This is a genomic window from Mesorhizobium sp. M0184, assembly GCF_040322215.1.
GTDB lineage: Bacteria > Pseudomonadota > Alphaproteobacteria > Rhizobiales > Rhizobiaceae > Mesorhizobium.
The window spans coordinates 53,990-105,091 of sequence record NZ_JAMYSZ010000024.1 but is presented as its reverse complement, the minus strand read 5'-3'; the positions used below and the strand labels follow the sequence as shown (position 1 = coordinate 105,091).

The following is a 51,102-nucleotide window of genomic DNA, read 5'->3' as shown; positions in this document are numbered from 1 at the left end:
GCGAAAGCTCATCATCCTCGCAAACGCACTACTCAGGGACAATCGGACCTGGACACCATCTCTCCCTTGACCAACACGGATACTCCAGAGCGGCGGAACGGGGAGTTCCGAAAGCCCGGTTTTGCGCCGGATGCTCTAAGCGAATGTTAATCACCCTGGCCCAGCATGCCGGCGAAGACTGTGTCGACCGGCACGGAGCGCTCGACTGGCAAGCGACCTATCCCTGACCACCAAGGAGCCGCGCAAAACGTGGAGCGCCGCCGCTCGCCTGTTTGCCTGGTTCTCTTCGCCGATGAAATTGGAACCGGAATCTGTCCGCGCCCGGCTTCTCGACACCACCTTCGACCGCAAATTCGCGGTCCTGTTCGGCACCATCAGCGTTCTGTTGGTTGCGGTCAGCGCCGCTCTTGCCACCGGGGATTGGTGGCCCTACGCCTGGATTGCCGCCGACCTGATGCTTTTCACCGTCCGCGTTCTGCTGATGCGGGAATGCGAGCAGGCCCGCAGGCGCGGCTCGAAAGGGCCGCTGGCGGGCCTGATGGCAGCCAGCGGCGTCTGGTCGGTCGTTTTCGGCCTCGGCTGCTATGGCTGTGTTGCCAGCGGGAATATGGCGCTTTCCGTACTTGCCGCCTTGAATGTCGCAGGCGTCGTCGGCGTGGTGTCGTCACGCAATGCGGCGACCCCGCGCTTCGCCATATTCGTCATGTTGGCCGTAAGCCTGCCTTACGTGGTCGGTGCATTGTTTTCTGCGGCGCCCGGAATGCCGATCGTCGGAATTCAAACGCCGTTCTATGTGGCCGGCGTCATCATCGTGCTGCTTCAGAACCACGCAATCAATGCCCGCATGATCCGCGCCGAACTGGACAATCGCGACCTGGCCATCAAGGACGCGCTGACCGGCCTGCCAAACCGCATCTTCCTACAGGAGAAATTGCGCGACATGTGCCGCGACCTTGCGGCGCCGGCCGCCAATGGCGGCAAGCCGTTTGCAGTGCTCAGCATGGATCTCGACGGTTTCAAACAGGTCAACGACCGTTTTGGCCACGCCGTCGGCGACGTGCTGCTGCGCAAGGTGGCCGAACGATTGAAGCGCGGCTTCCGTCCGGGGGACGTGGTCTTCCGCATTGGCGGCGATGAATTTGTCATCCTTTTGCCCGCAACCTCGGAGATCGAGGCCACCTACCTGGCAAAGCGGGCCATCGAAAAGGTCTCGGTGCCTTTCGACCTCGGGGTCGGTTCCGCCATCCATGTCGGCTTGAGCGTCGGCAGCGCCTTCGCACCCGCCGACGGCGGCGATCCGGAAATCCTGCTCACCTGTTCCGACCATGCGCTCTACGAAGCCAAGCGCACCGGCAAGGGCCGTTACTGGGCGCCTGTGCGGGCTACCATCTGACGGTCGCAGCGACGGCTTCCGGCGACAGGCAGGGCGATCCGCTTCTCTCCTGCTCGGCCGCGCGCACCAGTGCCGTCACGCGCTTCAGCAAAGGTGCCGGCGTGCCGGCGTTTTCGGCCAAACGCAGGACCGCGCCTTGCAGTTCGCCGATCTCCGTCGGCCGGCGGCGCTGAAGGTCATCCCACATCGACGAACGCGCGGCAGGGTCGATGGCAAGCATCCGCCGCGCCAAGAACTTGAACAGCCAGTCGGGCAGGCGAAGCACTTTCGGCAGCAGCGCGGGACGCAGGCCGGCGATGCGAGCGGGTTCGATGCCTGCCGCCATCATTGCCGCCAATGCTTCGTCGATCTGGCCGGCCAGGATCAGCCGCCAGCGGCGATCGGCAAGCTCTGCCGCCAGCGGCAGGCCGGAAAGCGCCACCAGCGCGTTGTTGAGGTTGAGCAGCAGCTTGCCCCATAGCACCGCTTCGATGTCACCATGCGTGGCGACGGCAAAGCCCTCGACGTCGAGCAGTTCGTCAAGGCCTGTCGCGCCCTGTTCGATCATCACCTTGCCGCCGCTGGCGCGGTGCAGGCGAAGCGGCAATTCGCCCTCCGGCGATTGGACCACGTTGAACGGCACCATGCCCGCGAGCACCCGCCGGGCGGTGAGATGGGCTCGCAATTTATCGGCATTGTCGACGCCGTTCTGCAGACTGAGTACCACTGCATCCGGTCGGGCATGGGCCGCAATAAGCCCGGCCATGTCCTGCGTCGCGCCGCTCTTGACCGTTGCCAGGATGACATCGGCACCGGGGAATGCCGCGGCCGGATCGGCGGTGACCGACAATGCCTCCGGCTTGACGGATCGGTCGCGGCCATCACGGTCGGTGATGCGCAATCCACCTTTTTGCAGCGCCTTCTCGATGCGAGGCCGCGCCAGCAGAACCACCTTTCGCCCGGCAAGTATCAGGCAGCCGCCGGCGTAGCATCCGATACTGCCGGCACCGGCGATTACGATCGTCCTGCCATGCGTGATCATGCGATGGCCCTGTCCTGGTCGAGAGGCCTTGCCGCAATTATACGGCATGAAAACCATAATGTCGGCGGCATGGCTGGCCCTTATGTCTGGCCGTGACAGGCCTTGCGCTTTCGACTATCGCTTTTGCCCATGACACTGCCTACCGATCCGACCAGAAATCTGGCTGCTCTCATCCGCTGCGCTTCCGTGACGCCCGCCGAAGGCGGTGCGCTGAGCGCGCTGGAAGAAATGTTGAAGCCGCTCGGCTTTGCCGTCGAGCGCCCGGTGTTTTCCGAATCCGGCACACCTGACATAGAGAACCTTTACGCGCGGCGTTCCGGCAACGGCCCGCATATGATGTTTGCCGGCCATACCGATGTCGTGCCGGTGGGCGATGAAACAGCCTGGACGCACCCACCCTTTGGCGCCGAGATCGCCAATGGCGAGATGTTCGGCCGCGGCGCGGTCGACATGAAGGGCGGCATTGCTTGTTTCGTCGCGGCGGTAGCGCGACATATCGCGCAGAAGGGCGGCCCGAAGGGGTCGGTCTCGCTGCTGATAACCGGCGACGAGGAAGGGCCGGCGATCAACGGCACGACGAAACTGCTCGAATGGGCGGCCGCCAAGGGCGAGAAATGGGATGCCTCGATCGTCGGCGAGCCGACCAATCCCGACGCGCTCGGCGATATGATCAAGATCGGCCGGCGCGGCTCTCTATCGGGCACGGTCGTCGTCAACGGCCGCCAGGGCCACGCCGCCTATCCGCAGCTAGCCGACAACCCGGTGCGCGGCCTGGTGACGCTGGTCGACGCCTTGCTTCACCCCGTCTTCGACAACGGAACAAGGGATTTCCAGCCGACCAATCTTGAGGTGACCTCTATCGATGTCGGCAATCCTGCCACCAACGTCATCCCGGCGAAGGCGGCGGCTACCTTTAATATTCGCTTCAACGACACATGGACCGCAGAGACGATCCAGGCCGAGATCCACAACCGCCTCGACCGGGCGGCGAAACGCAAGAAATACCGCGCCGGCAAGAAGACGCCGGTCGACTACGAGATCGTCTGGCGCGACGGACCGAGCCACGTTTTCCTGACACGCGACGACAGGTTGATCGAGACGCTTGGCGGCTCGATCAAGGCGGTGACCGGCAGGAAGCCGGCGCTCTCCACCTCCGGCGGCACCTCCGATGCCCGCTTCATAAAGGATTATTGTCCGGTGGTCGAATTCGGACTGGTCGGCAAGACCATGCACATGGTCGACGAACGCGTGGCGATTGCCGACCTCGAGACGCTGACGCAGATTTATCTGCGCTTCGTTGAAGACTGGTTTGCGCAGGACATATCCTAGTGATGCTTTCAGCGGATGAAACCTACGCTTCGCTTGCCGGTGCCTGGCGGCTGATGCTCGGCAAGGCCGACGGATTTCGCCTGCTCGACCTTTCGGCGGACGGATTCTGGAACTCCTTTTTTGCCATCGTCGTCGCGGCGCCGGCACTGATCGTCGGCTGGGTCGGTATTGCCAACGAGATCGGCGATCCCAACGCATTCGTCGGCCGTTTCAGCATGTTGATCCGCCTGGCAACCGTCGATATCGGCGCCTGGGTGCTGCCGCTCATAGGCCTCGCCCTGGTGGCGCCGCGGGTCGGCGTCGGCGGCCGTTTCGTCCATTATGTCGTGGCCAGCAATTGGGCCTCGGCGATCATCGCCTGGATGATGCTGCCATCGGCGTTGATCCGGCTTTTCCTGACGTCGGCCAACGAAGTCTCCGGACTCGTGTCGCTGCTGTTGTTCGCGCTGTCGATGGTCTTGACCTGGCGGATGACCAACGTTGCGATCGGCAGGGGAGCGGCCGCCGGCAGCGCCGTTTTTGCCGGCATGTTCGTGGCGTCGCTGATCGTCCTGTTCGGACTGCAGGCGCTGCTCGGGATCAGCGTTCCGGATCAGCCAGGCGTCGGATAATCGACGCCGACGAGAAACAGCCCGTCGGGCGGCGCCACCTGACCGCAGGCCGCACGGTCGCGCGCCTCAAGCGCCGCCTTGAGGTCGGCAACAGTCCAGCCGCCTTCGCCGACACGTTTGAGCGAGCCGACCATCGAGCGCACCTGGTTGTGAAGGAAGGACCGCGCCGAAGCGCGGACTTCGATGAAATCGCCGGTGCGGCTGACATCCAGCCGGTCGAGCGTGCGGACGGGGCTGGTGGCTTGGCACTGGGTCGAGCGGAAGGTGGTGAAATCATGCCGGCCAAGCAGCACCTTTGCCGCTTCGTGCATGGCACCGGCATCGAGCTGCTTCGGTACCCACCAGATCTTGCCCTTGTCGAGCGCCGCCGGCGCGCGGCGATTGACGATGCGGTAGACGTAGTGGCGGCCGATTGCCGAGAAACGCGCATCGAAGCCATCCGGCACGACGGCGGCCTTCAGGATGGCGATGCGCACCTTGGCCGCCTGCAGATGCGCGTTGACGGCGTCGCGCACCTTGTCGCCGGGCCATGCCTTGATCAGATCGACATGCGCCACCTGAGCGGTCGCATGGACGCCGGCATCGGTGCGGCCGGCGGCGCGCAGCGAAACCTGCTCACCACAGAACTTCTCGATCGCCTGCTCGATCGCCTGCTGCACCGAAGGCTGGTTGGCCTGGCGCTGCCAGCCGGCGAAGAGACTGCCGTCATATTCGATGTCGAGGCGAAAACGCGGCATTCCCGGATCGAGGCGAAATCAGGCGGCGAGGGCTGAGCCGAAGGCCGAGGCGTAGACCAGCCTGCCGGTCTCCGGCGCCTCGCCCCAGGCAAGCGCCTGCAGGGCTTCGCCCTGATAGTCGCTGTCGAATTTCGCGGCACGGGCACGGCTGTAGCCGAAACGGCCATAATAGGCCGGATCGCCGAGCACCACGGCGAGCGTCTCGCCAGCAGCCTTCAGGCGGATATGAGCCTCGCGTACCAGGGCACCGCCGATGCCGGTGCCGTGGAACGACGGCTCGACCGCCAAAGGAGCCAAAGCCACCGCCGGGAAGCTCTTGCCGCCATTCTGCACGAAAAGCCGTGAAAACAGGATATGGCCGACCACTTGCCCGTCTTCGTCCGCCACCAGTTCGACGACGGCATCACCGCCGGTGACCAGCGCGTCGACCAGTCCGGCCTCCGTCTGCTGGCCGAATGCGTGTTCTTCGACAAGGCGGATCGCCTCGCGGTCCCGCGGCGTCGCCGCGCGTATGGACATCATGCTCATGACAATTTCATTCCTTTTTCGAGCTTGGCCCCGCGCAGAAACTCCTGCGCGGCAATGGGCCTTCCGCCCGCACGTTGAACTTCGACCAGCCTGATCGCGCCTGACCCGCAGGCGACCGTCAGTCGGTCATCGAGAATTCCTCCCGGTTCGCCGGCGCCTTGCGAGAGCGTCGAGCGAAGCAGTTTCAGCCGTTCCACGCGGCCGCCGATTTCGGCCTCACACCATGCACCGGGAAAGGGCGACAGGCCGCGAATCTGGTTGTGCACGTCGCCGGCAGGTCGCAGCCAGTCTATGCGAGTCTCCGATTTATCGATTTTCTTGGCGTAGGTCACCCCCACCTCCGCCTGCGTGGTAAATGTCAGCGTATTCCGCTCCAGCCGTTCGAGCGCTTGCACCATCAGCGCAGCACCGAGGACCATCAGCCGGTCGTGCAGATCGCCGGCCGTCATGTCGGGTCCAATGGGACATTTTTCAACCATTGCCACGGGGCCGGTGTCGAGGCCTTCCTCCATCCGCATCACCATCATGCCCGTTTCGGTATCGCCGGCCATGATAGCGCGCTGGACAGGGGCAGCGCCGCGCCAGCGCGGCAATAGCGATGCGTGACCGTTGAGGCAACCGAGCCGCGGTGCCTCGAGAATAGGTTTGGGCAGAAGCAATCCGTAGGCGACAACCACGGCGACATCGGCACGCAAGGCGCGGAACGCCTCCTGCTCCGCCTCGCTCTTCAGCGACACCGGCGACCGCACCTCGATGCCAAGCCGCTCCGCCTCGCGCTGCACCGGCGACGGCGTCAGTTCGAGCCCGCGCCGGCCGCCGGCGCGCGGCGGCTGCGTGTAGACGGCCGTCAACCCGTGCCCGGCCTCGGCAATCGCCCGCAGCGTCGGCACGGAGAATTCGGGCGTACCCATGAAGATGACACGCAGGGGCATTCGTCGACGCCTACCCCACCATCTTGCCCGGCGCCTTGTCCCTGGCGAGCTTCTTGAACTTCTTGACCACCATGTCGCGCTTCAGCTTGGAGATGTAATCGATGAACAGCACGCCGTTGAGGTGGTCGATTTCATGCTGCAGGCAGGTCGCCATCAGCCCCTCGGCCTCGATCTCCTGCAGCTTGCCGTCGCGATCGAGATATTTCACCCGCACCGCGGCGGGGCGCTCGACTTCGGCATAGTAATCGGGGATCGACAGGCAGCCTTCCTCATAGACCGAACGCTGGTCGGAGCTTTCAAGGATTTCGGGATTGATGAAGACGTGCGGAGCCGGCGTCTCGTCCTCTTTGGCCAGGTCGATCACCAGCATGCGCAAGGGTTCGCCAACCTGGATCGCTGCGAGGCCGATGCCGGGCGCGTCATACATGGTGTCCAGCATGTCGCCGGCCAGTTTGCGCAAATCCCCGTCGACACGCTCGACCGGTTTTGAAACCTGACGCAGGACGGGATCGGGAAGGATGATAAGCGGCTTGATCGACATGGCGTCTCACCTAAGACGTCGCAGGAAAAGCGTCAACCGGGGCGCCTCCGGGCCGTTCACGTTTTGATCTGTGCCGACGTTCCGAATCATCTATGCTGTCGGCATGAACGAACTGGCCACCATCCTGTCCGAACCTGTCGCCCGCCTCGGCGCCACCACGCTCACCCTCGGCCATGTCCTGGGTTTCGGTGCAATGCTGTTCCTCGGTCTGTTCGTGGCGTTGGTCATTGCGCTGTGGCGATCGGCCAAGGCGCGTGCGGCAGCGGCCGCGGAAGCCGCCGACCGTGCCCGCGACGCCGAGGCGCGGATGGCCGGCATTCTGCAATCCCAAGCGGAAATGCAGGGCCGCATGGGCGCCATCGCCGAAGTGTTCGGGGCGCGCCAGGCGGAACTGACACAGTCGATCGGCCAGCGCCTCGATGCCATGACCGGCCGCCTGGGCCAGACCATGACCGAGCAGACGAGATCGACGCATGAGAGCCTCGCCAAGCTGCAGGAACGGCTGGCGGTCATCGATATCGCGCAAGGCAACATCCAGTCGCTGGCCGGCCAGGTCGTGCAATTGCAGGCGATCCTTTCCAACAAGCAGACGCGCGGCGCCTTCGGCCAGTCGCGTATGGAAGCCATCGTCGCCGACGGATTGCCGCACGGCGCCTATGAATTCCAGGCGACCTTGTCGAATGGCAGCCGGCCCGACTGCCTGGTGAAGATGCCGAACGGCGCACCGTCGCTTGCCATCGATGCAAAGTTTCCGCTCGAGGCCTGGAATGCCATCCGGGCCGCCGAAGGCGCCGAACTGCAGAAGACCGCCGCACAGGCTTTCCGCCGCGACATCGAGGTGCATGTCCGCGATATTTCCGAAAAATACCTGATCCAGGGCGAGACGCAGGACACCGCCTTCATGTTCGTGCCTTCGGAATCGGTGTTCGCCGAAATCCACGAGAATTTCGAGGCCGTTGTCCAGAAGGCGCATCGCTCACGGATCGTCATCGTCTCGCCATCGCTTTTGATGCTGTCGATCCAGGTCATCCAGGCGATCCTCAAGGATGCCCGCATGCGCGAGCAGGCACACCTGATCCAGGGCGAGGTTATCCGGCTGATGGAAGACGTCTCCCGGCTCGACGAGCGGGTGCGCAAATTGCAGACGCATTTCGGCCAATCGGCCAAGGATATCGACGACATTCTGGTCTCGACATCGAAGGTGACCAGGCGCGGACAAAAGATCGAGGCGCTGGAGTTTGGCGTGCAGCCGGCGGAGGACACCGCTGGTTCGAATGGCAGCGGAGCAAAAGCGGAAAGCAGCCCGCGCGTCGCCGATTCGAAAACCGGGCAGTTGAGGCTAAGGGTCGTCGAAGGCGACGATTGAGAGCTGCGCCGGAACCGGAGGCTTCGCCCGGGTCTGGCGCTACTGCTCCTCGATGATGGTTGTGCCTTCGAATTCCGGCAGCCAATGCAGCGCCGAGCGGTGCCAGATCTGCTTTCTCGGCACCAGTTGCTCGCGCTGCCGTGCCGTGCCGACCCTGATACCGTAAACCTTCGGTCCCTCGCCCGCCGACGTGGCGTAGAGATGCGAGCCGCACTCACCGCAAAATGCCTGGGCGCGCTTGGCGCCGCTCGAACCGGTCTTGATGTAGATCTTCGGCGTGCCCTTGGTGATCCTGTAATTGTCCTCGGACGCCGGCACGGTGACGCGAAAGGCCGTTCCGGTTAGCTTCTGACAATCGATGCAGTGACAAATGGTGGTCTTTTCCGGATCGACTTCGGCCTCGTAAGTGATAGCGCCACAATGACACGCGCCGTCGATTTTCATCTTCGTTCCTCCTGGAGCTTTTGCCCGCAATCATAACCGGGACTGCCCGATGGCGCAGCCATTTTCCTCAGGCCGGTTCCCCTCCGGACGCCGCCAAGGCCTTGCTCCGGCGTTCCCAGGTGCCGGTGGTCTGCGGCTTGACGAACAGCCGCGTCACCTCCGGCATCTCCGCTTTCAGCCGCGTCTCGAGGCGCTCGACACAGGTCTCTATCTCCGGCGCCGACAAATGATCCTCGAACTCGATGCTCAAAGCGGCGACGATCTCCTGCGGACCCATATGCAGCGTCAGCACGCCATTTGCCCGTTGCACCGCCGGGTCCTGCTGGACGATGGCCAGCACCTCTGTTTGCACCTCGGGCGAGGCCGGCTCGCCGAGCAGCAGGCTCTTGCTTTCGCGCGCCAGGAAGATCGCGGTCCCGCCCAGGATGAGCGCGATGCCGATCGACGCGGCGCCGTCGAGCTTCGGCATGTCCAGCAGTTCCGCCGCCAATATGCCGGCGAAGGCGACAACGAGGCCGAGAAGTGCCGCGCTGTCCTCGAAGAGTACGGTGTAGACACTCGGATCCTTGCTGAGCTGCACCGCCTCGAGCCAGCCGTGGCTGCCTTTTTGGTGGCGGAATTCCTTCAGCGCCACCAGCCAAGAGGTGCCTTCGAAGAGGAAGGAAAGGCCGAGGACAGCGTAGTTCACCTTGGCGTTGGCGATCGGCTCCGGCGCCATGATGTGCGTCACGCCTTCGTAGAACGATATGCCGGCGCCCAGTGCAAAGACGAGGAGCGCGACGATGAAGCTCCAGAAGTACAGCTCGCGGCCATGGCCGAGCGGATGCGTGCGGTCGGCCGGGCGCGCGGCACGGTGCATGCCGTAAAGCAGCAGGCTGCCATTGCCGGTATCGACGAGCGAGTGGACGCCTTCCGAGAGCATTGCCGAGCTGCCCGTGAACAAGGCAGCGGCAAATTTGGTCAGTGCGATCGCAAGATTTCCGGCGAGCGCCGCATAGATCACTTTTTTCGACCCGCCATGCGCCGCCATGGTGTGCTGCCTTGGTTGATGCACCGAGATTGGCGGAGCGCCCGCCCACGCTCCACAGTCCCCACAACGCCCGAAGTGCCCAGTTGTTCACAAGGTCAGTTGTTCAAAAGGGCGGCGCGGGGCTATTCGACGACCTCGTCCGTCCAGACCTTGAAGCCAGCCAGCGCGCCCGGCCCAAAAATGTGGGTCAGCGGCACATCGGCGGCATCGCGTCCGGAGGCAATCAGGATGCGGCCGATGCGCGGCGCGTTATTGCGCGGGTCGAACGCATGCCAGCGGCCGCCGAGATAGACCTCCATCCAAGCGGCGAAATCCATGTCCGACCACGGCTTTGGCAGGCCGATATCACTGATATAGCCGGTGCAGTAGCGGGTCGGAATGTTCAGGGCGCGGCAGAAGGCAACAGCGAGGTGAGCAAAGTCGCGGCATACACCACTCTGCTCGCGATAGGCCTCGGCGGCGGTGCGCGTCGGCCGTGCATTGAAATAGTTGAAGACGATGTGGTTATGGACGAAGTCGCAGACCGCCTGGACGCGCGGAATGCCGAGCGGGGTGTTGCCGAACAGCCGCCACGCTTCATTCGACAGCACGTCGCTCTCGCAATAACGGCTGGGCAGCAGGAACAGCAGCGTCTCCGACGGCAGATCGCGCACCTCGTGCTGCCACGCCGTCAGCTCGCGCGTCTCGAAGGAGCCGGGGTCGCGGATCACCGCGTCCGTGCCGAACGCAAAGCGCCCGGCCGGCGCAACGAAACGGTTGCACCAATTGCCGAAACTGTCGCGGTAGCTTTCGATCGGCACCGGCGGGTTCGACGTCAGGAAGTCCGGCCGCTCAAGATCGGATGCGCGCGAATAATGGACGTTTAGCATCGCGATCAGCGGTGTTTCCTGCGGGAAGTCGAAGCTCATCTGGCAACCGATGTGGATCCGCATTGTCGTCCTGACCGGCCTGCCTGATCATCAGCCGGCGAAACGCAAGGGCTGATGCTGCAGTGCGAAGAAGACCATGGCACGGACCGCTGCGGTTTACGAGGGAATTAGAAACCAGTTGACAGCCATCGGCCAGGGCGACTGCACGGCAGCGGCCTCTTGCAGTCGAGCGTTTTCTCTTGTTTCACTTCGCCAGACATCAACTGGAGGAACGAATCATGGCTAAGGGTGCGATGAAGGCAGGCAAGGAGGCCCGCAAGCCGAAGAAGGACGCGAAGAAACCGGCTCCGGCGCCGGCCCTGAAGGCACCGCCGGTGAAGGCGATGAAGCTGAAGGACAAGTAGGGCCGCAGCTACCGTTTCGGCTTATCTCGACCGGCCGCAAACGCGGCCGGTATGATTGTTCACTAAGCTCACGCGCATCCCCTATGGATGCGGCAAAGGCAATTTTTGCGCTTTTCAAGAAATCGGCCGGAAGCCATCGAAACGGAGCGTTCCGATGTCGTGGATCTTCCTGTTGTTCGCCGGACTGTTCGAGATCGGCTGGGCGATCGGCCTCAAATACACCGACGGATTCTCGAAGCCGCTGCCGACCGTCCTGACGGTAGCCTCGATGATCGTCAGCCTAACCTTGCTCGGCCTGGCGCTGAAGGCGTTGCCGGTCGGCACCGCTTACGCGGTGTGGACCGGCATCGGCACCGTCGGCACGGCGCTGCTGGGGATCTGGCTGCTCGGGGAACCAGCGACCGCGATCAGGCTGGCCTGCATCGCGCTAATCGTCTGCGGCATCATGGGACTGAAGCTCGCGGCTTAGCCGATTCTGACAGACGAACGCGTTCAGGGCCCCTGCAAGGCGGCCCTGATTCTTGAATTCGGCTGATCAGTGCCGAAAGGCGCTATCGCGCGGAGAAGCCGGGCGGCGTCCTGCCGGTGCGCTGCTTGCGCGCGGCATAGCGTGCGTCACGCTTGGCCTTGCGTTCGGCCTCGTCGGCAAGAAAACGGGCGATCCGCTCGTTCTCTTCAGCTTCCCGGATCTTCGCTTCGGCCTGTGCGGCTTCTTCCGCGGCGATGCGTGCCGCTTCGGCAGCTGCCTCGCGCTCGGCCTTTTCGGCCGCTTCGCGCGCCAGCTTTTCCTGCTTCAGCCTGGCCTTTTCGGCCTCGCGTATCGCGCGGGCCTCGAGGATCGCCTTGCGCTCGGCCTGTCGTGCCAGCACCGCTGGATCATCTGGCGCCGGCTTTGCCTTGAAGCGCTCCAGAAGCGCCTTCTTTGCCTCGTTTGCGGCATTGCGCCGCTCGAAAACGTCTTTTTCCCTATAGATAGCCAAGTCCACTTCCCTGAAGTCAATTTGCGAGGCTTACATACGCGCGAAAACCGAGAGTTCAAGCGCCAAAACGGTATGCCAGCCATGAAATTCTGATCTGTTGCAGCCGGGAGACGCCATTTCGATTGAATTCGGCTGAAAGGCACCCGCACTGTTCACCATCCAGGCATCTGGCGGGGCGGCGGACTGATCGCTACGTGTAGCGCCAAGACAAAACGCTGAGATGACACACTATGGAACTCGGTCTCTACACCTTCGCCGACGTCAGCCCGGAACCAGGTCCCGGTGCGATCGGTGCGCATGAGCGGTTGCGCAACCTGATCGAGGAGATCGAGCTCGCCGACCAGGTCGGGCTGGACGTCTTTGGTCTCGGCGAGCACCACCGTCCCGACTATGCTGCCTCGGCTCCGGTGGTGGCGCTGGCGGCGGCGGCCGAACGGACCAAGCGCATAAGGCTGACCAGCGCTGTCACCGTGCTGTCGTCCGACGATCCGGTGCGCGTCTTCCAGCAGTTTGCCACCCTCGATCTTCTGTCCGGCGGCCGTGCCGAGATCATGGCCGGGCGCGGCTCGTTCATCGAGTCCTTTCCGCTGTTCGGCTACAATCTCGAAGATTATGACGAGCTCTTCGCCGAGAAGCTCGACCTGCTGCTCGCCATCCGCGATCATGTCAAGGTGACCTGGTCGGGCAGTCTGCGCGCGCCGATCAACGACCGCGGCGTCTATCCGCGGCCCTTGCAGGACAAATTGCCGATCTGGATCGCCGTCGGTGGAACACCGCAATCCGTCGCCCGCGCGGGCGTGCTCGGGTTGCCGCTGGCACTGGCGATCATCGGTGGCGAGCCGGCGCGGTTCGCACCGCTGTTCGACATCTACAGGGATGCAGCCAGGCGCGCCGGCAACGATCCGGCAAGCCTTGCCACCAGTCTCAACGTGCACGGCTTCATTGCCGACACCACGGACCAGGCAGCCGACGATTTTTACGGGCCGCAGGCCGAGGTGATGAACCGCATCGGCCGCGAGCGCGGCTGGGGGCCGACATCGCGGGCGCATTTCGACCAATCGCGCGGCCCAAACGGCGCGCTGTTCGTCGGCAATCCAGAACAGGTGGCCGAGAAGATCATTGCCCAGCACAGGATATTCGGCAACGACCGCTTCCTGCTGCAAATGGCGATCGGCACCATGCCGCACGCCAAGGTGATGAAGGCCATCGAACTCTACGGCACCAAAGTGGCGCCGATCGTGCGCCGGGAAACTGCGAAGGCCGTTCCCGCCGTGGCGGCGCCGGTTGCCTGATTCCCAGTCACCTGATTTATTGGCAAGGCCGCGAGGCGGCCTTGCCGGTGACGCCGGCTAACGGAACCTTGAAGCGACAGAGGCGTTTTCGCCAACGGTCTGCACCAATCGCGGTGTGCCGCCGAGGGTCAGAATGAAAGCCGAACCCGACGCTTCGGGCGCAAGCGCTGCCGAAAGCCCGGATCCGCGCGTCGAGGCGCGGGCGGATGCGCATCTGATGCGTTCGCTGCTCGTCGGCATCTTCATTCTCATGGCGATCTACGCGCTTTACTTCGCCCGCGCCTTCTTCATGCCGGTCATTCTGGCTTTCCTGCTGGCGCTGACGCTGACGCCGATCGTTCGCTTCCTGCGCAAGCATGGCATGCCCGATGTCATTTCAGCGACACTGTTGGTGCTGCTTTCGTTCTGCCTCGTCGCCGTCGCGGGATATCTGCTCAGCGGCCCGGTCATCGACCTCATCAACAACACCTCGACGATCGGCCAGCAGCTTACCGAACGTCTGGCACAACTGCGCCGTCCGTTCGAACGGATCGTGGAGATTTCGCGCCAGATCGAGGGCCTGACACAGACATCCCAGGAGCCAGGCGTTCAGAGGGTGGCGACGGCGCCATCCGGTATTCTCTCGCAGGCCGCCGGCAATGTGCTGTCGGCCGGCGCCAGCGTTACCATCGTCTTCGTCCTGTCGCTGTTCCTGCTCGCCTCGGGCACGATGTTCTATGAAAAGATCGTCCAGTCCTTCCCCAGTCTCAGCGAAAAGAAGCGGGCGCTGCGCGTCGTCTACGACGTAGAACGTGAAATCTCGCATTATCTGCTTACTGTCACGGTCATCAATACATGTCTCGGCGTGGTCATCGGGCTCGGCCTGTGGGCGCTCGGCGTGCCCAACGCGCAGGTCTGGGGCGCGGCAGCGGCTCTGCTCAATTTCCTGCCCTATATCGGGGCGCTGACCACCATCACGCTGGTTACGATCATCGCGCTGATAAGCTTCGACACGATTTCCTATGCGCTGCTGGCGCCGGCCTTCGTCCTTATGTGCGATGTCGTCGAAGGCCAGTTCGTGACGCCGACGGTGGTCGGCCGCCGTCTCGAAATCAACGCAGTGGCGATCCTCATCGCCATCGCCTTCTGGTCATGGCTGTGGGGTTTTGTCGGCGCGCTGCTGGCGGTGCCTCTGCTGGTCGTCATCAAGGTGTTCTGCGATCATTTCGACGGTCTCAGCCATGTCGGCAATTTCCTGGCGGCGCAACACACGGCAGCGATCGAGGACGAAGAGATTCCCGAGGTGAAAAAGTAGCGGCTTAAAGGGTCAAAAGCGTCCCCCCGATGGGGCAGATCACGACCTTGCATCGGTCGCACGTCCGTTTCCCCCAGCGCTCCATCAACATTTTGAATTTGCCGCCTCGGCAACGGCTTCCTACATCCCTTCGGCCCACAGGAAACCCGCGCCGATGACCGTTCTTTCCGTTCTCGACCTGTCGCCGATCGTCGAAGGCAGCAACGCTTCACAGTCACTCGCCAATTCGCTCGATCTCGCCCGTCATGCCGAGCGGCTGGGCTACCGGCGCTATTGGCTGGCAGAGCACCACAATATGCCGGGCATCGCCAGCGCCGCCACCTCGGTGGTCATTGCCCATGTGGCCGGCGGCACCAATACGATACGCGTCGGCGCCGGCGGCATCATGCTGCCCAATCATTCGCCGCTGGTCATCGCCGAGCAGTTCGGTACGCTCAACGCTCTGCATCCTGGTCGCATCGATCTCGGCCTCGGGCGGGCGCCCGGCACCGACATGGCCACGGCACGGGCGCTGCGCCGTAACCTCGACGCTGGCGCCGACAATTTCCCGCAGGACGTCGTCGAGCTGATGGGTTACTTGCAGCCGGCCGAAGACGGCCAACGCATCCGCGCGGTGCCCGGCGAAGGCGAAAAGGTGCCGATCTGGATTCTCGGTTCCAGCCTCTACGGCGCGCAGCTTGCCGCCATGCTCGGCCTGCCCTACGCCTTCGCTTCGCATTTTGCGCCGGCCGAGCTTGACCATGCTCTGGAGATCTACCGCTCGCGTTTCCAGCCTTCGGAGCAGCTCGACAAGCCTTATGTGATGCTCGGCCTCAACGTCTTCGCCGCTCCTTCCGATGCCGAGGCGCGGCTGTTGTTCACCTCGCTGCAGCAGGCCTTCGTCAATCTGCGCACCGGCCGGCCCGGCCGATTGCCGCCGCCGGTCGAAGGATATGAGCGCGACCTCGATCCAATGGCCAAGACCATGCTCGGCCAAGCGCTTTCCTGCGCCGTCGTCGGCTCCCCGGAAACGGTCAGGCAAGGCATCGAGGCGTTTGTGCGCCGCACAGGGGCCGACGAGCTGATGGTCACAGCGCAGATTTTCGACCATGCGGCGCGGGTGCGCTCGTTCGAGATCCTGGCCGACGCTCACAACTCGCTGTCGGAAGCTGCCTGAGAGTTGGTTCGCCACTTGCCACTGTTGCGGGCAAGGCCGGCCTTAGGCAGGGAACATCGCGAACAGGTGTGCGAAGACATAGCGAACATTTCGCGCGTTTCACGCGGAGGTTTTCGATCCGTCATGCTCGTCCGTTAGCGGGAAACGCGGCGTCCACTAAATGACGATCACCTTGGTGCCGATTGTGGCGCGGTCATAGAGATCGATGATGTCCTGGTTCATGAGGCGAATGCAGCCCGCCGACACGGCTTTGCCGATGGACCACCATTCGGGGCTACCGTGCAGGCGATATCCAGTGTCACCTTCCTCGTTAAAGAGATAGAGCGCCCGCGCCCCGAGCGGGTTCATGAGTCCGCCCTCCATATGGGCCGGTATGATGCGGCCTCGCTTCTGCTCGCGCACGATCATCGCGGACGGCGCGCTCCAATCCGGCCATTCGCGCTTCCTCGCAACGTGAGCAGTGCCATGCCACTCGAAGCCCGCCTTGCCGACGCCGATGCCGTAGCGCAGTGCCTGACCGTCTCCCAACACGTAGTAGAGGAACTTCGCTCCTGTATCGACAATGATGGTGCCCGGCGCCTCTTCAGTCGCATAAGGCACTGTCTGCCGATGGAACTTTTGGTCAACCTTGTAGATCGGAACCGGCGGAACGCGAAAACCGGCGTCGGTGAGGCCGCCATAGGCCGAGGGGAAAGTCTTTAATGCGCCGCCGGTGGTGCAGCCGAAGAATGCGACCATCCCAGCAAGTACCAGCCCGATTAGGATCGATTTCACGCGCATGACTCAAGCCGGCGCCCGTGCGGGCGATCAGCCGCATCTCGTCATATTCCTAAACCGACATGCTTCGATTGCCAAGATTTTCCTGACTGTCGGCTGGCTGATTGTTGGCCACTTGGCTCGATCGGCGCCGCGTCCTTCAATTGCTCGGTTTTCAAACGACGAGCGCCCGTAGTGGCTGCGAAGGCCCGGGGTCGGCAGGACAGAGGGAGCGCTGTCCGTCCGGCATTGCAAAGTTTCTGAACAGAGCCCAAGCGCTACGCGCTGACGCTCTGCGCAGTTGCACCTAGCGGACGGCATGAATTGCGGATCATCAAGCGTCCCTTGAGCGTCAGCTTGCGCGGCGGCGCATCCCTGTTTCCGGCGAGCCGGTCGAGCAGCAGATTGGCCGCCTGTTCGCCAATCGCCTGCACCGGCTGTGCGACCGTGGTCAATTGCGGCCGGAACACATCCGACCACGGAAAGTCGTCGAAGCAGGCGACCGAAATATCCTCCGGACAGGACAGGCCGATATCGCGAATGGCCTTCATGGTGCCGATCACCATCGGGTTGTTGGCCGAAAAGATGGCGCTCGGCCGGTCGTGCAGCGAAAGCAGCTGCATGGTGGCGTTGTAGCCGTCGACTTCATGGAAGTTGCCGAAGCGGACGAGTTCGGCCTCGGCCGGCAGGCCGGCGGCCTGGAGGGCCTCGCGGTATCCCGCCATGCGGTCATGCATCGGCGAGATATCGAACGAGCCGGAGATGTAGCCGATGCGCCGATGGCCGAGATCGATCAGGTAAGTGATGGCGTCGAACACCGCGCGCTGATTGTCGAGAACGACGGCATCGGTGTCGACACCCTGGCAAACACGGTCGAGCAGCACGACCGGCACATTGGCGTCGTCGACAATCCGTTTGAGGATCGCGCCGTCACCGACACGCGCGACGATCAGTCCGTCGACCATGCGGTCGAGCAGCAGCCTGATCTGGTCGTCCTGCGTGTTCAGGTGCTCGTCGGTGCAGCACAGCATGACGGCGTAGCCGGCCCTGTCGAAAGCCTGCTGGATGACCGAAACGACGTCGGTAAAGAACGGATTGGTGATGTGTGGGACGGTGAGCCCGATGGTGCGTGTGGTGCCCATCTTCAGGCTGCGGGCAATGGCGTTGCGCTTGTAGCCGATGTCGCGGATCGCCTGTTCGATGCGCTGGCTGAGCTCGGGGCTGACGGTCGCGGTGCCGTTGATCAGCGCCGATACGGTGGCCACGGAAACACGCGCCGCTTCGGCCACATGAAGCATGGTCGGTGCAGTGGATTTGCGCTGCTTTTTTCGTCCTGACGCTGTCATTTTCGAAACGTTTCACCACTCCGCGGCAGCAATACGTACGGAATCTTATGATTTTGCGCAAGAATTGAAATGGAATAATCTCAGGCTCCAGATATTGCCTTGACATGATCGAAACGTTTAGATTAGCGTTTAAGGCATTCGGTGACGACGGAGGGAGGCCGTCCTTATCATGCAGCACGGCAATTCCATCCCTGCGCAAGGCGCTACGGCGGACGGCTCGGCTATCGTACTGAGCGCCGAGCACATCTCCAAGTCCTTCGGCGGTATCGCCGCGCTTGTCGATGTCGGCTTCGAACTGCGGCGCGGCGAGGTCCATGCGCTGATGGGCGAGAACGGCGCCGGCAAGTCGACACTGATGAAGATCCTGTCCGGCGTCTATACGGACTATAACGGAACGGTCAGTATCGATGGCTATCCGGTGCGCTTTGCCGGCGTCCGCGAAGCCGAGCGCGCCGGCATCGCCATCATCCACCAGGAGCTGAACCTCGTTCCCGAACTCAGCGTCGCCGACAATATCTTTCTCGGCCGCGAGAAGCTGATCGCCGGACTGATCGTCGACCGCAAGACGAGCAGCCGCGCCGCCGGAACGCTCTTGCAAAGGCTCGGCATCGAGCTCGACCCGGATGCACGCGTCGGTGCCTTGCGCGTCGGCGAACAGCAACTGGTCGAGATCGCCAAGGCGCTGTCGATGTCGGCACGCATCCTGATCATGGACGAGCCGACCTCCGCCCTTTCGCCAGCCGAATGCCAGCGGCTGTTCCGCATCATCCGCCAGCTCGCCAATAGTGGCGTGGCGATCGTCTACATTTCGCACCGCATCGACGAGGTTATGCATCTGGCCAGCCGCGTCACCGTGTTTCGCGATGGACGCCACGTCCTGACGCAGGCGATGGACAAGCTCGACGAAGACGCCATAATTTCGGCGATGGTCGGGCGAAACCTGCTTGCTTCCTCCCAGGAGCACCGCATCCCCGGTGGCAACACGGTCCTGTCCGTAAGCGAGCTGTCGCTGTCGAAGCCCAATCGCCATGGCTGGCGCACCGTGCTCGATGGCGTCAGCTTCGATCTTGCCGCAGGAGAAATCCTCGGTATCGGCGGATTGCTGGGCTCGGGCCGTACCGAAATCCTGGAAACCATCTTCGGGTCCAGCGGCGGACGTGCCGGCGGTGAGATCAGGCTCGATGGCGAGGCAGTAGAAATCCGTTCGCCGCGCGATGCGCGCCGGCTCGGCATCGCCCTGGTCACGGAAGACCGCAAGACGCAAGGCCTGCATCTCGAGGCCTCGATCACCGACAATGTCGCGCTGCCGCTGGTCGGCGCGCTGGCGCGGTTCGGCGTGCGCTCGCTGGCCGGTGAGCAAGGGCTGGCACGGGACGCCGTCAAGGCGCTCGGCATTCGCTGCGAGACCGTCGAGCAGCCGGCCGGCACGCTGTCCGGCGGCAACCAGCAGAAGGTCGTCATCGGCAAATGGCTAGCGACGAGGCCGCGGGTGCTGCTGCTCGACGAGCCGACACGCGGCATTGATGTCGGTGCCAAGCGGGAAATCTACGATCTCATCTTCAAGCTGGCGCGAGACGGGCTGGCGATCGCCGTCATCAGCTCGGAATTGCCGGAGCTGCTGCATCTTTCCGACCGTATCCTCGTCATGGCCGACGGCCGCCAGACGGGAATCCTGTCCCGCGCGCAAGCCAGCGAGGAGGCCATCATGCGGCTTGCGGCGCCGCGACGGACGATGACGAGGCCTGCCGCATGAGCATTTTGCATATCCTGTCCCGGACGAAGCTCTATTGGGGCCTGATCGCCATCTTCCTGATCGGCGTGCTCGGCTCGCCGATCAGCTCCAAGGGCAACAACATCTTCCTGTCCTACGGCAACCTGCTCGATGTGCTGCGCCAGGTGTCGACCACCGGGCTGATTGCCACCGGCATGACTGCGGTGATCATCACCGGCGGTATCGACCTTTCCGTCGGCTCGCTGATGGCTATCTGCACGGTCGTCTGTGCCATGCTGCTGACGGTCCCCGGCGTGACGCCGGCGGTGGTGCTGGGGGTGCCGACAGTTGCCCTGGCAGCCCTTTGCCTCGGCATTCTCGTCACTCGTTTCATCCTGCTGAACATCGAAAAATCCCGCGCCGGCGCGCAGGCCACGCACGACATCAGGTTGGACAGCGTTCGCGGACTGGTGACGCCCGGCATTGTCGGGGTGATCCTGTGCAGTCTGGTGCTGTGGTTCCTGCTGCCGCAGGTGGGCTCAAAATTCGGCGTGCTCGGCGTGCTGCTGGTGGCGCCTTGCGTCGGCCTGCTGTTCGGCGCGCTCAACGGCTTCATCATCGTCGCCGGGCGGCTGCAGCCGTTCATCGTGACGCTGGCGATGATGGTCACTGCGCTCGGCATCGCCCGGCTGACAGCCGGCCAGAACAATGCGGTGCTGCCGGTCTACACCGGCTCGAATGCCACCGCCGATTTCGAAATGCTGCGCTCGCTGGTATTCGGCGTGATCCCGATGCCGGGCCTGTTCTTCCTCGGCGCCATCCTGATCTACGGCGCCGTGCTGCGCTTCACCCCGTTCGGCCGCTATGTCTATGCGATCGGCGGCAATGAGGAGGCAGCGCGGCTGTCGGGCATCGCCGCAGGCCGCGTGAAGATCGCCACCTATGCCGTGTCAGGGCTGCTGGCCGGCATCGCGGCGGTGCTCTATGTCGCGCAGTACCGGCAAGGCAAGCCGGACGCCGGCGCCGGGCTGGAGCTCGACGCGATTGCCGCCGTGGTCATCGGCGGCACCAGCCTGATGGGCGGACGCGGCAGCCTCACCGGGACGTTCTGCGGCGTGCTGATCTTCGGGCTGCTCTCCAACATCCTGCAGCTGCACAACATCAATTCGAACCTTCAGCTGGTGCTGAAGGGGATGATCATCATCGGTACCGTGCTCGTACAGGAGCGCAGTGCCGGTGATCTTCTCTTCTATCTGCGACTGCCCGGCGGGCAAGCGCACAAGGAAACGGCCGCGGCAAAGCGGCCGTCGCAAGAGACCGCGTCTCTGAATATTGGAGGAAACAAGAAATGAAACGACGTGAATTGTTGAAGCTCGCCGGGCTGACAGCGGCACTCCTGACCACGACCGCCATGCTTGCCGGCGGCGCCCATGCGCAGGACAAGAAGTGGAAGATCGGCTTCTCGCAGGTGACGACCATCGAACCCTGGCGCGCCCAGTTCAACAAGGACATCCTGGCCGAAGCGGCCAAGCATCCGGAAGTCGAGCTGATCATCACCGACGGCGAGGACAAGACCGAGAAGCAGGTCGCCGATGTCGAAAACCTTATCCGTCAGGAGGTCGATGCGCTCTTGGTATCACCGAAAGAATCCGCCGGCCTGACCGGTGTCGTGCAGCAGGCGATCGATGCCAAGATCCCGGTCTTCGTGCTCGACCGCAACGTCGAAACCAACGACTACACGCAGTTCGTCGGCGGCGACAACAAGCTGATCGGCCGGGCTGCCGGTGAATATGCCGTCGAGCTGCTTGGCGGCAAGGGCAAGGCCGCCGGCAACGTCGTCGAGATCTGGGGCGGCATGGGCACCCAGCCGGCACACGACCGCCATGACGGCTTCCATGAATTCACCGATAAGGAGCCAGGCATAAAATACCTGCTCGACCAGCAGTCGGGCGACTGGAAGCAGGACCAGGCCTACAACATCATGGCGACGGCGTTGCGCAACAACGAGAAAATCGATCTTGTCTACGGCCACAATGATCCGATGGCCTATGGCGCCTATCTTGCCGCCAAGGACGTCGGACGTGAGAAGGACATCAAGTTCATCGGCATCGACGGCCTGCCCAATGAAGGCGTGCAGCTGGTCGCCAATGGCGAGCTGACGGCGACGTTCACTTATGTGACGCCGGGCGCCGAAGGGCTGCGGCAGGCGATCAAGTTCCTGAACGGGGAGAAGGTGGAAAAGACCATCACCCTGCCGACGCAGAAGATCACCAAGGAAAATGCCGCCCAGATCCTGAAGGACAACGGCCTCTGAGACGAGGCTTTCCTGCCGGGCGTTCAGCGCCCGGCAGGAACAACAACCAAACGCCGGCAGGCAGCAGATTAAGCCAGCTTGGCCAGCAGCTTCATGAAAATGGCCGCTTCCTTGGCGGAAAGCGGCGCCAGCGTTTCCTGCGTAATCTCACGGGCAAGCGGAATCAGCCGCTCGATCGCGTCGCGCCCCTCGGCGGTCAGATTGACCAGCAGGCGCCGTTTGTCGATTTCGTGTTTGCTAAGTTCGACAAAGCCACGCGCTTTCAGCCGGTCGATGACGCCCTTCACGGTGGCCGCATCCATGGCGATCAGGCTGCCAAGCTGGTTCTGCGAGGTCTCGCCGACGTCGCGCAATTTGGCCAAAGCGGCAAATTGCGGCGGCGTCAGATCGGCGATGTGTGCGGCGAAGATCGAGACATGGCGCTGATGCGCCTTGCGCAGGATGAAGCCGACCTGCTCCTGCAAGCGATAGTCGTTTTCGTCAGGCTCCTCGGCCTCGACCAGCTTGAGCAGATTGTCCTCGGCGCTCACCGCAGCCCATCCCATGCCTTAATGTCCTTGGCCGCCAGCCCACCCATGCGGTCGTGCACGCGCGGGCCGCAGGTCATGGCGAGGCAAAACAGGATCTCGTCGGGACGGGGGCCATCGCTGATGCCGATTTCCATGGCATCGAAATGGCTGCGCACATAGGCGGCGTTGATGTGGCCGAGCGGCACATCGAGCCGCGCGCCGAAGCCGCCGACCTTCTTCGCCGAGGGCACGATCGCCTTGGCGTCGCCGAGCCGTTCGCGCATGGCATAGCCGCCCGGCACATGCCACAGCGCGCCATGCTCCAGCTCGCCCGCCATGCCGACGATGGCGCCCTTGCCGTAACCGTCGATCTGTTTGACGTCGCCGCCCAATGCGGCAATAAGCCTGTCGGAGAGCAGCAGCCCGAGCGGCTTCAAATCCTCCATGGCGCTCTGCAGTTCCTCGACGTAACGGCCGGCGAACGGGTTCTTGACCACAGCCATTGCCGCGGCACGGCGCCGCGGCACCTTCGCCACCGGCCCGCCTTCGTGAAAAATCTCTTCGGTCAGCACGGCGATCTTGCGGATCGGAAACTCAGGCATGAGCAATTTCCCTCTCTAAAACTTTATTGGCGAGCGCCATCGGACCTGCGATGCGCGCCTGACCGCCGAGGAAAAGCGCCGCGGCGGCAATCAGGCCGCGCCGCCGAAACTCCTCGGCAACGGCAAATCCGCCTTCCAGCGCAATAGCGATTTCAGCGGCGGAAAGCAGCCCCACGCCCTGCGTCACCAAACGGTCGCCGAGATCGCTGTCAGGTGCGAGATCGCGCGCCCGTACGCGCCTAACGGCCGGATGACCGGGCAGGTCGACGGCGTTGGCGATCAAGGTCGCGGCGGCATCGGCTTCAGCACCCGTTCGCGCCAGCACCGTGACCGCGTCGGCGATGCCCAGCGAAAAGGAGCGGCCGCGCCAGCCGCTTGTCGCGACACCGCGGATCCCGTCTTCGGGGCGGATCGTGAGATGATCTGCCAACCCATGACCTGTCCCGGCAATGGCAAGCGTCATCGACTGCCCGTGGCCGAGATAGATCGCGCTGTCGCCGCCATTGTTGACATAGGCGCGCTCGAGCCGGCGGCCGGCAAGCAGCGCGCCAAGCACTTCGTCGGCTACCGAGCCGGCGACGGCCGCCATCGGTGTGATGAATTGTTTCGCTAGCGGAACGACCGCCGCTTCCATGTGGCGCGCCGTCGGGCCAGCGAAAGCACGTGGCAGCGAGGCGGCCGGGCGCCGCAGTTCGGGCAACTCTTCGACCAGTTCGGGCAGGATTGTCTGGAAGCGCGCCACTGCCTGACGATATGCGGCGCTGCATTCACTCGCCTCGCCGAATGCCTCGACGATCAGGTCGATCGGCCCATGATTGAGGTGAAGCCTCCGGCCGTCCTCGAGCCAATGCGCCTGCGGGCCGTTCATCGCCCGGCCCCGTTTGCGGCCGCGCGACGCAACTGCGCCAGCGGCGGCCAGGGATTGTCACGGGGTGCGGCCGTGCCGCGGCGCGGATTGAGATATTCGCCGCCCTTGGCCAGGATATCGTCGACGCTGCGGATTTCGCCTTCGTAGCCGCCAAGCCTGACATAATCGTCGCGGCGCATGGTGAACTCGATCGGCGCCACCAGCGCCGGGGTCGGCACATAGCCGAAGGCGCCTTCCGGCACGCGGGTGACGTCGACCATCAGCGTGATGCCGCCGCCCGGCCAGACATAGACCGGCGCGCCGCCGACCGTCACATAGGTCGTCAAGCCCTGCACCGAGCGGGTCAGATTGACCGGGTTCTCGGTGACGCCGGCGCGCAGCGAGCCGCCGGCGCCGCCGACGAAAAGCACGGTGCAGAGCGCCGGCTCGCAATTGTCCTCGATCAGTTCGACCGACTTCCGCAGCCGCTCCGGGAACGGTTCCTGGACCGGCTTCAGTTCGTCGTCGAGCTCGTAATAGGCGAATTGCTCGCCGGTGGTCGAGACCATCAGCAGCGACATGCCGGGGCGCGCACCCTTTTTGGCGTTCCATTCACCAAGGATCGACAGCGGGTCGGAAATGCTGGTGCCGCCCCAGCCGAGGCCGGGCTCCGACACCTTGAAATAACGGCCCGGCGTCGAACGGCGGCCGATGATCTTGATGCCGGTATCCTGCCAGCCAAGCACCTTGCCGGCCTGATGCTCGGAGACGACGCCGGTGATGTGGTCATCGACCACCACCACCTCGTCGACAAGGCCGCGCCATTGGGTCGCGAACATGCCTATGGTAGCCGAACCGCAGCCGACGCGCATGCGCTGCTCGAGCTTGCCGTCGATGACCGGCGGCTTGCCGGCTTCGACGATGATGGTGGCGCCGCCGTCGATCACGAGTTCAACCGGTTTGCGGTTGCACAGGGCGAGCATGGCGTCGCAGGTGGCGCGCCCTTCAGCCTTCGAGCCGCCGGTCAAATGATGTACGCCGCCCAGCGACAGCATCTGCGAGCCGTATTCGCCGGTCGTGACATGGCCGATCGCCTCGCCTTGGGCACGGACCGTCGCCGTTTCGGGGCCGATATGACGGTCGGTGTCGATCTTCACCTTGACGCCGCAATAGGAGAAGATGCCCTCGGTGACGACGGTGACCAGATCGACGCCCTCGACCTCCTGGCTGACGATGAAGGGCGCCGGCTTGTAATCGGGATAGGTGGTGCCGGCGCCGATGGCGGTGACGAAGCGGCGGCCGGTGTTGACCAGTTCGCCGTCCCATGCCTCGCCTTCTTCGGCAAAGGGTACGATTGCGGCGCCGGTCTCGGCCGCGTGGTCGAGGATGGTCAGTGGATCCATCCGCACGATCCTGCCGCCAACATTGCCGTAGCGGTCGCAGGCGCCGGTGCGGCCATCGGCGATGTAGCACATGACCGGACAGGCATCGCAGCGGATCTTCTCGGCCACCAGCTTCTCGCCGGGATCGTGTGTCTCGAAGCGTTCGGCAAGCTCGCTCATCGGCGCGCCTCCTTGTCGAGGATGGCGGCGCGGATGCGGGTCGGCGTCGCCGGAATTTTGGTGACCAGCACACCGGTGGCGTGGCGGATGGCGTTGAGGATCGCCGGCGCCGTCGGGATCAGCACATGCTCGCCCAAACCCTTGGCGCCGAAGGGTCCTTCCGGATCCGGAACTTCTATCAGGATGGTCTCGATCGGTGGCACGTCGCCGATCGTCGGGATCAGATAATCGTGCAGGTTTTCGGTGCGGCCGGGGATGAATTCCTCCATCAGCGCCATGCCGATGCCCTGGGCGATGCCGCCCTCGATCTGGCCCTCTGCCAGTAAAGGGTTGATGGCCTTGCCGACATCGTGAGCGGCGGTGATTTTTATAAGCTTCACGGTGCCGAGCCTGAGGTCGACCTCCAGTTCGGCGATCTGGGCGCCATAGCCATAGACGGCATAAGGCTTGCCCTGGCCCTTGGCATCGAGCGGCAGCGTCGGCGGGTCGTAGCTTTCCTCGGCGCGGAAGACAAAGCCTTCGGCGTCTACCTTCAGCGAGGAAAGATCGATGCGGCGCGTCGCTTCGCCTTCCCCGATGCTCAGACTTGTGCCGTCCAGCGCAATCGCCGCCTTTTCCGAGACATTGGCGAAACGCAAGATCTCATCGCGCAAGGCGCGGCCGGCCTTTTCGGCGGCCTTGCCGGTGACGAAGGTCTGGCGCGAGGCCGATGTCTTGCCGGCGTCGGGGGTGATCGCCGTGTCGGCGCCTTTCAGCCGCAGCTTTTCAAGCGGAAGACCCAACGCGTCGGCGCAGATCTGCGCGATGACAGTGTTCGAACCTTGCCCGATATCGACCGCCCCCTGATGCAGCACGACTTCGCCCGATGCCGAGATGCCGACCTTGATGGTCGACGGATTGGGCAGCGAGGTGTTGCCGCAGCCGTACCAGCAAGAGGCGACGCCGACGCCGCGTTTTTTTTCGCTGCTGCTACGGGCGTTGAACGCGTCGGCGTCAGTTAGGGCACGCCGCCAATGTGAGCGCAGGGCCGCCAGGCAGTCGGCGATGCCGACGCCCGACTCGAGCCGCTGCCCGGTAACTGTTTCGGATCCGTTCCGAAGGCAGTTCTTCAGGCGAAAGTCGAGCCGATCCATGCCGAGCTTGTCGGCTAGCTCGTCATAGAGGGTCTCCTGCATGATCGTCGCCTGCGGCACGCCGAAACCGCGAAAGGCGCCGGCAATCGGGCCATTGGTGTGGATGGCGCGGCCTTCGGCGCGATAGTTCGGCGTCGCATAGGGGCCGGAGGCGTGCACCGGCACGCGGTTGGCGACCGTCGGCCCCCAGCTGGCATAGGCGCCGGTGTTGAAATCGCCGGCGAAGACCATGCCGGTGATGCGGCCGTCGGCATCGGCGCCGATGCTCGCTCTCATCAGAGCCGGATGGCGCTTCGTGGTCGAGATCATCGATTCGGTGCGGCTGTAGGCGAGCGCCGCCGGCCGGCCGGTTTTCATGGCGACAAGGCCGATGAGCGGTTGCAGCGAGACGTCGAGCTTGGAGCCGAAGCCGCCGCCGGTCGCGGTCGGCACGATGCGCACCTTTTCCGGGGCAAGGCCGAGCACTTTTGCCGTGTCGTCACGGTCCATATAGGGCGCCTGCGTGCAGGCGACGACGACCAGCGTGTCGCCGTCCATGAAGGCATAGCCGGCTTCCGGTTCGATATAGGCATGCTCGACATAGGAGGTGTCGATGGCGCCGGAAACGACGAAAGCCGCACCGGCAAGCGCGGCTTCCGGGTCGCCACGCTCGACGAAGCCGGAAGTGAGCAGGTTCGAGGGCCGGTTTTCATGGACCAGTTGCGCACCGCCGGCCTGCGCTTCGCCAGTTTCCAGAAAATGCGGCAACTCGGTCCAACTGCAAGGAAAATCGGCAAGGTCGAGATCGAGGATAGCCTCCCGTTCGCCGGCAACCAGCGCCACCGCCTCACCACGAAAGCGCGAAACCCCTTCGGCCAGCGCCGGCTGGTCGGCGAAGGGCGCGATGACGCCGAAACAATTCTTTCCCGGAATGTCGGCGGCGGTGAAGACGCCGGCAATGCCGGGACGGGATTTCACCCAGCGATCGAGATCGCCGAAGCTGAAGGCCGCATGATAATGCGGCGAGCGGGCCACCAGCACCGACAATGCGTCGGCCGGGAATGAATCACCGCCGAATTTTTCGCCGCCAGTGACTTTCGGAAGGCCATCGAGGCGGATCGGGGAGGAGCCGACGGCATGGCCAGAGGATGGCATGCGCTGATCGAGACCGTCGGCGTGGCGCCAAGCATCCATCACCGCGGTGACGATCTTGCGGTAGCCGGTACAGCGGCAGAGCACGCCGCCCAGTGCATCCTGCGTTTCGGCCTCGCTCGGGCAAGGCGTCCTGTCCAGGAGTGCCGTTGCCGCGACCAGCAGGCCGGGCGTGCAGGCGCCGCATTGCGCTGCGCCATGGCTGAGGAACGAAGCCTGCAGCGCCGACAACCGGCCATTGGCGAGGCCTTCGACGGTCGTCACCACGGTGCCGGAGGCGGAAGCCGCGGGCATCAGGCAGGCGCAGACCGGCTCGCCGTCGACCAGCACCGTGCAGGCGCCGCAATCGCCGGCATCGCAGCCGATCTTGGTGCCGGTCAGCCGCAGTTCGTCGCGCAACACCGCGGACAGCCGCCGCACCGGCGGCACGCAAACGCTGACGGCGGCGCCGTTGACTTCGAAGGCGATGTCGGCGCGCTCCATGCCCATCAGGCGGCCGCCCTTTCGTCGGGAACAGCGCCCATCGCACCAAGCACGGCGCGGGCGACGATCTCGCGCGCAGCGTCCAGCCGATATTCGGCGCTGCCGCGCACGTCGCCGATCGGCGACAGCTCGTCCATCGGTGCGGATTGGATCGCAGTGGCCAGCGCGTGGCCGACGGGCCGGCCGCGTAGCGCCGCCTCGACACCCGCCAGGCGCCTGGCGACAACCGAGCAGGAACCGACGGCGACGGCCGCGTTCCTGACCATACCATCTTCGACGGCCAGGCGTGCGGCGGCCATGGCGATGGAGATGACGAGATATCGCCGCGCGCCGAGTTTCACGAAGGCGGAGCTGCCGGCGGTCGCGGGTTTGGGAATGCGGATTGCCGTGACCATTTCGCCGGGCTGCAGCGCGGTGCGACGGTTGCCGAGGATGAATTCTGCAAGGGGCAGATGCCGGGTCGCCACAGCGGAACGCAGTTCGACTTCGGCATCGAGCACCAGCAGCGCCGGCACGCCGTCGGCGGCCGGCGAGGCGTTGCAGAGATTGCCGGCAATCGAGGCAACGTTCTGGATCTGCACCGAGCCGACTTCCCGCGCCGCCTGCTTCAGCGCGTCGAAAGCCGCCGGCAGAGGATGGCGGACGAGATCGGTCCAGGTGGTGCGCGCGCCGACGAGCCAATGGTTTTCGGCTTCGGCAATGCCGCGCAATGCCACCAGGCCATTGATATCGAGGACATTGTCGCGGAAAGGCTTGCTGCCCTGTGCCGGATAGAAGTCGGTGCCGCCGGCGAGGATGCGCCATTGCCCTTCGCCCAGCAAAGCGAGGGCATCGTCGACCGTGGTGGGTTTTGCGTAACGGATCACGCTTTGCCTTCCCAGAATGGGCTTCCCGAGAGGGGATCCTGCCGAAAGATTTTCCCGAGCATTCAAGGCAGGAAATTCATTCGTATGCAAATGATATCAAGCCGGCAGGAATTGTCAAAGCCAGAGTTTGCACGGCTGTTGGCACCGGTGCACCCGGAACGCATTTGTTATGCCATGAGAGGTTGACGCAGCCGGCCATCTGGTCAAGTTTCTGCGTCCGGTCGCGTTTTCATTGGAGCCTAAGCTCAAGACCAAGAAAATAAGGAGGCTCCATGGCCGACGAAGCGCTTGTCGTTATCGACCTGCAGAACGATTTCTGCCCGGGTGGCGCCCTTGAAGTGGCCGGTGGCGACGAAATCGTGCCGTTGGTCAATGACCTGATCCGGCGGACCGAGCACGTCCTGCTGACGCAGGACTGGCACCCTGCCGGCCATTCGAGCTTTGCCTCCAGCCACCCCGGCAAGCACCCGTTCGAAACGATCGACGTGCCTTATGGCCACCAGACGCTGTGGCCGGATCACTGCATCCAGGGCAGCCTGGGATCGGATTTCCATTCGGGCCTCGCCTGGAGCAAGGCCGAGCTGGTGATCCGCAAGGGGTTCCGTCCTGCGATCGACAGCTATTCCGCATTCTTCGAGAACGACAGGACGACGCCGACCGGCCTTGCCGGCTATCTCCGGGATCGGAACATCGAGACGCTGACCCTGGTCGGCCTGGCGACGGATTTCTGCGTCGCCTTTTCGGCGCTCGACGCGGTCAAGCTCGGTTTTGAGACATCCGTGCGGCTCGACGCCTGCCGCGGCATCGATCTCAACGGCTCCGTGGAGAGGATGCTGGGCCGGATGCGCGATGCCGGCGTGACACTGATTTGAACGTCATCCAGCCGAACCTGACAGACTTTTGAGGGGCTTCATGCGGTTTGCGGCGTTGACGGCAAGTGCTGCACTTATTGCAGCAATCTTTTCTCCGAGAGCGGTTCTCGCGGCCGAAGCGCACGAATTGCCGGGCGCCGCCATGTCGCTTTGGTGGGTGCTGCCGTTTGCCGGGCTATTGCTTTGCATCGCGACCGGCCCGCTGCTGTTCCATCATGCTTGGGAGCACCATTACGGCAAGATCGCTGCCTTCTGGGCAGCGTTGGTGATCGGGCCGCTGGCCATCGCCTTCGGCATCCCGTCCGCCACGCAGGCGGTGCTGCATGCGCTGCTCACCGAATACATGTCGTTCATCATCCTGCTGTTTGCGCTGTTCACCATTTCGGGCGGTATCTTCGTTGCCGGCAACATACACGGCACGCCGCTGGTCAATGCCGGGCTGTTGCTGGGAGGGGCGCTGCTTGCCTCGATCATTGGCACAACCGGCGCCTCGATGATCCTGATCCGGCCGCTCATCCGCGCCAACGACAACCGGCGCTTCAACGCCCATGTCGTCATCTTTTTCATCTTCCTGGTGTCCAACATCGGCGGGTCGCTAACGCCGCTGGGCGATCCGCCGCTGTTCGTCGGCTTTCTGCGCGGCGTCGATTTCTTCTGGACGACAGTTCACCTGCTGCCCGAGACGCTGTTCGTCGCCGGCGTGGTGCTGGCTGTTTTCCTGGCGATCGACATCATCATGCATCGCCGGGAGGAAGGCGCGCCGAAGATCAAGGATCCGACGCCCGACAGCAAGGTGCGCATTCGCGGCCTGGCCAACATCCCGCTGCTGGCTGGCGTAATCGCCGCGATCCTGATTTCCGCTGCCTGGAAGCCGGGAGTGAGTTTCTCTTTTCAGGGCGTCAGCCTCGAGCTGCAGAATCTGGTGCGCGACGCCGCCATCCTGATACTGGCCTTCACTTCGCTTGTCGTCTCGCCGAAGGAGTTTCGCGGCGCAAACGCCTTCAGCTGGGGGCCGATTGCCGAGGTGGCGAAGCTGTTCGCCAGCATCTTCATCTGCATCGTGCCGGTCGTCGCCATATTGCGGGCCGGGCTCGACGGCGCGCTGGCGCCGTTGGTGCTGCTGGTCAGTTCGCCGACCGGCGCACCCGACAACCTTGCTTATTTCTGGCTGACCGGAGCGCTGTCGTCCTTCCTCGACAATGCGCCGACCTATCTCGTGTTCTTCGAGCTGGCTGGCGGCGATGCGCAGCATCTGACGACCGAGCTCGCCTCGACGCTGGCGGCGATCTCGGCAGGCGCGGTGTTCATGGGCGCCAACACCTATGTCGGCAATGCGCCGAATTTCATGGTCTATGCCATTGCCAGGCATCGCGGCATCAAGATGCCGAGCTTCTTTGGCTATATGGCATGGTCGGGCGCGGTGCTGATCCCGACATTCCTGCTTGCCGGCTTGCTGTTCTTTGCCTGATCATCCGACGCCGACATAGCGACGGACCGCCGAGGGATCGGAACGCAGTTCCTCGACATCGACCGTCTCGCGGTTGCGGCCGTTTTCGATGAAACAAACGCGGTCTGCGACCGACAGCACGGCATCGACGCGCTGCTCGACAAGAATTGTCGACACGCCAAGCGCACGCAGCTTCGACACGGTTTCGCGGATCTTGGCGATCATCGACGGCATCAGCCCTTCGGTCGGCTCGTCGAGCAGGAGCACCTGTGGTTCCAGGCACAGGGCGCGGGCCATGGCCAGCATCTGCTGCTCACCGCCGGACAGCGTGCCGGAACGCTGCCTGAGGCGCTGGCGCAACAGCGGAAAAAGATCGAGCACGTTTTCGCGCGTCGCCTTGCCCTTGTTGCGGGCCATCAGGCCGATCTCGATGTTTTCACCCACCGTCATCTCGGCGAACAGCCGCCGGCCCTGCGGCACGTAGGCGACGCCGGCCTTGGGCACCTCGTGCGCCGGCAAGCCGGTCAATTCCCGCCCTTCGAGCCGGATCGAGCCGGAGCTTACCGGCACCAGGCCCATGATTGCCTTCAGCGTCGTCGTCTTGCCGGCGCCGTTGCGGCCGAACAGGCAGAGCACTTCGCCCTCGTTCAAGACAAGATCGAGGCCATAGAGCACCTGGACCTCGCCATAGAAGCAGTCGACCCCGGAGATCGTCAGTGCCTTCGACTGGGCCTCAGCCATGGGTCGTGCCCAGATAGGCGTCCTGCACCGCGGCATTGGCGCGGATCTGCTCGGGCGTGCCTTCAGCCAAAATCCTGCCGGCGTTGAAGACGGTGATGCGATCGGCGAGCCGCATGACCACCGGCATGTTGTGCTCGATCAAAAGCACGGTGGCGCTATCGGCGATCTCGCGCACCAGCTCGATGAAATTATCGATCTCGCTGTCGGCCAGCCCTTGCGTCGGTTCGTCGAGGATCAGCAGCCGCGGCTTCAGTGCCAGTCCCATCGCCACTTCCAGCAACCGCTGGTGACCGTAGGACAGCTGCCCGGCCGGCATGTCGGCGCGGTCGGCAAGGCCGGTACGCTCGAGCGCGGCCATGACGCCGGTGTGAACCGCGCCCTTCGAGCGGCCGTCGGTCAGCGTGCGCTGCACCGGCAGGGCAACATTGTCGTAGGCGCTGAGATTGGCAAAGATGCTGGTGATCTGGAACGTATAGGCGATGCCAAGGCGAACCCTGGCGTAGGCAGGCAGGCTGGTGATATCGGCGCCGTCGAAGATGATCGTGCCCGACGAGGGCTGGATGCGGCCGCTGACCAGGCTGACGAAGGTGGTCTTGCCGGCGCCGTTGGGGCCGATGATGGCGCGAATCTCGCCCGGTATCAGCGCGAAGTCGACGCCGTCGACGGCACGCAAGCCGCCGAAACTGCGCGACAGGCCTTTGGTGGTGAGCAGCGGCATCATGGCAACCACCCGAGCCAGCGCTGGCGGATGCTGCCGAGAATGCCTCTCGGGAAGAACAGCACCAGCAGGATGAGCGCTATGCCGACGATCAGCAAATAGGCCGAGGTGTAGCCGCTGGAGACGTCGATGACATAATACATGAACAGCGTGCCGATCAGCGGACCGAGCGTGGTGGCGGCACCGCCCAGCAGCACCCAGAGCAGCGGCAGGATGGAATATTGCACCGAGGCGAAGCTCGAGCCGACATAGCCGAACAGCAGCGCATAGGCGGCGCCGGAAGCCGCGCAGATGCTGCCTGAGATGACGACGGCGGCGAGCTTGTTGGAAAATGTATCGTAGCCAAGCATTTTGGTCCGCTCTTCGTTTTCGCGGATGGCGACCAGCACGCGACCGTAGCCGGAGCGGACTATCGCCAGGCTTATAAGCAGCACGATCGAGAACAGTGCCAGCGCGCTCATATAGCGCACGGTCGGGTTGGTGAGGTCGAGTGACGTGCTGCCCAGGACAAGGACACGCATCGGCTGCGGCACGACCATGCCCTGGTCGCCACCGGTCCAGGCAGCGAAATAGAGAATGACGAGATAGAATACCCGCGCGAACATCATAGTGACGATCATGAAGGCGACGCCGAAGGTGCGCAGCGCCAGCAGCCCGATCCCCAGCGCGAGAAGCGCGCCGCAGGCAAGCCCGGCTGCGAAGGCGGCCGGCACGCTCCAGCCGAGATGGATGACGGCAAGGCCGGCGCCATAGAGCCCGGCTGAAAAGAACATGGCATGGCCGAGGCTAAGCAGCCCGACATAGCCGAACAGCAGATTGTAGCCCATGGCGAAGACCGCCAGCACCATGATGCGGGCGAGCAGGCCGTGATGGTATTCCGGCAGGACGAAGCTAAGCCCGAAAAGCAGGGCGATGACGCCGAGGTGCAGCGCATATGGCTTTGCCGGCGAAGCATCCTTCATCGCGATGTCGTCCCGAACAGGCCCTGCGGCCGGAACACCAGCACCATGGCGACGAGCAAGGTGGCGATGATCTTGGCCAGCGTCGGTGAGAAGAACACCGAGATGATGCCGTCGGAAAGGCCGATCAGCACCGCGGCGACGACCGTGCCGCGCAGCGAGCCGAGGCCGCCGATGATGACGACGATGAACGACAGCAACAGCGGGTCCTGTCCCATCAGATAGTGGGCCTGGCTGATCGGCACGATCAGCACCGCGGCGACAGCAGCCAGCATGGCGCCGAGCGCGAAAACACCGGCATAGACTCTGGTCACCGGGATGCCGAAGGCCTGCGCCGTCTCGCTGTCATATTGCGTGGCGCGCATGACGAGGCCGATTTTCGTGCGCGTCAGCACCAGCCAGGTCGCGACCAGCAGCAGCGCCGATGCGGCGATGATTGACAGCTTGTACCCGGAATAACCGAACCACGGCAGGAGAATGCGGTAGCTGAACGGCGGCTCCACCGGCCGCGCCTCCGGGCCGTAGAAGGTCAGCGCCAGTTGCTGGATGATGTAGAGCATGCCGATGGTGGCGACGATGGTGGCTTCCGGATTGTAGTTGAGCCGGCGCAGCACCAGCCGTTCGGCGAGCAGCGCGATCAGGCCGACGATCAGCGGCGCCAGCACCAGGGCGGCCAGGAAGCCGAGCGCCGGATGGCCGGATATCGCCGTTGAGATCGCCCAGGCAAGCACCGCGCCCAGCATGAAGAACTCGCCATGCGCGACATTGACGACGCGCATGACGCCGAACACCAGCGACAGGCCAAGCGCCGTCAGCGCCAGCACGGCGGAGGTGACGAGGCCTTCGAGGGCGGCGAGGAGAAGGTGGGGTCCGAAGTGCATCGGCTAAGCACCGGCGGATGCGCGAAGCACCCCCCTCTGGCCTGCCCTCTTTGCCAAAACTTGGCATCTCCCCCTCGAGGCGAGAGATTGGCTGTCATCACCGCTTTCGCCAATCGTCGAGGTCGGAAAGCGGCCGCCTTCGCAGGAACTGCCAATCTCCCCCCTTGAGGGGGAGATGTCCGGCAGGACAGAGGGGGGTGGGCCGAAGCGCACTGTGCTTAATGAAACCAAGCTCACAGCGCCTGCGTCGTGTAATCCCCTTCCGGCTCGTAGAGGCCGTCCTCGATCTTGGTCTTGTGGACGACATTCAGCCGGCCGCCTTCGACCTTGGAGATGTTCTGGATACCAAAGCACTGGTGGATTTTGCCGTTGAAGGTTTTCGGTCCCTGCGGATGCTCGGGCCCCTCGGCGAACTCGGTCAACGCCTCGGTCGCCTCGACCAGCTTGGCGCGGTCTTCCGGCCCCTTGTAGCCGGCGTCTTCCATCGCCTTCTTGACGACGTAGAGCGTTTCCCAGCAGCCGAACATATGCGCGGCGGTGGAGACGTCCTTGGGGTCGCCGACAGCGGCACCGTTGTCGTCGATGCCGACGGCGGCGCGGTAGGCCTTCTGTGCGGGGGAATCATCGGGCTGCGCGTAGCGCGGCGAACCTTCCCAGAAATGGCTACCGTCGAGGAATTCGAGGCCGGGGCTGTTGATGTCGGTAGCTTCAAGCGAATCGATGAAGCCGAACAGCTGCGGCCGATTGGAGCCGTAGAACTCGCCTAGCTCCTTGACGAAGGTGAGCACCGCCGGGCCGACCATGACGTGGTAGATCACCTCGGTCTCTGCGGGGATCTGCGGGAAATATTTGGTGAAGGAGGATTCCGTCGGGGGGATGGCGATCTGGGCGATAACCTCGGCGCCTTGCGCCTTCAGGGCCGGCGGAAGGTAGTCGCGATGGTCGTAGCCGAAGGCGAAATCGGGAAATATCTGCGTCACCTTCTTGCCGGCATTGGCGGCAATCCATGGTGCCATCGACTGGATCTGGCTCTTCACATCGGTGATGCCGGGCTGGAAGACGTAGCGGTTCAATTTGGTCGAGGCGACGTGGTGGCCTTCGCTGACAACGAAATAGGGCATCTTGGCCTCGCCGGCGGCCGGCGCCGAGCCGATGACGACATGCGAAAACAGCGTGCCGTAGACTATATCGGTCTTGTGCTGGGAGGCGAACTTGCCGACGACTTCGGCGCCCCGGCCGGGATCGGTGCCGTCATCCTCGATGATCACCTCGACCGGCCGGCCGTTGATGCCGCCGGCTTCGTTGATCGCCTTGACCGCGGCGGCAGTGGTCTTCTCGTACCAGCGGCCGTAGGCGGCGCCGATGCCGGTGCGGTGCGACTGGAAGCCGATCTTGATCGGCGCCGAGCTCTGCGCCTGGCTGTAACGCACGAAACCCGGCGCGACGGCAAGACCGGCGCCGGCGGCAAGGCCCTTCAGCGCCGTGCGGCGGGTGAGAGCGTATCTGGAGAGATCGAAAAACCCATTCTTGTCAGTCACGGCAGTTCCCCTTGTTTTTGAGCTTTGACCAATGGCTGTAGCAGGCAGGCCACTCTTGTTAAGAGGGGCGAAAATTGCATGTGTACAAACTAAATCACCAAAGCTCTGACGTGGCAAGCGAGCTTTCCCCAAGGTTCGATTGACGGGCATCGCACACCTCGTTCATCCGGCGCTCGGCGTCGCAAGCAGCCATAGGCCGAGGACGGTGTAGGCGATCATCAGCACGGTGAGCGGGAACTGGCTGAGCGCGGCGCGAGCCGGAATGGCGTGCAGCCGCCAGGCCAAGCCATGGGCGACAAGCACAGCAAGCATGTGGCCGGCTATGATGACGCCGGCCTGGAGGTTCCACAGCCACCACGCCGAACCGGCACCGGCGACGACGCCGGCTTCAATTGACATGTCGGCGGTACCGAACAGGTTCCAGCCCAGCGCAAACGGGTCGGAGAGAGCGGCAATCGCATATTGGCCGTCGACCAGCAGCGCCGTCAGATAATGCGCGAAGTGGTAGGCGAGCGCGATCGGTACGATCGACCAGACCAAAAGCCCGGCGGCGTGACCGAGCGAATGCTTGCTGCCGGCAAGGTGCTGGCCAACAAAGACGGCGAGCGCGAACACGGCCGCAAGCACGGCAAAGCTCAGCACAAGGCCGAAACTGCCGATGCCGATCAAAGCGGTGCGTCCAGGAAACTCCAGCGGATTGATGCCGAACCAGCCTAGCCAGAAGAAGGTTTTCGACAGGCCGTCGAAGGACACAGACGACAGCGCAAGCAGCAGGAAAGCGACGCCGCTGAGCGGTAGCGGCGCGGCACCAAGCAGCTTGGCGCCCGGCCAGCAGAGTTTTAGCCGGCCGTCTGCACTACGTTCGACGATGGCGAAGCGCGCCACCATGGAAAAGAACACGGTCAGGAACTCACCGCGCAGGGTCCAGTCGCGGTAGCCGAAGACCTGCATGGCGGCGAAGCTCAGCAGCCAGTAGAGGCCGGCGGCCCAGGCCAGCCGCGCCGGATCGTCGGGCGCAGGGTCGATCAGCTCGAACCAGGCGAAGGCGAAGAACAGCAGGAAAGCCGGCCAATAGCCGAGCCGTTGGGGGAGCAGATACGGCTGCGTTCTGCCGGACAGGCGCGAGACGACGCGGCACGGCCCGTACCAGGGATTGAGCCAGGACCAGAGATCGCCGCCGAGCCCTTGCAGCAGGGCCAGCCCAACCCAGAGCAATGTCCATACGGTCAACGGCAGCGGATTGGAGAGCGGATCGCGGCTGCCGAACAGACCGGCGGCAATGAGGATTGCAAAGCCGGCAAAGGATGTCAGGCCGACGGCAGTCTGCGCGCCGTCACCGAAGGTGAACAGCGGCAGGCGCTTGCGCCAAAAGCGGTCGAGGGAGTCCGGCGGGAGTAGCGCCAGGATAAGGAAGCTGGCGGCAACCGCGAGCGCGCCGCCGGCGACGTAGTAGCCGGTGGGAAGGAGCAGGACGTGGCCGCGGTCGGAGGCATGGGCGAAGGCGGGCGTGGGCAAGAATGCAAAGGCAACAATGACGAGAGCTAAACTGTAACGACGGCGCTCTACGGCGCCCCCCTCTGTCCTGCCGGACATCTCCCCCACTTGGGGGGAGATCGGCAGTTCCGCCGCCGGCTCTCCTTCTGCAACTTTGGTGATTGGCGAAACCGGCAATGAGGGCGCAATCTCCCCTCTCGTGGGGGAGATGTCCGGCAGGACACAGGGGGGCGCGAAGGAACTCGTGTTATCCAAGAGTTCCCCCACCCTCACACCTTGACCAGCTGCTCCACGCGATCCTTTTGGCCAAATATGCGCAAATAGCGCTCGATCTCTTTCTCGTCGCCTGTCGACTTGGCCGGATTGTCGGAAAGCTTGACCGCCGGCCTGCCGTTGGCTTCGGTGACCTTGCAGACCAGCGAGATGGCGTCTAGCCGGTTGGTCTCGGTCGGCGCGCAGCCCTCGAAATCGTTGGTCAGGTTGGTGCCCCAGCCGAAGGACATGCGCACCTTGCCGCGGAAGTGGCGGTAGGTTTCCTCGATGGTCTCGACCTCCAGCCCATCCGAGAAGATGAGCAGCTTCTGCTTGGGGTCCTTGCCCTTTTCGCGCCACCAGGAAATGATTTTCTCGCCGCCTTCGATCGGCGGCGCGCTGTCGGGGCGGAAGCCGGTCCAGTCGGCGACCCAGTCCGGTGCATCGCGCAGGAACGCCGCGGTGCCGAAGGTGTCCGGCAGTACGATCAGCAGGTTGCCGCCGTAGTAGCGCTGCCAGTCCTGCAGCACGTTGTAGGGCGACTGTTTCAATTCCTTTTCCGAATTGGTGAGCGCGGCGAACACCATCGGCAGTTCATGCGCATTGGTGCCGAGCGCCTCGAGATCGTTGTCCATGGCGAGCAGCACGTTGGAGGTGCCGGTGAAGGCCTCGCCGATGCCCTCCTTCAACGCTTCGACGCACCAGCGCTGCCACAGGAAAGAATGACGGCGGCGGGTGCCGAAATCCGAGATGCGGATGCCGGGCAGCGCCTTCAGCCGCTCGGTCTTGGCCCACATCTTGGCCTTGGCGCGGGCATAGAGCACGTCGAGCGCGAACGGCCCGAACGCCCGCATGGCCGCGCGAGATCGAAGTTCATTGATAATTGCCAGCGCCGGGATCTCCCACAGCGTCGTGTACATCCACGGACCGCTGAAGGCGAGTTCGTATTGGCCGTCGCGCTTGGAAAGCTCGTATTCGGGCAGCCGGAAATTTTCCAGCCAGGCGAGGAATTCCGGTTCGAATATCTGCTTGCGGCCATAGAAGGTGTTGCCGCCGAGCCAGATCATCTCTTTCTTAGAGAAGCGCAAGGTGCGGGCATGGTCGAGCTGCTCGCGCAGCTCCGTCTCGTCGATCTCCTCGGCAAGGCGGACCGAGGTGGTGCGGTTGATCAGCGAGAAGGTGGCGTCGACCTTGGGATACATGCCCCAGATCATCTGCAGCATCAGAAGCTTGTAGAAATCGGTGTCGAGCAAGCTGCGGACGATCGGGTCGAGCTTCCAGGTGTGATTGTAGACGCGCCGCGCTATATCGGTCTTTGCCATCGCTCAATGCGCCTTCGCTGCTCGCTCTAGCTTTTGTCTAGCGCAATTCCGGACGGAAAACCGCTGCGCACTTTTCCTGGAATTGCTCCAAATGCCTCTTAGCATCGAATTTTTGAACGCGCCTCCCGCTTTGCGGGCTGGCCCGACAAAAAGAAGCCCCTGCGGCAAGCGGCGCCTACGGCAGTTTCGGCCTCAGGAAGCGGTCTTGGCGCCGACCACCTTGAGCGCCGGACGCTTGCGGCGAGTGCCGATGCGGCCCGCCACCGGCGCGTCGGCGCGGCGGTCGGCCTGCTCTTTCTCGGCAAACAGCCAGTCGATGAACAATTGCACGATCGGCGCCGACCGCATCTCGTTGCGGCAGACGACATAGAAATCGTCGACGGCCGGCACGGAAAGACTGAACGGGGCGACAAGCAGGCCCCTGGCGAGCAGTCCGCTTGCCGTCACCGTATCGCCGAGCGCCACGCCATGGCCGTGGACAGCGGCCTCGGTCGCCATGCGCGCGTCGCCAAGATGGTGGCGGCGGCCGCGCTCCAGGTCCAGCGCGTCAGCGGCGGCCAGCCAGGTATGCCATTCGCGGCCGTCGTCGCCATGCAGGAAGACGTGATCGGCGAGGTCGCGGACGGTGCGGATCGGGCGGTTGTTGATCAGCGTCGGGCTGACCACCGGGAACAGTTCGAGGCCCGACCATTTGCGCATCCAGCAGTCGGTCCAGCTGCCGTCACCATAGTGCACGCAGACATCGATATGCGGTGCGCGGACGTCCTTGGCATCATTGGATGGGATCAGCGTCAGCCTGATATCCGGATATTGCGAGGTGAAGCTGCCCAGCCGCGGGATCATCCACAGCAACAGTAGCGCCGGCACGCAGGATACAGAGAGAACGCCGGTGCTGGCCGGCCTCGTCATGCGCTGCGTGGCGGCGGCAATGCCGTCGAAGGCGGTCGACACCGCCGGCAGCAACTCGGCGCCGTGCGGCGTCAGCTTCACCCGCTGACCGGCACGCTCGAACAGCTTGACACCCAACGATTGCTCGAGCGCCTTGATCTGATGGCTGATGGCGCCGTGGGTGACGTTGAGCTCGGCCGCCGCCTTGCTCAGCGAGGCGTGGCGCGCCGTCGCCTCGAAGGCGCGCAGCGGGTTGAGCGGTGGCAAACGCTTGGCCATTTGGACCCTAGGCTCTGTGAGATTTTCTCACAGATAACACACTAACAATATCAATTGATTTTTCAATGCAGCTACGGGACACTTTGCCCAGGCATTGCATCAAGACGTGAAATCTGCAGGCAGCCGACGGCTGCGGCTATCGGGGCCGCTGTCCGCGCCGCACCAGCCATGGAGGACCGACATGGGTTACGACCGCGGCAAGCTCGAAGCGTTGCGCCGCAAATACGGCGAGAGCCATGGCGGCGAAATGTTCGACCCGAAATTCCAGCGTGTCGCCGACAAGATCTTCTCCAAGACCGGCACGCGACTGGCGCCCTATTCCGGCATCCCGACCTTCCTCGCGGCGCCCTATCGTGAAATCGCCGCCGACAATCCGGATTTCGGCGATCTGCAGGTGGCGATGATCGGTGTGCCGATGGATCTTGGGGTCACCAACCGGCCGGGCGCCCGCTTCGGGCCAAGGGCGCTGCGCGCCATCGAGCGCATCGGCCCCTACAATCATGTGCTGGAATGCGCGCCGACGCATGAGCTGAAGGTCGCCGACATCGGCGACGTGCCGTTCCAGAGCCGCTACCGGCTGGAGACCAGCCATGACGACATCGAACGCCGCACCAACCAGATCGTCGACGCCGGCGTCTTGCCCTTGTCTGTCGGCGGCGACCATTCGATCAGCCACCCGATCCTGAAGGCTGTCGGCAAAAAGGCGCCTGTGGGCATGATCCATATCGACGCCCATTGCGACACCAGCGGCCTGTTCGACATGACCAAGTTCCACCATGGCGGGCCGTTCCGCAACGCGGTGCTGGACGGCGTGCTCGACCCGAGCCGCACCATCCAGATCGGGATTCGCGGCTCGGCCGAATATCTGTGGGAGTTCACCTATGAGTCCGGCATGACCGTGGTGCATGCCGAAGAGGTGACCGGCCTCGGCATCCCCGCCATCATCGAGAAGGCGCGCAGGATAGTCGGCGACGGCCCGACCTATGTCTCCTTCGATATCGACAGCATCGACCCGGCCTTCGCGCCGGGCACCGGCACACCGGAAGTCGGCGGGCTGACGACGCGCGAAGTGCTCGAGCTGCTGCGCGGCCTGAAGGGACTCAACATCGTCGGCGGCGACGTCGTCGAGGTGGCACCGCAGTACGACGCGACCACCAACACGGCGCACGCCGGCGCGCAGGTGCTGTTCGAGATCCTCAGCCTGATGGTCTTCAGCCCGGCAATCACCGGCAAGGCGGGCTGACACGCTCGACCATGATCCCGAAGTGGGAACCGGTTTTCGGAGAAGATCATGGTCCACTAGAGAATCCAAAGGCGACCGCCGCGCTGGAGCCGGCGGTTGCACTCAAACAAACAAGCTTCCAGCAGGGGAATGACAATGACACTTCACATGAAGCTCAAATCATCTATCGCCGCCGTGCTGATTCTCGGCGCGACCGGTCTTGGTTTCACCACCCAGGCCGCCAATGCCGACGCGATCGACGACATCGTCAAGGCCGGCGCGATCAATGTCGGCATCTTTTCCGACTTCCCGCCTTTCTCCTCGGCCAGCGCCGACATGAGCATCAAGGGCTACGACATCGACGTGGCGCAATCCATCGCCGACCAGCTCAAGGTCGAGCTCAATCTGGTCAGCGTGACCGGCCAGAACCGCATTCCGTATCTTACCGACAAGCGCGTCGACCTGCTGATGAGCGTCGGCTATTCCAAGGAGCGTGAGCAGGTGATCGATTTCGCCGCCGCCTACGCGCCCTATTACATCGCAGTCATCGGCCCGGCAGCACTTGCGGTCAAAGGCAAGGAAGACCTTGCCGACAAGTCGATCGCCGTCAATCGCGGCACGCTGGAGGACACCTCGCTGACCGAGGCGGCACCGGCCTCGGCCGACATCCGCCGCTTCGACAACTATAATTCCGTCATCCAGGCCTTCATCTCGGGTCAGACCCAGCTGATGGTGGTCGGCAACGATGTCGGCGCCCAGGTGCTCGCCCGGCAGGAGGAACTGAAGCCGGAGCAGAAATTCCAGCTTCTCACCTCGCCCTCGCATATCGGCCTCAACAAGAAGGAAGACCGCCTCAAACAAGCGGTCAACGATGCGGTCGCCAAGATGCTGGCCGACGGCAAACTGGACGAAAGCTCGAAGGCCTGGCTGAAGACACCGCTCGATCCCGCCAATCTCAAGGATTGATCGCCAGTGAGCTATAGCCTCGACTTCGGCTGGCTTGCCGGGGCGACAGGGGCGATCGCGCGCGGCGCGGCCACGACGATCCTGTTGATCACTGTCACCACGCTGGCGGGAACGTTGCTCAGCATCCTCGGCGCCGCAGGGCGGCGGAACGGTCCGCTCCTGCTCAAGCGGGCGATCGGCGTCTATGTCGAGGTGATCCGCAACACGCCGTTCCTGGTGCAGCTATTCTTCATCTTCTTCGGGCTGCCCAGCATCGGCGTCAGGCTCGATCCGGTGCTGGCAGCCATGCTGGCGATGACGCTCAACATGGCTGCCTATACGATCGAGATCGTTGGCGCCGGGCTCGACGCGGTGCCGCCCGGGCAGACGGAAGCGGCACTGGCGCTTGGGCTCAGGCCGCGCCAGGTCTTCATCAAGATCGTGCTGCCGCAGGCGCTCAAGGTGATCTATCCGGCGCTGACCAGCCAGATCGTTATCATGATGCTGGAATCCGCCGTGGTATCGCAGATCGCCGTTCGCGAGCTAACCTATGAAGCCGACATGCTGCAGGCGCGCACGTTCCGGGCTTTCGAGACCTATTTCATCGTGACGATGGTCTATCTCATCCTGTCGATTGGGCTGCGCCGGCTGCTGGTCGGCGGCGGGCGCCGGCTTCTCGGAGCCGGCGTGTCATGATCGAATTCACCTTCTGGGACATTCTGCGCAACCTGCTGCTGGCGGCGCGCTGGACGGTGCTCTTGTCGCTGGCCGCCTTTGTCGGCGGGGCCGTGGTCGGCATGATCGTGCTGTTCTTCCGGATCGCCAAGAATAAATGGGCGCGCCGGTTTGCCTCCGGCTACATCGCGCTTTTCCAGGGCACGCCGCTGCTGATGCAGCTCTTCCTGATGTTCTTCGGCTTGCCGATGCTGGGCCTGCGCATCGAGCCGTGGACCGCGGCGGTGCTTGGCCTGACCTTCTTTGCCAGCGCCTATCTCGCCGAGATCTGGCGCGGCGGCGTCGATGCACTGCCGCGCGGCCAGTGGGACGCCGGCGCCAGCCTCGGCCTGCACTATCTGCAGGAACTCCGGCTGATCATCTTGCCTCAGGCGTTTTCGATCACCCGCGCACCGACCGTCGGCTTTCTGGTGCAGCTGATCAAGTCGACCGCGCTGACGTCGATCATCGGTTTCGAGGAGCTGGTGAGGACATCCAACGCGATCAACAATGCGACCTTCGAACCGTTCAAAGTCTATGGGCTGGTAGCGCTGATCTTCTTCGTCATGTGCTTTCCGCTGACGCAATACGCACGTTCGCTCGAGCAGCGGGCGGCGGCCCGCTGAGCGGGCGACCAGCAATTCAACGCCCGAATACCAGCGGCGGCGCGATCCTGTCACGCCGCAGCCAGCGCACCAGCAGGAGTGCCGCAACCACCGCCAGTCCCGACGACAGGCCGATCCAGATGCCGACGCCGTTGAAGCCGAAACGAAAGGCCAGCAGCACGCCGAGCGGCAGCCCGATGCCCCAATAGCCGATCGCGGCATAGATCATCGGCACCTTGGTGTCGTGCAGGCCGCGCAGCATGCCGCTGGCGACCGCCTGCGCACCGTCAAAAACCTGGAACAGCGCGGCAAAGGCGAGGAACGACACGGCAAGCGCCACCACCTCGGCATTAGCCGGATTGCCCAGATCGATGAAGGCGCCGATCAAGAGATGCGGCCACAGGATCATCACTAGCCCCATCAGCGCCATGAAGGAGACACCGACGACATAGGCGGTCCAGCCAGCCCGGCTGACACCTTCCGGATTGCCGGCGCCATGGGCAAGTCCGACGCGCACCGTCACCGCCTGGTTGAGGCCGAGCGGCACCATGAAGGTGATCGAGGCGATCTGGATGGCGATCGCATGGGCGGCAAGCGAAGCCGCATCGATCAGGCCCATGAGAAAGGCCGCCGCGTTGAAGATCGTCACCTCGAACGCCAGCAGGCCGGCGATCGGCAGGCCGAGCCGCAGCAGGCCCTTGAAGCGCGGCCAATCGGCGCGCCAGAAGCGCCCGAACAGACGATAGCGCCGGAATTTCTTCTCAAGCATCACGACCGCCGCCATGCCGGCGAACATCAACGTGCTGGACAGAGTGGTGGCGAGGCCGGAGCCGGCGATGCCCATCGATTGGATGCCGAGATTGCCGAACATGAACAGCCAGTTGAAGAAGGCGTTGCAGGCGACGGCAACGAAGACGATGATCAGCGCCCAGCCCGGCCGCTCCAGCGCCGAAATGAACGAGCGCAGGACGATGTAGCCGAAAAAGGGCAGCACCGCCCATTCGAGCCAGCGCAGATAGATGCCGGCCTGGTGCGCCAGCGCCGGTTCCTGACCCATGGCCAGCAACACGCTCTCGCCGTGCCAGAGAAGGGCCCATATCGGAATGCAAATGAGGATCGCCAGCCACAGACCCTGGCGCACGGTGCGGCGCAGGTCGCGCACGGAGTGCCGGCGACGGCCGAGCTCGGTCGCCATCATAGGCGAGGTCGCCAGCATCAGGCCGAGCCCGAAGATGAGCGGCATGAAGTAGAGGTTGGCACCAAGCGCACCGCTGGCCAGCGTGTCCGGCCCCAGCCGCCCCATCATCATGACGTCGGTAGCGGTCATCGCGGTCTGGCCGAGATTGGTCAGCACCATCGGCCAGGCGAGCGCCAGCATCGCCCTGATTTCCCGACGCCAAAGGTTTTCCGGCGCGCGAGCGTCGGCTTCGATCGCAGACATTCTAGTTTTCCGCCTATCCGATTGCGGCACGTCGGCAAGAGCCGGAAGCCGCGTCTCAGCGCGGAAAATGGCCAAGATCGGCCGGATTCCGCATTACGACGGGTTTGTCTATCAAATGGGCACCGGTGGCAAGAGGCTGACTTGCGGAAGGGTTAAGCCAGTCGGTTCAATGCAGGCTATTGGAGAGGCTATGGAAGCCGCTATGGTCACGGTGGATTCATTTGAAAGGCAGCCTGATGAGCGCATTTCCCGAAATCTATCTGGTTCGGCATGGCGAGACGGAATGGAGTGCGTCCGGAAAACATACCGGCCGAACCGACATACCGCTGACGCCGGCCGGCGAGGAAGCGGCAAGGCGGATCGCTGAGCGGCTCAAGGGCCTGTCCTTCTCGGCGGTGTGGTCGAGCCCGTCGCAGCGCGCCTTCAACACCTGTGCGCTGGCCGGCTTCGGCTCGTCAGGCGTGAAGAAGGACGATCTGGCGGAGTGGGATTATGGTGCCTATGAGGGATTGACCACCAAGCAAATCCTCGCCGAGCGCCCCGGCTGGCGTCTCTTTCGCGACGGCTGCCCGAGCGGCGAGTCCGCCACGGATGTCGGCTCGAGGGCGGACCGCATCGTCAGCCAGTTGCGCGAGATCGGCAGCAATGTCCTGGTCTTCTCAAGCTCGCATTTCCTTAGGGTGCTGGCCGCACGCTGGCTCGGCCTGCCGCCGCAAGCCGGCGCGTTTTTCGTGCTGGAGACCGCCAGCATAAGCGGGCTCGGCTATGAGCACGACCTTGACGAGCCGGTCATCCGGCGCTGGAACCAGAGATAGCAACCGATCCCGATTTATCGGATCGCGTCCAGCGCCTGCCTTTGCCTGTGCATTTCGAGAAACACGCGGTAGTCGCGGTCGAACCGGCCGGCAGCAGCCGGATTGGGCTCTCGCGTCTTGCCGCCTTGCTGCATGGCGACGCAGGCGGCATTCAAATCGGGAAAAAGCCTGGCCGCGGTGGCGGCAATCATGCCGGTGCCGAGCAGCACCGCCTCGTCCGCCAGCGGCTCGACCACCGTGCAGCCGGTGGCATCGGCATAGAGCTCCATCAACAGCGGGTTCTTGGTGTGGCCGCCGGTGACGTGCAGCGTGTCGATCAGATAGCCGTTCTCGTTCAGCGCTTCCAGCACATGACGGACGCCAAGCGCGATGCTGACGGCGGTGCGCCAGTAGAGCTTGCACAGACTGTCGAAGGAGGCATCCAGCGTCAGCCCGCTGATGACGCCGACGGCATGCGGGTCGGCGAGCGGCGAGCGGTTGCCGTGAAAATCGGGCAGTACGTGCAGCCTTGCGGCGAGGTTGTCGCCCTCGGCGGCGCGCAGCTCGGCGACGCGGTGGGCAATCCTGGCATGCATGGCGGCATCCGGCTCGCCGCCGGCGCCATGCCAGCGGATGATGTGGTCGAGCAGCGCGCCGGTGGCCGACTGGCCACCTTCCGACAGCCACAGGCCGGGAAGGGCTGCGCCATAATATGGGCCCCAGACACCGGCGAAAGGCTGCGGATCGGGCGACATCGCCATGACGCAACTCGACGTACCGGCAATCAGGGCCAGATGGCGGCCGATGTTCGTCGCGTCACCGGCGAAACCGCCGAGCACGCCAAGCGCGCCGGCATAGGCATCGATGACGCCGGCGCCGACCCGGCATTTTTCGGTGAGGCCAAGCTCCGTCGCGGCTTGCGGACCGAGCGGGCCGATATCGGCACCGACCGGGCTTGCCTTTTCCGGCAGGTTGCCGTGCTCAAAGATATCGCCGAGCCCGACGGCTTCGAAGAAGTCGCGCCGCCAGCCGGTCGCTTCATGGGCTAGATAGGTCCATTTGGCGGTCAGCGTGCATTGTGAACGGGAGAGCGAGCCGCTTGCCTTCCAGGTGAGGAAGTCGGTGAGGTCGAATAGATAGCCGGCTTCGTTCCATGTTCCGGGCAGGTTGCGCTTCAGCCACATCAGCTTCGGCGTCTCCATTTCCGGCGACATGACGCCGCCGATATAGTCGAGCACAGCGTGGCCGCTTTCAGTGCATTCGTCGGCCTCGGCAATTGCGCGATGGTCGAGCCAGACAATGGTGTCCCAGCGCCTTTCACCAGTGACGGACACGCTGAGCTGGCCGCCATGCCGGTCTCGCACGACCAGCGAGCAGGTGGCATCAAAGGAGATGCCGACGATATCCTCGGCCCGCACGCCCGCCTTTTCGCGGGCAGCGCGGACGGCCATGCACACCGCCGACCATATATCCTGCGAATCGTGCTCGGCATGGTCGGCCTTCGGCTGTTGCATGGCGATCGGGTGCTCGGCGCGGCCGAGCAAGGCGCCACCGGTGTCGAGAATGCCGGCACGAGCGCTTCCGGTGCCGACATCGACCGCGCAAACGAAACTGTTGGTCAAGGTGTTCTTGCTCTCGCTCCCAGGCCTGCAATCAGATCGGGCAATTGCAGCATGTCAGCGAATATAAAGTCCGGCTCACTCGACGCAAGCCGCGCTTTCAATGCCGGGTTGCCGGTGTGCGAGCCGCCGGTGAAGGCAAGGACGCGCATGCCGGCCGCCCGCGCCGCTTCGATGCCGGCCGGGCTGTCCTCGACGACGAGGCAGTTTCGCGGGGCCGCTCTCATTTTATCTGCTGCATGGAGAAAGAGATCGGGCGCCGGTTTGCCCCGCGCCACCATGGCGGCGCTGAACAAATGCGGCTCCAGCAGCCCAAGCAACCCGGTGACGTCGAGCGCATAGCGGATGCGTTCCAGGGTGCCGGAGGAGGCAACGCAGCACGGTACGCCGAGCCTCGGCAGGACCTGTGCGATACCTGGCATCGGTTTCAGCTCCTCGCGGAATCTGCGCATCAGTTCGGAGCGCATCTCGGTCAGATGCTGGTCGGTGAGATCGAGCCCGAAGTCGCTTGCGAGGATTTCGCGGACGCTCTTCATGCTCTTGCCGAGGAAGTGCTCGTAGGCAATGTCCTCGCTGACGTTGCCGCCGGCAAGCGCGATCATCTCCAGCAATGCCGAGACGGACAGCATCTCACTGTCCACCAGCACGCCGTCACAGTCGAAAATGACCAGTTCAGGCGTCATCGCGCTGGATCGGCTTCAGAGGTCGCCGGCGAGATAGCGCGTCAGTGTCGCGCGCGCGCCGTCCGCCCACAGCAGTCTCAGCGCTTGGCCGAAGGCTTCAGCGAACGGCGGCGAGCGGCCGACATCGCCATAGATGTCCTCCATGGCAAGCCAGGCGGCAGGCATGTCCCTGGCCGCCTTGGCCGTCGCCTGCAACCGGCCCCAGTTCGGGTCGTTGGGCTCGGTGACGGCACCGGAATCCGTCGTGCCGAAGCAGTAGCGACACCAGAGCGCCGATTCCAGTGCAAGGCCGGTGACACTTTTGCCAGCCTTCAGCCGGTCGGCGATGGTCGGAATGATGAATTTCGGCTGGCGGTTGGAGCCGTCGAGGCAAAGCCGGCGTATGGTGTCGCCGATCTTCGGATTGGAGAAGCGGTGCTCGATGAGCTGGTAGTAATCTTCGAGGTCGGTGTCCGGAACCGGCGGCACGGTCGGGATGATTTCGTCATGCTCGAGCTTGTCGAGGAAGCCGCGTACCAGCGGCTCCTGCATCGCCTCATGGACGAAATGGATGTCCATCAGCCCGGCCGGATAGGCGATGGTCGCATGGCCGCCATTGAGGATGCGGATCTTCATCAGCTCATAGGGCGCGACGTCGCTGACGAACTGCACGCCGACCTTTTCCAGCGGCGGGCGGCCGTCGGTGAAACGGTCCTCCAGCACCCATTGCTTGAACGGTTCGCAAAACACCGGCCAATTGTCGTCGAGGCCGAACTCGCTGGAGAGAATGCCGCGCTCGCGGTCGGTGGTGGCCGGCGTGATGCGGTCGACCATGCCATTGGGAAAGGCAACGTTCTCGCTCACCCAGTTTGCCAAACCTTCGTCGATCAGCCGCGCAAGGCCGATGACGCCATCTGAGGTGACGTGGCCGTTATGGGGGATGTTGTCGCAGGACATAATTGTGAAGGGCACGATACCGTCGGCGCGGCGGCGCAGCAGCCCGGCGAGGACGAGGCCGAAGACGGTCTTCGGCGTCGCCCCCGGCTCAGCGTCGGCAACGATGTCGGGATGTGTCGGATTGAAGACGCCGGATGCCGGATCGATGAAATAGCCGCCCTCGGTAATGGTCAGGGAGACGATCTTGATCGCCGGATCGGCAAGCCGCTCGACGATTGCGGCCGCATCGCCCGGCACCAGGAAGTCGATCATGACGCCGGTGACGCGCGCGCTCATATGGCCGCTGTCCTGCTCGACCACGGTGGTCAGCCAGTCCTGCTCCTGCAACTTGCCGCGGCCGACCTTCTCGCCCTCGAAGACGCCAGCGCCAACAATGGCCCAGTCGTGGCCGACACCCGAATTGAACAGGTCGTCGAGATAGACGGCCTGGTGCGAGCGATGGAAATTGCCGACGCCGAAATGCACGATGCCGGCCTTGAGCGCGGCGCGATCATATTTCGGGCCGGCGACCTTGGGCGGCAGCTTGGCGAGGATGGAAGAAGAGAGTTTCACGGTCATCTGCTTTTACCCTTTAGCGGGACGGCTCTTCCCCCCGTGGAGGAGACGGGGGGAAGAGCGCCTTCGCCCCCTCAACTCATCCACTGGCCGCCATCGACATTATAGGTCTGGGCGACGATGTACTCGGCCTCATCGCTGGCCAGGAACACCGCCATGCCGGTGAGGTCTTGCGCCGTGCCCATGCGGCCATAAGGCACGGCTTCGCCGACCAGCCTCTTCTTCTCGCCCCTCGGCCGGTTCTCGAACTTGGCGAACAAGGCATCGACATGGTCCCAATGCTCGCCGTCGACGACACCCGGGGCGATGGCATTGACGTTGATGCGGTGTTTGATCAGGTCGAGCCCTGCCGACTGGGTGAGCGAGATGACCGCCGCCTTGGTGGCGCAGTAGACGGTGACCAGCGCCTCGCCGCGGCGCCCGGCCTGGCTTGCCATGTTGATGATCTTGCCGCCCTTGCCCCGGGCAATCATCGAACGGGCGGCGGCCTGCAACGTAAACAGCGTGCCGGCGACGTTGACCGAAAACAATTTGTCGTAGCTTGCCTTGGTGATCTCGACGATCGGCGCCAGGTCGAACAGGGCAGCGTTGTTGATCAATATATCGAGGCCGCCGGTCCTAGCTTCGACCGCCTTGACCGCCGCATCGATCGACGCGAGGTCGGTGACATCCAGCTTCACCGCGTAAGCGTTGCGGCCGATTTCCGAAGCCGTCTTCTCGGCAGCCTCGAGATTGATGTCGCCGATCGCGACCGTCGCCCCCTCGCGCACATAGGCTTCGGCGAACGCCCTGCCGATGCCGCGCGCCGATCCGGTGATCAGCGCCGATTTACTCTTCAGCCTCATTGCACCATCGCCTTTCCGTCGGCGCCGAAGCGATGCAGCTTGGCCTGATCCGGCGTCAGATAGATCGTGTCGCCGTGATGGACGGCCAGTTCGCCGTCGGCGCGCACCGTCAGCGGACCGACGCCGTCGGCTTGCACATGCAAAAATGTGTCGGAGCCAAGATGC

Annotated in this window: 50 protein-coding genes (1 of these 50 running past the window's edge); 19 read left to right on the top strand and 31 right to left on the bottom strand. The window is 63.9% G+C overall.

Going from position 1 to position 51,102, the window contains the following annotated elements:
- Positions 1-292: 292 nt before the first annotated feature.
- Complete coding sequence (locus NKJ23_RS25060; RefSeq protein ID WP_352683068.1) at positions 293-1,393, top strand: GGDEF domain-containing protein; 1,101 nt, start codon at positions 293-295, stop codon at positions 1,391-1,393.
- Here the strand turns inward: NKJ23_RS25060 and NKJ23_RS25055 are convergent.
- A complete protein-coding gene (locus NKJ23_RS25055; protein WP_352683066.1) occupies positions 1,383-2,414 on the bottom strand; it encodes a 2-dehydropantoate 2-reductase in 1,032 nt (343 codons plus the stop codon). The two genes, NKJ23_RS25060 and NKJ23_RS25055, sit on opposite strands and share 11 nt — an antisense overlap.
- Before the next feature lie 129 nt (positions 2,415-2,543).
- Here NKJ23_RS25055 and dapE point away from each other — a divergent pair, with 129 nt between their 5' ends.
- Positions 2,544-3,743 (top strand): succinyl-diaminopimelate desuccinylase, encoded by a 1,200-nt coding sequence (dapE, locus tag NKJ23_RS25050; RefSeq protein WP_352683064.1) that lies wholly within the window; start codon positions 2,544-2,546, stop codon positions 3,741-3,743.
- Positions 3,744-3,745: 2 nt separating this feature from the next.
- Entirely contained in the window at positions 3,746-4,354 is a 609-nt protein-coding gene (locus NKJ23_RS25045) for a hypothetical protein (RefSeq protein ID WP_023677470.1), read from the top strand.
- Here NKJ23_RS25045 and truA read toward each other — a convergent pair.
- The 4 genes from truA to def are packed head-to-tail and all read right to left on the bottom strand — an operon-like array spanning position 4,336 to position 7,092.
- A complete protein-coding gene (truA, locus tag NKJ23_RS25040) occupies positions 4,336-5,091 on the bottom strand; it encodes a tRNA pseudouridine(38-40) synthase TruA (protein WP_352683062.1) in 756 nt (251 codons plus the stop codon). The genes NKJ23_RS25045 and truA overlap by 19 nt on opposite strands.
- An 18-nt stretch (positions 5,092-5,109) precedes the next feature.
- On the bottom strand, positions 5,110-5,619 hold the full coding sequence (locus NKJ23_RS25035; RefSeq protein ID WP_352568527.1) for a GNAT family N-acetyltransferase: 510 nt from the start codon (positions 5,617-5,619) through the stop codon (positions 5,110-5,112).
- Positions 5,616-6,545, bottom strand: a complete 930-nt coding sequence (gene fmt, locus NKJ23_RS25030; RefSeq protein WP_352683078.1) for a methionyl-tRNA formyltransferase — start codon at positions 6,543-6,545, stop codon at positions 5,616-5,618. Before fmt ends, NKJ23_RS25035 begins: the two co-directional genes overlap by 4 nt.
- Before the next feature lie 16 nt (positions 6,546-6,561).
- Positions 6,562-7,092 (bottom strand): peptide deformylase, encoded by a 531-nt coding sequence (gene def, locus NKJ23_RS25025; protein WP_352455964.1) that lies wholly within the window; start codon positions 7,090-7,092, stop codon positions 6,562-6,564.
- Positions 7,093-7,195: 103 nt separating this feature from the next.
- On the opposite strand from def, the gene NKJ23_RS25020 reads away from it, so the two are divergent.
- Positions 7,196-8,458, top strand: coding sequence for a DNA recombination protein RmuC (locus NKJ23_RS25020; protein WP_352683060.1), 1,263 nt, complete (start codon positions 7,196-7,198; stop codon positions 8,456-8,458).
- A 39-nt stretch (positions 8,459-8,497) separates the two neighbouring features.
- Here the strand turns inward: NKJ23_RS25020 and NKJ23_RS25015 are convergent, their stop codons facing one another.
- The 3 genes from NKJ23_RS25015 to NKJ23_RS25005 all read right to left on the bottom strand — a co-directional run bounded on the left by NKJ23_RS25015 (position 8,498) and on the right by NKJ23_RS25005 (position 10,864).
- Positions 8,498-8,902 (bottom strand): GFA family protein, encoded by a 405-nt coding sequence (locus tag NKJ23_RS25015; RefSeq protein WP_023676952.1) that lies wholly within the window; start codon positions 8,900-8,902, stop codon positions 8,498-8,500.
- 67 nt (positions 8,903-8,969) lie between these two features.
- Entirely contained in the window at positions 8,970-9,932 is a 963-nt protein-coding gene (locus NKJ23_RS25010) for a cation diffusion facilitator family transporter (RefSeq protein ID WP_352455960.1), read from the bottom strand.
- A gap of 122 nt (positions 9,933-10,054) precedes the next feature.
- Entirely contained in the window at positions 10,055-10,864 is an 810-nt protein-coding gene (locus NKJ23_RS25005) for a transglutaminase-like domain-containing protein (RefSeq protein ID WP_023676954.1), read from the bottom strand.
- 215 nt (positions 10,865-11,079) lie between these two features.
- On the opposite strand from NKJ23_RS25005, the gene NKJ23_RS25000 reads away from it, so the two are divergent.
- The gene (locus NKJ23_RS25000) at positions 11,080-11,205 is read left to right on the top strand and encodes a hypothetical protein (protein ID WP_013528464.1); all 126 of its coding nucleotides are present in this window, start codon (positions 11,080-11,082) and stop codon (positions 11,203-11,205) included.
- 154 nt (positions 11,206-11,359) lie between these two features.
- Positions 11,360-11,674: a quaternary ammonium compound efflux SMR transporter SugE gene (sugE, locus tag NKJ23_RS24995; RefSeq protein WP_023676955.1), complete on the top strand. Its 315-nt coding sequence runs from the start codon at positions 11,360-11,362 to the stop codon at positions 11,672-11,674.
- Positions 11,675-11,756: 82 nt separating this feature from the next.
- Here sugE and NKJ23_RS24990 read toward each other — a convergent pair whose 3' ends face one another.
- Entirely contained in the window at positions 11,757-12,185 is a 429-nt protein-coding gene (locus NKJ23_RS24990) for a DUF6481 family protein (protein WP_023676956.1), read from the bottom strand.
- A gap of 230 nt (positions 12,186-12,415) precedes the next feature.
- Between NKJ23_RS24990 and NKJ23_RS24985 the strand changes: the two genes are divergently transcribed.
- The 3 genes from NKJ23_RS24985 to NKJ23_RS24975 all read left to right on the top strand — a co-directional run bounded on the left by NKJ23_RS24985 (position 12,416) and on the right by NKJ23_RS24975 (position 15,927).
- Positions 12,416-13,477, top strand: coding sequence for an LLM class flavin-dependent oxidoreductase (locus NKJ23_RS24985; protein ID WP_352683058.1), 1,062 nt, complete (start codon positions 12,416-12,418; stop codon positions 13,475-13,477).
- Between the two features lie 133 nt (positions 13,478-13,610).
- The gene (locus tag NKJ23_RS24980; RefSeq protein WP_023676958.1) at positions 13,611-14,771 is read left to right on the top strand and encodes an AI-2E family transporter; all 1,161 of its coding nucleotides are present in this window, start codon (positions 13,611-13,613) and stop codon (positions 14,769-14,771) included.
- A 154-nt stretch (positions 14,772-14,925) separates the two neighbouring features.
- Positions 14,926-15,927, top strand: coding sequence for an LLM class flavin-dependent oxidoreductase (locus NKJ23_RS24975; protein ID WP_352683056.1), 1,002 nt, complete (start codon positions 14,926-14,928; stop codon positions 15,925-15,927).
- 156 nt (positions 15,928-16,083) lie between these two features.
- On the opposite strand, the gene NKJ23_RS24970 is transcribed toward NKJ23_RS24975, so the two are convergent.
- Positions 16,084-16,707 carry a L,D-transpeptidase gene (locus NKJ23_RS24970; RefSeq protein ID WP_352449453.1) on the bottom strand — a complete coding sequence of 208 codons (624 nt, stop codon included), beginning with the start codon at positions 16,705-16,707 and terminating at the stop codon, positions 16,084-16,086.
- A 254-nt stretch (positions 16,708-16,961) separates the two neighbouring features.
- Positions 16,962-17,981, bottom strand: coding sequence for a LacI family DNA-binding transcriptional regulator (locus NKJ23_RS24965; protein ID WP_352449454.1), 1,020 nt, complete (start codon positions 17,979-17,981; stop codon positions 16,962-16,964).
- 217 nt (positions 17,982-18,198) lie between these two features.
- On the opposite strand from NKJ23_RS24965, the gene NKJ23_RS24960 reads away from it, so the two are divergent.
- Genes NKJ23_RS24960 through NKJ23_RS24950 form a run of 3 tightly spaced genes read left to right on the top strand, consistent with a single transcriptional unit; the run spans position 18,199 to position 22,054 of the window.
- Positions 18,199-19,782, top strand: a complete 1,584-nt coding sequence (locus NKJ23_RS24960; RefSeq protein ID WP_352683053.1) for a sugar ABC transporter ATP-binding protein — start codon at positions 18,199-18,201, stop codon at positions 19,780-19,782.
- Positions 19,779-21,092, top strand: a complete 1,314-nt coding sequence (locus NKJ23_RS24955) for an ABC transporter permease (protein WP_023676963.1) — start codon at positions 19,779-19,781, stop codon at positions 21,090-21,092. The genes NKJ23_RS24960 and NKJ23_RS24955 overlap by 4 nt, the downstream gene beginning before the upstream one ends.
- Positions 21,089-22,054, top strand: a complete 966-nt coding sequence (locus NKJ23_RS24950; RefSeq protein WP_254815861.1) for a substrate-binding domain-containing protein — start codon at positions 21,089-21,091, stop codon at positions 22,052-22,054. Before NKJ23_RS24955 ends, NKJ23_RS24950 begins: the two co-directional genes overlap by 4 nt.
- 68 nt (positions 22,055-22,122) lie before the next feature.
- On the opposite strand, the gene NKJ23_RS24945 is transcribed toward NKJ23_RS24950, so the two are convergent.
- Genes NKJ23_RS24945 through NKJ23_RS24920 form a run of 6 tightly spaced genes read right to left on the bottom strand, consistent with a single transcriptional unit; the run spans position 22,123 to position 29,187 of the window.
- Positions 22,123-22,584, bottom strand: coding sequence for a MarR family winged helix-turn-helix transcriptional regulator (locus NKJ23_RS24945; RefSeq protein WP_352578174.1), 462 nt, complete (start codon positions 22,582-22,584; stop codon positions 22,123-22,125).
- Positions 22,581-23,165, bottom strand: coding sequence for an amino acid synthesis family protein (locus NKJ23_RS24940; protein WP_023676966.1), 585 nt, complete (start codon positions 23,163-23,165; stop codon positions 22,581-22,583). Before NKJ23_RS24940 ends, NKJ23_RS24945 begins: the two co-directional genes overlap by 4 nt.
- Positions 23,158-24,033: a UPF0280 family protein gene (locus tag NKJ23_RS24935; protein WP_352683051.1), complete on the bottom strand. Its 876-nt coding sequence runs from the start codon at positions 24,031-24,033 to the stop codon at positions 23,158-23,160. The genes NKJ23_RS24940 and NKJ23_RS24935 overlap by 8 nt, the downstream gene beginning before the upstream one ends.
- Entirely contained in the window at positions 24,030-25,574 is a 1,545-nt protein-coding gene (locus NKJ23_RS24930) for a 6-hydroxynicotinate reductase (protein WP_352455943.1), read from the bottom strand. The genes NKJ23_RS24935 and NKJ23_RS24930 overlap by 4 nt, the downstream gene beginning before the upstream one ends.
- A complete protein-coding gene (locus NKJ23_RS24925; RefSeq protein WP_352683049.1) occupies positions 25,571-28,327 on the bottom strand; it encodes a molybdopterin-dependent oxidoreductase in 2,757 nt (918 codons plus the stop codon). The genes NKJ23_RS24930 and NKJ23_RS24925 overlap by 4 nt, the downstream gene beginning before the upstream one ends.
- Positions 28,327-29,187: an FAD binding domain-containing protein gene (locus NKJ23_RS24920; protein ID WP_352539932.1), complete on the bottom strand. Its 861-nt coding sequence runs from the start codon at positions 29,185-29,187 to the stop codon at positions 28,327-28,329. Before NKJ23_RS24920 ends, NKJ23_RS24925 begins: the two co-directional genes overlap by 1 nt.
- Before the next feature lie 272 nt (positions 29,188-29,459).
- Here NKJ23_RS24920 and pncA point away from each other — a divergent pair, with 272 nt between their 5' ends.
- Together pncA and NKJ23_RS24910 are read left to right on the top strand one after the other, a co-directional pair.
- Positions 29,460-30,059, top strand: a complete 600-nt coding sequence (gene pncA / locus NKJ23_RS24915) for a bifunctional nicotinamidase/pyrazinamidase (protein WP_023676971.1) — start codon at positions 29,460-29,462, stop codon at positions 30,057-30,059.
- A 40-nt stretch (positions 30,060-30,099) separates the two neighbouring features.
- Entirely contained in the window at positions 30,100-31,527 is a 1,428-nt protein-coding gene (locus NKJ23_RS24910) for a sodium:proton antiporter (RefSeq protein WP_352683047.1), read from the top strand.
- Here NKJ23_RS24910 and NKJ23_RS24905 read toward each other — a convergent pair whose 3' ends face one another.
- The 8 genes from NKJ23_RS24905 to gcvA all read right to left on the bottom strand — a co-directional run bounded on the left by NKJ23_RS24905 (position 31,528) and on the right by gcvA (position 40,578).
- Positions 31,528-32,247, bottom strand: coding sequence for an ABC transporter ATP-binding protein (locus tag NKJ23_RS24905; protein ID WP_352683046.1), 720 nt, complete (start codon positions 32,245-32,247; stop codon positions 31,528-31,530).
- The gene (locus NKJ23_RS24900) at positions 32,240-32,968 is read right to left on the bottom strand and encodes an ABC transporter ATP-binding protein (RefSeq protein ID WP_352683044.1); all 729 of its coding nucleotides are present in this window, start codon (positions 32,966-32,968) and stop codon (positions 32,240-32,242) included. Before NKJ23_RS24900 ends, NKJ23_RS24905 begins: the two co-directional genes overlap by 8 nt.
- The gene (locus NKJ23_RS24895; protein WP_352683042.1) at positions 32,965-33,927 is read right to left on the bottom strand and encodes a branched-chain amino acid ABC transporter permease; all 963 of its coding nucleotides are present in this window, start codon (positions 33,925-33,927) and stop codon (positions 32,965-32,967) included. The genes NKJ23_RS24900 and NKJ23_RS24895 overlap by 4 nt, the downstream gene beginning before the upstream one ends.
- On the bottom strand, positions 33,924-34,805 hold the full coding sequence (locus NKJ23_RS24890) for a branched-chain amino acid ABC transporter permease (RefSeq protein ID WP_352455934.1): 882 nt from the start codon (positions 34,803-34,805) through the stop codon (positions 33,924-33,926). The genes NKJ23_RS24895 and NKJ23_RS24890 overlap by 4 nt, the downstream gene beginning before the upstream one ends.
- Before the next feature lie 233 nt (positions 34,806-35,038).
- The gene (locus NKJ23_RS24885) at positions 35,039-36,343 is read right to left on the bottom strand and encodes an ABC transporter substrate-binding protein (protein WP_352683040.1); all 1,305 of its coding nucleotides are present in this window, start codon (positions 36,341-36,343) and stop codon (positions 35,039-35,041) included.
- Positions 36,344-36,505: 162 nt separating this feature from the next.
- Entirely contained in the window at positions 36,506-37,936 is a 1,431-nt protein-coding gene (locus NKJ23_RS24880) for a hypothetical protein (protein ID WP_352683076.1), read from the bottom strand.
- 170 nt (positions 37,937-38,106) lie between these two features.
- Entirely contained in the window at positions 38,107-39,411 is a 1,305-nt protein-coding gene (gene pncB, locus NKJ23_RS24875) for a nicotinate phosphoribosyltransferase (protein WP_254815847.1), read from the bottom strand.
- A 192-nt stretch (positions 39,412-39,603) separates the two neighbouring features.
- Positions 39,604-40,578 carry a transcriptional regulator GcvA gene (gcvA, locus tag NKJ23_RS24870; protein ID WP_352588631.1) on the bottom strand — a complete coding sequence of 325 codons (975 nt, stop codon included), beginning with the start codon at positions 40,576-40,578 and terminating at the stop codon, positions 39,604-39,606.
- A 181-nt stretch (positions 40,579-40,759) separates the two neighbouring features.
- Here gcvA and speB point away from each other — a divergent pair, with 181 nt between their 5' ends.
- From speB to NKJ23_RS24850, 4 genes are all read left to right on the top strand, one after another.
- On the top strand, positions 40,760-41,821 hold the full coding sequence (gene speB / locus NKJ23_RS24865) for an agmatinase (RefSeq protein ID WP_352449470.1): 1,062 nt from the start codon (positions 40,760-40,762) through the stop codon (positions 41,819-41,821).
- Positions 41,822-41,956: 135 nt separating this feature from the next.
- Positions 41,957-42,766 (top strand): transporter substrate-binding domain-containing protein, encoded by an 810-nt coding sequence (locus tag NKJ23_RS24860; RefSeq protein ID WP_352683038.1) that lies wholly within the window; start codon positions 41,957-41,959, stop codon positions 42,764-42,766.
- A 6-nt stretch (positions 42,767-42,772) separates the two neighbouring features.
- The gene (locus NKJ23_RS24855; protein ID WP_352683035.1) at positions 42,773-43,441 is read left to right on the top strand and encodes an amino acid ABC transporter permease; all 669 of its coding nucleotides are present in this window, start codon (positions 42,773-42,775) and stop codon (positions 43,439-43,441) included.
- A complete protein-coding gene (locus tag NKJ23_RS24850) occupies positions 43,438-44,085 on the top strand; it encodes an amino acid ABC transporter permease (protein ID WP_023722520.1) in 648 nt (215 codons plus the stop codon). The genes NKJ23_RS24855 and NKJ23_RS24850 overlap by 4 nt, the downstream gene beginning before the upstream one ends.
- Before the next feature lie 16 nt (positions 44,086-44,101).
- On the opposite strand, the gene NKJ23_RS24845 is transcribed toward NKJ23_RS24850, so the two are convergent.
- Positions 44,102-45,505, bottom strand: a complete 1,404-nt coding sequence (locus tag NKJ23_RS24845) for an MATE family efflux transporter (protein ID WP_352683033.1) — start codon at positions 45,503-45,505, stop codon at positions 44,102-44,104.
- Positions 45,506-45,738: 233 nt separating this feature from the next.
- On the opposite strand from NKJ23_RS24845, the gene NKJ23_RS24840 reads away from it, so the two are divergent.
- Positions 45,739-46,320, top strand: a complete 582-nt coding sequence (locus NKJ23_RS24840; protein ID WP_352683074.1) for a histidine phosphatase family protein — start codon at positions 45,739-45,741, stop codon at positions 46,318-46,320.
- A 14-nt stretch (positions 46,321-46,334) separates the two neighbouring features.
- On the opposite strand, the gene NKJ23_RS24835 is transcribed toward NKJ23_RS24840, so the two are convergent.
- The 5 genes from NKJ23_RS24835 to NKJ23_RS24815 form a co-directional block, all read right to left on the bottom strand.
- Positions 46,335-47,921: an FGGY-family carbohydrate kinase gene (locus tag NKJ23_RS24835; protein WP_352683031.1), complete on the bottom strand. Its 1,587-nt coding sequence runs from the start codon at positions 47,919-47,921 to the stop codon at positions 46,335-46,337.
- Positions 47,918-48,601 (bottom strand): HAD family hydrolase, encoded by a 684-nt coding sequence (locus NKJ23_RS24830; RefSeq protein ID WP_352455927.1) that lies wholly within the window; start codon positions 48,599-48,601, stop codon positions 47,918-47,920. The genes NKJ23_RS24835 and NKJ23_RS24830 overlap by 4 nt, the downstream gene beginning before the upstream one ends.
- Before the next feature lie 15 nt (positions 48,602-48,616).
- Positions 48,617-50,095 carry a mannitol dehydrogenase family protein gene (locus NKJ23_RS24825; protein WP_352455926.1) on the bottom strand — a complete coding sequence of 493 codons (1,479 nt, stop codon included), beginning with the start codon at positions 50,093-50,095 and terminating at the stop codon, positions 48,617-48,619.
- A gap of 71 nt (positions 50,096-50,166) precedes the next feature.
- Positions 50,167-50,937 carry an L-iditol 2-dehydrogenase gene (locus NKJ23_RS24820; protein WP_352683029.1) on the bottom strand — a complete coding sequence of 257 codons (771 nt, stop codon included), beginning with the start codon at positions 50,935-50,937 and terminating at the stop codon, positions 50,167-50,169.
- Positions 50,934-51,102, bottom strand: partial view of an ABC transporter ATP-binding protein gene (locus NKJ23_RS24815; RefSeq protein ID WP_352683027.1) — the final stretch only. It continues 836 nt past the right edge of the window; 169 of the gene's 1,005 nt are visible here — the last part of the coding sequence; the start codon falls outside the window, past its right edge; it ends in the stop codon at positions 50,934-50,936. The genes NKJ23_RS24820 and NKJ23_RS24815 overlap by 4 nt, the downstream gene beginning before the upstream one ends.

Bases quoted from the DNA above. Each gene is read 5' to 3' on its own strand.
- NKJ23_RS25060 (WP_352683068.1), top strand. From the start codon at position 293: ATGAAATTGGAACCGGAATCTGTCCGCGCCCGGCTTCTCGACACCACC.
- NKJ23_RS25055 (WP_352683066.1), bottom strand. From the start codon at position 2,414: ATGATCACGCATGGCAGGACGATCGTAATCGCCGGTGCCGGCAGTATC.
- dapE (WP_352683064.1), top strand. From the start codon at position 2,544: ATGACACTGCCTACCGATCCGACCAGAAATCTGGCTGCTCTCATCCGC.
- NKJ23_RS25045 (WP_023677470.1), top strand. From the start codon at position 3,746: ATGCTTTCAGCGGATGAAACCTACGCTTCGCTTGCCGGTGCCTGGCGG.
- truA (WP_352683062.1), bottom strand. From the start codon at position 5,091: ATGCCGCGTTTTCGCCTCGACATCGAATATGACGGCAGTCTCTTCGCC.
- NKJ23_RS25035 (WP_352568527.1), bottom strand. From the start codon at position 5,619: ATGAGCATGATGTCCATACGCGCGGCGACGCCGCGGGACCGCGAGGCG.
- def (WP_352455964.1), bottom strand. From the start codon at position 7,092: ATGTCGATCAAGCCGCTTATCATCCTTCCCGATCCCGTCCTGCGTCAG.
- NKJ23_RS25020 (WP_352683060.1), top strand. From the start codon at position 7,196: ATGAACGAACTGGCCACCATCCTGTCCGAACCTGTCGCCCGCCTCGGC.
- NKJ23_RS25015 (WP_023676952.1), bottom strand. From the start codon at position 8,902: ATGAAAATCGACGGCGCGTGTCATTGTGGCGCTATCACTTACGAGGCC.
- NKJ23_RS25010 (WP_352455960.1), bottom strand. From the start codon at position 9,932: ATGGCGGCGCATGGCGGGTCGAAAAAAGTGATCTATGCGGCGCTCGCC.
- NKJ23_RS25005 (WP_023676954.1), bottom strand. From the start codon at position 10,864: ATGCGGATCCACATCGGTTGCCAGATGAGCTTCGACTTCCCGCAGGAA.
- NKJ23_RS25000 (WP_013528464.1), top strand. From the start codon at position 11,080: ATGGCTAAGGGTGCGATGAAGGCAGGCAAGGAGGCCCGCAAGCCGAAG.
- sugE (WP_023676955.1), top strand. From the start codon at position 11,360: ATGTCGTGGATCTTCCTGTTGTTCGCCGGACTGTTCGAGATCGGCTGG.
- NKJ23_RS24985 (WP_352683058.1), top strand. From the start codon at position 12,416: ATGGAACTCGGTCTCTACACCTTCGCCGACGTCAGCCCGGAACCAGGT.
- NKJ23_RS24980 (WP_023676958.1), top strand. From the start codon at position 13,611: ATGAAAGCCGAACCCGACGCTTCGGGCGCAAGCGCTGCCGAAAGCCCG.
- NKJ23_RS24975 (WP_352683056.1), top strand. From the start codon at position 14,926: ATGACCGTTCTTTCCGTTCTCGACCTGTCGCCGATCGTCGAAGGCAGC.
- NKJ23_RS24970 (WP_352449453.1), bottom strand. From the start codon at position 16,707: ATGCGCGTGAAATCGATCCTAATCGGGCTGGTACTTGCTGGGATGGTC.
- NKJ23_RS24965 (WP_352449454.1), bottom strand. From the start codon at position 17,981: ATGCTTCATGTGGCCGAAGCGGCGCGTGTTTCCGTGGCCACCGTATCG.
- NKJ23_RS24960 (WP_352683053.1), top strand. From the start codon at position 18,199: ATGCAGCACGGCAATTCCATCCCTGCGCAAGGCGCTACGGCGGACGGC.
- NKJ23_RS24955 (WP_023676963.1), top strand. From the start codon at position 19,779: ATGAGCATTTTGCATATCCTGTCCCGGACGAAGCTCTATTGGGGCCTG.
- NKJ23_RS24950 (WP_254815861.1), top strand. From the start codon at position 21,089: ATGAAACGACGTGAATTGTTGAAGCTCGCCGGGCTGACAGCGGCACTC.
- NKJ23_RS24940 (WP_023676966.1), bottom strand. From the start codon at position 23,165: ATGCCTGAGTTTCCGATCCGCAAGATCGCCGTGCTGACCGAAGAGATT.
- NKJ23_RS24935 (WP_352683051.1), bottom strand. From the start codon at position 24,033: ATGAACGGCCCGCAGGCGCATTGGCTCGAGGACGGCCGGAGGCTTCAC.
- NKJ23_RS24930 (WP_352455943.1), bottom strand. From the start codon at position 25,574: ATGAGCGAGCTTGCCGAACGCTTCGAGACACACGATCCCGGCGAGAAG.
- NKJ23_RS24925 (WP_352683049.1), bottom strand. From the start codon at position 28,327: ATGGGCATGGAGCGCGCCGACATCGCCTTCGAAGTCAACGGCGCCGCC.
- pncA (WP_023676971.1), top strand. From the start codon at position 29,460: ATGGCCGACGAAGCGCTTGTCGTTATCGACCTGCAGAACGATTTCTGC.
- NKJ23_RS24910 (WP_352683047.1), top strand. From the start codon at position 30,100: ATGCGGTTTGCGGCGTTGACGGCAAGTGCTGCACTTATTGCAGCAATC.
- NKJ23_RS24905 (WP_352683046.1), bottom strand. From the start codon at position 32,247: ATGGCTGAGGCCCAGTCGAAGGCACTGACGATCTCCGGGGTCGACTGC.
- NKJ23_RS24900 (WP_352683044.1), bottom strand. From the start codon at position 32,968: ATGATGCCGCTGCTCACCACCAAAGGCCTGTCGCGCAGTTTCGGCGGC.
- NKJ23_RS24895 (WP_352683042.1), bottom strand. From the start codon at position 33,927: ATGAAGGATGCTTCGCCGGCAAAGCCATATGCGCTGCACCTCGGCGTC.
- NKJ23_RS24890 (WP_352455934.1), bottom strand. From the start codon at position 34,805: ATGCACTTCGGACCCCACCTTCTCCTCGCCGCCCTCGAAGGCCTCGTC.
- NKJ23_RS24880 (WP_352683076.1), bottom strand. From the start codon at position 37,936: ATGTCCGGCAGGACAGAGGGGGGCGCCGTAGAGCGCCGTCGTTACAGT.
- pncB (WP_254815847.1), bottom strand. From the start codon at position 39,411: ATGGCAAAGACCGATATAGCGCGGCGCGTCTACAATCACACCTGGAAG.
- gcvA (WP_352588631.1), bottom strand. From the start codon at position 40,578: ATGGCCAAGCGTTTGCCACCGCTCAACCCGCTGCGCGCCTTCGAGGCG.
- speB (WP_352449470.1), top strand. From the start codon at position 40,760: ATGGGTTACGACCGCGGCAAGCTCGAAGCGTTGCGCCGCAAATACGGC.
- NKJ23_RS24860 (WP_352683038.1), top strand. From the start codon at position 41,957: ATGACACTTCACATGAAGCTCAAATCATCTATCGCCGCCGTGCTGATT.
- NKJ23_RS24850 (WP_023722520.1), top strand. From the start codon at position 43,438: ATGATCGAATTCACCTTCTGGGACATTCTGCGCAACCTGCTGCTGGCG.
- NKJ23_RS24845 (WP_352683033.1), bottom strand. From the start codon at position 45,505: ATGTCTGCGATCGAAGCCGACGCTCGCGCGCCGGAAAACCTTTGGCGT.
- NKJ23_RS24830 (WP_352455927.1), bottom strand. From the start codon at position 48,601: ATGACGCCTGAACTGGTCATTTTCGACTGTGACGGCGTGCTGGTGGAC.
- NKJ23_RS24825 (WP_352455926.1), bottom strand. From the start codon at position 50,095: ATGACCGTGAAACTCTCTTCTTCCATCCTCGCCAAGCTGCCGCCCAAG.
- NKJ23_RS24820 (WP_352683029.1), bottom strand. From the start codon at position 50,937: ATGAGGCTGAAGAGTAAATCGGCGCTGATCACCGGATCGGCGCGCGGC.